The organism is Rhizobium sp. WYCCWR 11128 (assembly GCF_013416305.1).
GTDB lineage: Bacteria > Pseudomonadota > Alphaproteobacteria > Rhizobiales > Rhizobiaceae > Rhizobium > Rhizobium indicum.
On sequence record NZ_JACCEZ010000010.1, the window covers coordinates 57,672 to 113,106 of the forward strand.

Sequence of the window (55,435 nt, forward strand, 5' to 3'; positions counted from 1 at the left end):
ATAACAGGTCTGCCGTAACAGGTCAGCTTGTCTACCGCATCGGCCCGAAAATCGGAATCGATTTTCGGAAAGCACGATGCGTCGATTGAAAGTGTTACAGCGTCCTTTGCGCGTCTGAGAAGACGCGCAGCGCTGTAAGCGTGCTAAGGCCCGGCATCAAGGGGCTTTCGGCGCATGAAAGGCCTCGCTTCGGCACGAAAACGACCCGTTGCAATCGTTAAAATGCAATTGTTTCTCAAAACTGGATGTTCAAGCCTTGCTGTCAGAGTGCGCTTCATGGTTTCGCATGAAGTGAGGCGACAATGACCGGTTACAATGAGCTCAAGGGAGCAGGGCAAATCCTCGTGGTCGAGGACGACCCCGTGCAGCGCCGCCTGCTCAAGAACGCAATCGAGCGTCACGGCCATGTCGTGCACCAGGCGGAAAATGGCCGCATCGGCCTGGAAATGGTCAAACGCGACAGCGGCCTTTTCAACGTCATCGTACTCGACTTGATGATGCCGGAGATGACAGGCCTCGAATTCCTCGATGCGCTTCATGAATTCGGCACGCAGATCCCCGTCATCGTGCAGACGGGGCAGGGCGGCATCGAGACGGTGGTGCAGGCGATGCGCGCCGGCGCCTTCGATTTCGTCGTCAAGCCGGTCTCGCCTGAACGCATCGCCACTTCGATCTCGAATGCAATGAAGCTCGACCAGCGCGAGGTGAAGGCACGGGCCGGACGCCGGTCGCGCTCAGGCTCGGTTGGCTTCGACGATATCGTCTCGGCAAGCCCGGCGATGCTCCGTGTCATCGATCTCGCCCAGCGGGCGGCTCAGTCCAACATTCCCGTTGTGCTCGAAGGCGAATCCGGCGTCGGCAAGGAACTGGTGGCGCGCGCCATCCAGTCCGGCGGCGACCGCTCGAACAAGCCCTTCGTCACGGTCAATTGCGGGGCGATCCCGCATAATCTGGTCGAAAGCATTCTCTTCGGTCACGAGAAGGGCGCGTTTACCGGCGCGACCGAGCGTCATATCGGCAAATTCATGGAAGCCGATGGCGGCACCATCTTCCTCGACGAGATCGGCGATCTGCCGCTCGAGGTGCAGGTGAAGCTTCTGCGTGCCGTGCAGCAGGGCGAGATCGAGACCGTCGGTGCCCGCACCGCGCACAAGGTCAATGTCCGGCTGATCTCGGCGACCAACAAGGATCTGATCGAGGAGGTCAAGAACGGCCATTTCCGCGAGGATCTCTACTATCGCCTCAACGTCTTCCCGATCACCATTCCGGCGCTGCGCAAACGCAAGGAAGACATTCCGCATCTGGTGCGCGTCTTTGCCGACCGCTTCTCCAGCGAGCAGAAGAACGGCCGCCGCATGACGGTGAATGCCGGCACGCTGGCTTTGCTGACCGCCTATGACTGGCCGGGCAATATCCGCCAGCTCGAAAACGCGATCTTCCGCGCGGTCGTTCTGGCCGAAGGGCCTGAGTTGACCGAGGCTGATTTCCCGCAGATCGCCGCCCAGCTTCCGGAATATGACGTGGTGGATCACCTGGCACTAGTTGCCGACAATACCGGCCTCGATCCTGACAATGGCTATGGCGAGGACTTCAGGGCGTCGATGTCGGGAGAGGTGCACCACCGCCTGTCCGAGGCCTCGGAAAACGCGATCGCCAGCGTCAATCCTGCCGGAGACGTGCGCAAGCTTGCCGATGTCGAGGAGGAACTCATCCGATTCGCGCTCAAATTCTATCGCGGGCAGATGAGTCAAGTAGCGCGCAAACTTGGCATCGGCCGATCCACACTTTATCGCAAGCTCAAGGACTACGGCATAGACCCTGACAATCCCCAGAAAGATGCGGCTTAAGCGCTTTTCCTTAAGATTAAGGCAACCACGTTTTGTTACTAGTCATAAACCACTTGTTAGTGGCGCGTTCACTATGTAAAGAAAAGGTTGATCATGTGTGGCATTTTTGCCATCGTGTGACCGCATTTGACAGTCATCTGAGACAGTACGGGACATTGTCTGTCTGACGGGGATCGAGTTGCCGAATCTGAATGGGAATTCCAAGCCTTCGCGCTTGAGCTGGCGTTTGTTGTGCGCCGACATTTGCGGAAAGGCAATAAGGACGGTAGCGGCCGCCCTTCTTGCGCTCGCGGTTTCCTCACCGGTATTCGTTAGTACGCCTTCGCAGGCAGCGGGCGACACCCGCAGCCTCAAGCTCTATTTCATTCATACCGGCGAAAAAGCCGTCATCACCTACAAGCGTAACGGCAAGTTCGACCCCAAGGGTCTGGAGCAGCTGAACCGCTTCCTGCGCGATTGGCGCAAGAACCAGCCGACGAAGATGGACCCGCGCCTGTTCGACCTGATCTGGGAAGTCTATCGCCAGAGCGGTTCGAGGGATTACATCAACGTCGTCTGCGGCTTCCGCTCGCCGGGGACCAACGAGATGCTGCGCGGCCGCTCGCGCAAATCCGGCGTCGCCGAAAAGAGCCAGCATATGCTCGGCAAGGCGATGGACTTCTTCATTCCCGACGTCAAACTCGCGACGTTGCGCGGCATCGGCATGAAGATGCAGGTCGGCGGCGTCGGCTTCTATCCGAAATCGGGCTCGCCCTTCGTGCATATGGATGTCGGCGGCGTTCGCGCCTGGCCGCGCATGAGCCGCGACGAGCTTGTCCGGCTTTTCCCGAACGGCAATACCATCCATATTCCGGCCGACGGTAAGCCGCTGCCGGGCTACCAACAGGCGATGGCCGACTATAAGCGCCGCGCCAGCGGCCCGCAGATCCAGATCGCCAGCGCTTCCGAATCGGCGGCGCCGAAGCACAAGACGCTGTTTGCCGCGCTCTTTGGCGGCGGAGCGGACGAGCAGGAAGACGAGTCGGATGATTCCACGCCTGTCGCCGTCGCCAAGGCGACGCCGCCTAAGGCCGAGCCTGCTCCTGCCGAGCCGCAGCAGACCGAAGTCGCCGATCTGAACGCGCCGGTGCCGCAGGTTCGCCCGGCATTCAGCAACCAGCCGGCGGCCAGCGAAGTGGCGAATGCACTCGTCGCGCCGCCTTCGGGTAATGCCGCACAGCAGGCTCTTGCGGCGGCCCTTCCGGCCGATCAGGCCCAGCCGCAGCAGTTCGCCGATCTCAGCGCCTACAGCATTCCGGTTCCCTCGCTTCTCGGTCAGCGCCGCGCGCCTGGCGACGCCGAGGTTGCGTCGACCGACCCCGTGCTGACGGGCGCGAATGCGCTGCCGGTTCCGACGCCGATCGAACGCCCTTCCGTTGCCGAGAACCTTCTTGCCGCGGCCGATGCCGATCCGGAGGCAGACGCCGACGAAGCCGATCAGGACGCACTGTCTCCTGCGGTCGCCGATGCGCTCGACCAGCAGCGGAACGAGGATGCGGAAAGGCAGATCGCGTCCAGGGCGGCGCCGCAGACGGTCGAGCAGGCCATCAACGCCGCGATGACGCAAAAGGCGCCTGCCGCAAAGCCACCGCTCGAACTCGCGGCGTTGGCGCCGATGACCAAATCGGCAAGCTTTGGCGACGGCTTCGACGAACCGGCTGTCGAAAGCGCCGTGGCGCAGGGGCTTCCCGCCAAGGGTGGTCGCCCGACACATAAGGAAGCCGCTGCAGCGGATGCCAGCCGCACGACGGTGCGCACCGAGCCGAAGCTGACGGAAAAGATGATCTCGCAGTGGGCGCTGACCAATGCCCGCCTGGAAATGGCCTCCAAGCAGGTCAAGGCGCCGCGGTTCGTCAGCCAGACGATGCGCGCCCAGCCGACCGCCGTCTATGCCGAGGGCTTCAACGTCAAGACCGCTTCGGTCGACCCGGCCCGCTTCAGCGGCACGGCTGTGAACTTCATGGAAGTGCGCAAGTTCAACACGAACTGAGCCTGCCAATCGAGGAAATGTCGAAAACCGCCGGAGCGATCCGGCGGTTTTTCTTTTCTATTTCGATCCAGCAAGCTGGCTGTTTAGGCAGTTGTTTCCACCGCAAAAGAAAAGCCGCCGGGAGGCCGGCGGCTTGTCGACATCGGTAATGCCGGAAGGATCAGCCTTCCGGCGGCGACTCGATCATGCCGAGCGCGAGCAGGTAGGTGTCGAGGATTGCTTCCTCTTCCATGCGTTCCTGCTCGTCCTTCTTGCGCAGCGCCACGACCTTCTTCAGGATCTTGGTATCGAAGCCCATTCCCTTGGCCTCGCCATAGACGTCCTTGATGTCGTCGGCGATGGTCTTCTTTTCTTCTTCCAGCCGTTCAATGCGCTCGATGAAAGCGCGAAGCTGATCGCGGGCGACGCCATGAGCATCAGACATCGTGTTCTCCTGGTTTTTCGGTGATCAATTTTGGATGCCAGTGACTGCCGCGAAGCGGCGTCACGGTCAAGCCTGTTCGCGGCCAGCCACGCTATTTGTGTGGATTGTTCAGTTCAAAAGCAGCCTTTTGCACAGGCGACGCCTCGTTCTGGTGAAGATTCTTCCAGTCCTCATAGGACATGCCATAGACCATTTCGCGCGATTCGTCCCTGGTAACCGGGACACCTTCGGCCTCGGCGGCTTCGCGATACCAGTTCGACAGGCAGTTGCGGCAGAAGCCGGCCAGATTCATCAGATCGATGTTCAGAACGTCGCTGCGCTCACGAAGATGTGCGACGAGGCGGCGGAAGGCGGCAGCTTCGAATTCGGTCTGTTGTTCCTTGCTGAGCGCGGTCATCTTGCTTCCTTTCTTTCAATAGGGGCCGGTGCGTGACAGGTGGACGTCGTATCCGTGCAAGGCGGGATCGGCATTCATCGCCGCAAAGATCGGCGCCAGGCGTTCGGCCCATGCTGATATGCCGGTCTCGTCTCCGATCAGGTCCTGCCGCACCTCGAGCAGCGCATGCGGAATGCCTGTGATCATGCAATGGCGGTACATGGTATCGCCCTTCAGTGCGCCGTCATAGGGTTCGTTGTCGCCGACGGCGAGATCGGGGTCGGCGCGCAGCATGTCGAGCAGCGGGCCGACGGCGCGATGGTCGCTATCCCAGAGTACGGCGGCGTGCCAGGGACGGGGAATGCCTTTCCAGGCCGGCGTGAAGGAGTGCAGCGACAGCACCAGCGGTGCCCTGCCGGTGGCATTCGCCACGCTGTCGATCGTTGCGGCGACAGCGTCGTGATAGGGGCGATGGAAGGTTTCGATGCGGTAGTCCCATTCCTGCGGCGTGATCGGATGATTGCCTGATACGACGGCGCCGTCGGAGATCTTCATGATCAGCGTCGGATCGTCTTCGCCGCGATTCGGATCGATCAGCAGACGCGAAAAGCCGCCGAGCACGGCAGGAACGCCGAGTTTCGCCGAAAGCTGCCGCGTCAGGCCCTCGATGCCGATGTCATAGGCGATGTGGCGGGCGAAGGCCGCCTCGGGCAGTCCGAGCCGGCCATATCGCGCGGGAAGGCGGTTCATCGCGTGATCTGCGAGGATCACCATGCCTTTGTCATGTTTGCCGGATAGGATTTCGAAGGATTGGAAGTCGTCCATCAGGGAATTGCCGTTCGTCATTGCGCCGTCGGGCGCAGTGATCGCATGCACCTGCGGCAGGTTCAAGCGCGGCAGGGTGGGGAGAGGTTGAGTCGGACCCTCGACGGTGGTTATGAAAGGAAATATAATCGATTAGCATTGCGTTGACTTTCGCTTGACGGCGGCGCAAGAAGACACGGATACGAATAACCGTGGAGCTATTTGGGAGCCGTGTTGATCCAAGCCGCGCCAAGTTTCCTCACGCGGTCCGGACCGCTGGTCCGTCTCGCTCTGTTCGCTCTTGCAGCCGCCATGCCGTTTTTCATCGCAGATGCCGCACGCGCCGATTTTCGCGTCTGCAACGGAACACAGAATCTCGTCGGCGTTGCGATCGGATACCGGGCCAAGGATGGCTGGGTGACGGAGGGCTGGTGGCAGGTGCCGGCAACGACCTGCGCCACGCTGATCGAGGGAGAATTGCAGTCGCGTTATTATTACCTCTACGCAGAGGACGCCGCCCGGGGAGGACGATGGACGGGTGACGTGCAGATGTGCGTGGCGGAAAATGAATTCAAGATCTCGGGTGTGCAGGATTGTTATGCCCGCGGTTACCAGAAGATGGGATTCAAGGAATATGATACGGGCCGCCAGGGTAGCTGGATGGTTCAACTCTCCGACACCCCAGGGACGCAAGAAAGCCAGAATTGATGAAGCGTAATCGCAAAGTTAAAATCCTCGCCACCCTCGGGCCAGCCTCCTCCGAGGAATCGATGATCGAGAAGCTGCACCAGGCTGGTGCCGATGTCTTCCGCATCAATATGAGCCATGCGAGCCACGACATGATGCGTATGCTCATCCAGCGCATCCGCTCGGTCGAGGCGCGCTCCGGCCGGCCGATCGGCATTCTCGCCGACCTGCAGGGACCGAAACTGCGTGTCGGCAAGTTCGTCGACGGCAAGGTGGATCTGAAGCCCGGCCAGACCTTCACGCTCGACAACAACGAAGCCCTCGGCGACCAGAACCGCGTCTATCTGCCGCACCCCGAGATCCTGGAGTCGGTACAGCCCGGCCACCGTCTGCTGATCGATGACGGCAAGCTCGCCCTGCGCGCAGAAAAATGCGACGGCAAGAGCATCGTCACGACTGTTATTTCGGGCACGCGCATCTCCGACCGCAAGGGCGTCAGCCTTCCCGACACGCTGCTCGGCGTCGGCGCGCTGACGGACAAGGATCGCGCCGATCTCGACGCAGTGCTTGCCACCGACGATGTCGACTGGGTGGCGCTTTCCTTCGTCCAGCGTCCCGACGACCTTGCCGAAGTGCGCAAGATCGCCCGTGGCCGCGTCGGCCTGATGTCGAAGATCGAAAAGCCGCAGGCTCTCGAGCGCATCGAGGAAATTATCGAACTTTCCGATGCATTGATGGTCGCGCGCGGCGATCTCGGCGTCGAAATGCCGCTCGAATCGGTTCCCGGTATCCAGAAGCAGCTGATCCGCGCCTGCCGTCGTTCGGGCAAGCCGGTGGTCGTTGCCACGCAGATGTTGGAATCGATGATCTCCGCGCCGGTGCCGACACGCGCCGAAGTTTCCGACGTCGCGACCGCCGTCTTCGAAGGTGCGGATGCCGTCATGCTCTCGGCCGAATCGGCCTCGGGCGACTATCCCGTCGAAGCTGTCACGACGATGGCGTCGATTGCCACCGCCATCGAGCGCGAGCCGCATTATCCCGGCATCATCTATGCCCAGCGTGCCCAGCCGGAAGCGACCGGTGCCGATGCGATCTCGCTGGCCGCCCGTCAGATCGCCGAAACGCTGAAGCTGTCGGCGATCGTCTGTTACACCTCGTCGGGCACCACAGGCCTTCGTGCCTCGCGCGAGCGTCCGCAGGTGCCGATCCTGGCGCTGTCGCCGATCATCAAGACGGCGCGCCGTCTTGCCGTCGTCTGGGGCCTGCATTGCGTCGTCACCCATGACGCGACCGATCTCGACGACATGGTCAACCGCGCCTGCCGGATCGTCGCCGACGAAGGCTTCGGCAAGCCGGGCGACCGCATCATCATCTCGGCCGGTGTGCCGCTCGGCACGCCCGGCGCCACCAACATGATCCGCATCGCCTATATCGGCTCCGACGGCCAGAGCGGCGTCTGATCCGATCGCATCTCTTCGAACGCCCGCTGCCTGAAGAGGCGGCGGGCTTGTTCGTTGATGGGGCGGTATTGCCAAGGGCTGCGGTGCGTGCAAGTTTCGCTTCCCTGGGTTCGGAGGAGCATCATGGATATCGTCACGCTTCTGGCTTTTGCGGCCGTTTCCTTCGTTGGTATCGCGACTCCGGGGCCGACAGTGCTGTTGGCGCTGACCAACGGCTCTCGGCACGGTCTGCGCCGCGCAGTTGCCGGCATGATCGGCGCGGTGCTGTCCGATTTCGTGCTGATCGGCGCCGTCGCGATCGGGCTCGGTGCGCTGCTCGCTGCATCGGAATTCTGGTTCTCGATGCTGAAATGGGCGGGTGCCGCCTATCTCGCTTTTCTCGGCATCATGCTGCTGCGTTCGAAGGGCACGATCGATGCGGCGTTGAAGTCCGGAGCGCCTGCGAGTGCGACATCGCCCTTCTCGATCGGACTGAAGAGTTTCATGGTCGCGGCGACCAATCCGAAGGGCTACCTGTTCTTCTCGGCCTTCCTGCCCCAATTCATCGATCCGACCATGCCGCAGGCGACGCAATATATGCTGCTCGCCCTTGTCTTTGCCGCGCTCGATTTCCTCATCATGTTCGGCTACGCCTTCTTCGGTTCGCAGGCGGTGCGTTTCCTGAAAACCTCAGGCGCCATGTGGTTAGAGCGGGCCTGCGGTGGCGCGCTGCTGGCGCTCGCCGGCTCGCTGGCCTTCTATCGCCGGGCAACCGTTTGAGTTCAGGGTCGAGCCAGGGATAGATGGCCGACGCGATAGGCCTGCGTCTGCTCGCCGATCTCGGGAATTTCTCGCCACAGTCTGAAGCGTACCCGCGTCCAGGTCGTCGGTTCGAAGCCGGAGACGGAGGCGAGTGCGCCGCCTGTCGCCAGGTCGGCTTCGGCCGCCACGCTTTCGACGCGGCGAATGTCGGCGAGCGGTGCGTAGGGCTCGGTTTGCAGGATATCGCGTGTGGCGAACCTGGCTGCGGCGATGTCGGATGAGACTTCCGACCGCCAGACGATCCAAGTCCTCACCCGCGGCCAGCCGAAGGCACCGGTCAGTGTCTCGAAGCCCGGACCACAAAGGAAGTCGCTCGCTCCTTCCGGCTGCTGCCAGAGATAGAAGGGCGCATAGAGATTGTCGCGACTGCCGAACTCGCCCTTGCGGGCGCTGAGATAGGCTTTGAAGCCGAGATTGGGAAAGCCGTCGAGCATCGGCCCCTTGTCGCGGATGCGGCGGTCGATGATCGACATGTCGTAATCGGTGGGCAGGGTGAAGCTGTACTGCATGGCGATCATGACCGTCTCTCCACCGGCTGCAGCCATTCGACGACGCTGCCGTTTTCCGTCGGCTGGACGCTGATATAGCTGAAGGGGCTGTCATCGGCCGCGCCATGCCAGTGGCGCTCCCCGGGCGCAAACCAGACGGCATCGCCGGTACGCAATGTTTCGATCGGGCCGCCATCGTTCTGCGCCAACCCAAGCCCCGAAAGCACATAGAGCAACTGACCCCTGGGATGCGTGTGCCAACGGGTGATGGTGCCGGGATCGAGCGTCGCCCGCATCGCGGTGTTCTCGCCATCGGCGCTGCCTTCGAGCAGCATCTCGACCCAGAAGGGCGCAGTCACGACGCCCTCCGGCGAGCGGATTGCCTTGCCGGGGCGTTTAACAGTCATGGTCTTCGGGTTCGACGCGCTCATTGCCGGCCTCCAGCCACACGAAGCCGCCAGTCTGGGTCGGTCATCTGGGCAATGCCATTGCCGAAGGACCAGTCTTCCGGTGCGCTGGTGCTGATGACGATCATCACATCCTCAGGCCGGAGGCCCGGCGATTGCGCCAGGAGATCGGCGAGCCGCCGATAGAGCGCCGCCTTCATCTCGCCGGTGCGAGGCCTGCCGATCGTGATCGAGATATAGACGAAGTCGTCCGAGCGCAGGCCGGCGAGATAGCTGCGGTCGAAGATCAATTCGTTCCCGTCATGCTGATGGATGGCCTGGAAACGATCGTTTTCGGGCACGTCGAAAGTCTCGACCAGGGCGCGCTGGATGTTGTCGGCCAGTGCCATGAGGTAGTCCGGCGACTTGCCTTTGCGAAGGGAAATGCGAACGAAGGGCATCGGAATCTTTATGGTTCAGGCCGTCGATCGGCCTTGACAGCAGAACCATCGCACGGCACGATGATGCTGAAAATCAGAATTTTATGGATCAATGATCCTGAAAATTGGGACTATATTATGCGACGGACGATCTTCGATCTCGATGTGCTTCGAACCTTTTCGACCGGCATGGAACTCGGCAACTTCGCCAAGGCGGCCGAGCGGCTCGGGCGTTCGACCTCGGCAGTGAGTGCACAGCTGAAGAAGTTGGAGGAGCAGGCGGGCACGCCGATCTTCCGCAAGGCGGGGCGCGGACTGGCGCTGACCGATGCCGGCGAGACGATGCTTGGTTATGCCAGGCGGCTGCTGGAACTCAACGACGAGGCGGCTGCCGCCGTCAACAGCGTCGAGCTGGAAGGCTGGGTGCGGCTCGGCCTGCAGGAGGATTTCGGCGAGAGCCTGCTGCCGGATGTGCTCGGTCGCTTTGCGCGCGCTCATCCGAAGGTCCGGATCGAAGCGCGGGTGGTGCGCAATGCCGAACTGCTCGAGCGCGTCACATCGGGCAAGCTCGATCTGGCGCTTGCCTGGAGTGACGGCACGCTGACGGCGCATTGCGAGCGGATCGGCGAAGTGCCGATGCGCTGGATCGGACCTTCCGAGGGGCCGCCGGCCTGGCAAGCCGCAAGCGGTGAGCCGATGCCGCTCGCTTCGCTGGAGGCGCCGTGTCTGTTACGCAGCGCCGCGACCAAGGCGCTGGATGAGGCGGGCATCTCCTGGCGGCTCGCCTTCGTCAGTCCCAGTCTCGGCGGTCTCTGGGCCGCGACGGCGGCAGGCCTCGGTCTCACCATCCGCACGCCGATCGGCCTGCCGGCGAAGGTCCGGCCGCTCGCGCCGGAGACCATCGGCTTACCGGATTTGCCCAAGCTCGGTCTGGTCCTGCATCGGGCGGAAGCCGAACCGCAACCGGCTGCGGCCCGGCTTGCCGAGCTCGTGCTTCAGTCCGTGCAGGGTGCGCTGCGCGAGGTGTTGGCTTGACATCTCCGCATTGACCCTTCGGGCGCAAGCCTGTAGCCTCGAACCGCTATGAAGACGTTCACCCTCAATATCGCTTCGGTCTTCTTCTTGAGCCTCTAAGGCTCTGCCTTCGGGCATCAGAAGATGCGGCCGCTGACCAGCCTTTGCGGCTGGCGCGTCGCCGTGGACTGTAACCACCCTGCGTCTGGCCAAGGAAAGAGCCGGCAGGATTGGCGATAGAGAGATATGTCATGACATCAGATGTTTATCCGGCGGCACTGAGTGCTGCGCAGATCGAGCAATTCATCGAGGACGGTTTCGTCAGGATCGACGACGCTTTTCCCCGCGCATTGGCCAAGGAAGCTCGTGCCATCATGTGGCGCGACATTCCCTTCGATGCGGATGATCCAAGGACGTGGACGCAGCCTGTCGTGCGGCTTGCCGGCTATGGCGGCGGACCATTCGAGAAAGCCGTCAATACGCCGGTGTTGCATTCGGCCTTCGACCAGCTCGTCGGCAAGGGTCGCTGGGAGCCACGCAGTGGGCTTGGCAGCTTCCCGGTCCGCTTTCCCCATCCCGATGATCCCGGCGATGCCGGTTGGCATGTCGATCTGAGCTTTCCCGGCGAGGATTCCAATCCGGCTGAGCAGCGGGACTTTTCCGCCTGGCGGGTGAACATCACCTCGCACGGGCGGGCGCTGCTGATGCTCTTCCTGTTTTCGGATGTGGGGCAAGAGGATGCGCCGACCCGTATCCGCGTCGGTTCGCACAAGGATATCGCACGCCTTCTCGAGCCGGCCGGCGAGAGAGGAATGGCCCATCTCTGGCTGGAGCATGTCGGGGAAGAGCGGCCGCTGGCGTGGGCGACGGGACGGGCGGGCACGGTCTATCTGTGCCATCCGTTCCTCATCCATGCGGCGCAGATGCATCACGGCAAGCAGCCGCGCTTCATGGCGCAGCCCGGCCTTGCACCTTTCGAACCTCTTCGGCTCGAACGGGAGGACGGTGCCTATTCACCGGTCGAAATCGCAATCCGCCGGGCGCTTCAAGAGCGGTAACGAGGACAGAATGCATCCGGTTCAAAAGGCCGGGTGCATCACATCTGCAGTTCCTGCAGGGCGGCGCGTCGAATTGCCTGCGGCGGCTGACCGAAAGCGCGAAGGAAGGCGCGGCGCATGCGCTCGCGATCGGCAAAGCCGGTTTCGCGAGCAACGACATCGATCGGGTGGCGGCCCTGCTCCATCATCAGCCGGGCCGCTTCCAGCCTCAGGTTCTCGACGGCCTTCGCCGGCGATTGTCCGGTTTCCGCGCGGAAGGCGCGGCTGAACTGGCGGGGGCTGAGATGGGCGGCTTCCGCCAGCTCCTCGACCGAAAGCGTCGATTTCAGATTGCTGCGGGCGTGGGCGAGCGCCTTCTGAATCCGGTCCGATTTGGGCTCCAACTCCAGCAGGGCGGAAAACTGCGACTGGCCGCCGGAGCGGCGATGATAGACGACGAGCATGCGGGAAACGGCGCGCGCTACCTCGAAGCCGTGATCCTTCTCGACCATCGCCAAAGCCAGGTCGAGACCGGCCGTCATGCCTGCCGAGGTCCAGATGGAACCGTCGATGATGAATATCCGGTCCTCTTCCATCTTTATCTTGGGATAGCGGCTTTGCAGCTCGCGAGAGACATACCAGTGCGTCGTCGCGCGGCGGCCGTCGAGGATGCCGGCTTCGGCAAGAAAGAAGGCGCCGGTGCAGATCGACGCCAGGCGACGTGTGGCGGGCAGGGCGGTGCGGATGAAGTCGGTTTCCGCCGCATTCGGCAGCCTGATACCGGGCGCTCCCGCCACGATCAGCGTGTCGAGGGCCGGGTCCCCAAAGGCCTCCGTCTCCATCACCATGCCAAGCGAATTGGTAATCGGCCCGCCGTGTTCGGAGAGATAGCGGACCTCGTAAACCTTTTCCTCGAGTTCGATATTGGCGAACTCGAAGGCCGAGACGGCCGCCAGGCTCATGATTTGGAAGCCGGGATAAACAAGAAAGCCGATTTGCTGCATGACCATCACGTTCTGGCAAGAGGATGTCCTGAAAGGTGGTATATATGACATTCAGGACATTCGCAATTGGGGGTAAGACTTTCCTCAAGCGCAAGGCATCGGGCTGGCGCGCATGCAAGGAGACGGATCATGACACAGGACCATAAGGGTACGGCGCTGGTGACCGGCGCATCGTCGGGTATCGGCGCAATTTATGCCCACAGGCTGGCAAAGCAGGGTTACGATCTCATCCTCGTTGCCCGCAACGGCGAGCGGCTGAAGGCGCTGGCAAGCCGGCTGACCGATGAGACCGGCCGGACGGTCGAGACTGTCGTTGCCGATCTCGGCAACCGGGCCGATCTCGGCCGCATCGAAGGGGTGTTGAAGGATGACCGGAGCATCACGCTTCTGGTCAACAATGCCGGTGTCGGTGGAACGGCGCCGCTGCTTTCCGCCGATGTCGAAAAGATGCAGGAGATGATCGAGCTCAACGTCACGGCGCTGACGCGGCTGACCTATGCCGCCGTGCCGGGGTTCGTCGCACGCGGCGGCGGCACGATCATCAATATTGCGTCCATCGTCGCGATCGCGCCGGAGCTGCTGAACGGCGTTTACGGCGGTACGAAAGCCTTCGTGCTCGCCTTCAGCCAGTCGCTGAAGCACGAACTGGCGGAGAAGAACATCCGCGTGCAGGCGGTGCTGCCCGGCGCCACCGCTACGGAATTCTGGGACATCGCCGGCACGCCGGTCGAACATTTGCCGAATGAGATCGTGATGTCGGCAGAAAATATGGTCGATGCATCGCTCGCAGGTCTTGAGCAGGGCGAATTTGCAACGATCCCCTCGCTTGAGGATGCAGGCCTGCTTGCCGCCTACGAGCAGGCGCGTCAGGCATTGATGCCGAACCTCTCACGCACCGCGCCGGCGAAACGCTACAAGGTCGCGTAATTATAAAAGATAGAAACCATCCGCGGCGGCTGCTGCGGATGGTCGACCGCGTTCAGTTGCACGATGTTCAGCCGAAACGTTCCAGAGCCATGGCGAAAATATCGGAATCGACATTGCCGCCGGAGGTGACCACGACGACCGTGTCGCTTTCCAGGGCATCGCCATGGAAGAGGGCGGCGGCAAGCGCCACGGCGCCGCCGGGCTCGACGACGATCTTTAGCCGTGTGAAGGCGAGCGCCATGGCGCGCAGCGCCTCCTCGTCGGTGACGACGATGCCGGCGCCGGCGAGGCGCTTGAGGATCGGGAAGGTGATGTTGCCGGGCTGCGGCGTGACGATCGCATCGCAGATCGAGCCTGATACCGCCGCGTTGCGTTCGATCTTGCCGGAGGCGAGCGAACGGGTGGTGTCGTCGAAATCCTTGGGCTCGCAAGGGCGGACGCGAAAGCCGGGGGAACTGGCTTCAAGGGCGAGCGCAATGCCGGAGGTCAATCCGCCGCCGCCGCAGGGAACGAGGACTTCGGCTGATGTCACGCCCTCCTCCCCAGCCTGCTCGGAGATTTCGAGACCGGTCGTGCCCTGACCAGCGATGACAAGCGGTTCGTCGAAGGGCTTGATCAGTGTCAGGCCGCGCTCGGCCGAAAGCCTTGCGCCGATCTCGTCGCGATCCTCGTTGACGCGGTCGTAGAGCACCACCTCGGCACCGAAGGCGCGGGTGTTGGCAATCTTCAGCTTCGGCGCATCGCTCGGCATGATGATGACGGAGGGGATATTGTGCAGCTTGGCCGCAAGCGCAACGCCCTGGGCGTGGTTGCCGGAGGAGAAGGCGATGACGCCTTTCGAGCGTACCACAGCATCGAGGCCGGAGACTGCCGACCAGCCGCCGCGAAACTTGAACGAGCCGGAATGCTGCAGACATTCCGCTTTCACGAACAGACGCCGGCCGGCGATCTCATCGAGGAAAGGGGAGGAGAGAAGCGGCGTGCGCCTTGCATGACCGCGCAGACGGGCGCGAGCTGCGACAATCATTTCAATGCTGGCCATTCGGGAATCTTTCTGCTTGCGGGTTCGCCCATGCATAGGGCGCGGCAAGCCAATTGTGAACGGCGACTTTGTCACGGTGACATGAATGGTGCCACCGCTGCTTCTCGAGCCGCGTTGCGCTTCCGCCGACTGTTTGATCAGGCGATCGCGAAGCGTCAGTAGCCGCTTGCCGACCCTTCTGCCGCGCGGCTGTCCATGGCGCCATTGTAGCGGGCACCGCCACCCTTTTCGATGGCCGCAAGGCTTTTGCCGCCGACGAGGATGCCGGCGGCCTGACCCCATTGCGGCGCGTCGTTGCCACCATCGAAGCTGTAGCCCATGGCGGCGAGCGTCTTTTCCGTATCCGGCGAAAGCGCATAGGGTTCGAGAAAGACCTTGTCGGGCTGCCATTGGTGGTGGACACGCGGGGCGTTGACAGCCTGGCTGATATCCATGCCGAAATCGACGACATTGAGGATCGCTTCCAGCGTGATGGTAATGATGCGCGAGCCGCCGGGGCTGCCGATCACCATAAAGGGTTTGCCGTCCCGGGTGACGATCGTCGGGCTCATCGAGGAGAGCGGCGTCTTCTTCGGGGCGATGGCATTGGCCTCGCCCTGCACCAGTCCGTAGAGGTTCGGCACGCCGGGCTTGGAAGTGAAATCGTCCATTTCGTTGTTCAGCAGCACACCGGTGCCGGGCGCTACAACGGCGGCACCGAAGGAGCCATTCAGCGTATAGGTGACGGCGACCGCATTGCCCTCGTCGTCGATGATCGAATAATGCGTGGTCTCGGTGCTTTCCTTGCCGCCGAGCGGTTTCAGGTTCGCCGAGGTGCCGGCCTTGTAAGGGTCGATCTTGGCGGCGATCTCCAAAGCATACTTCTTGTCGAGAAGCGTTGTGACCGGGTTCTCGACGAAATCGGGATCGCCGAGCGCAGCATTGCGGTCGACATAGGCATAGCGCATCGCCTCGACCATGATGTGCACGGTTTCGGCCGAGTTATAGCCCAGATAGGAGAGCGGGTAGCCTTCCAGAACGTTGAGGATCTCGCAGATGATGACGCCGCCGGAAGACGGCGGCGGCGAGGAGATGATGTCGTAGCCGCGGTAATTGCACTCGATCGGCTTCAACTCGCGCACGGCATATTGTTCGAAATCCTCCTTGGCGAGGATACCGCCCTTGGCCTGGCTCGCCTTGACGATCGCCTCGGCGGGCGCGGCCTTGTAGAAGGCGTCCGGGCCTTTTTCGGAGATGCCTGCCAGGACTGCGGCAAGGTCCGGTTGCTGGAGTTTTTCGCCTGATGCATAGGGTTTACCATCAAGTTTCAGGAAGATCTTTGCCGTGGCTTCATCCTTGGCGAGGCGCTTGGCGTTGCCGGCGAAACTTGCGGCGTCGCCCTGTTCCAGCGTGAAACCTTCCTTGGCGAAGCGGAGCGCCGGTGCGATCAGTTCTTCGCGCGGTTTGGTGCCGTATTTCTCGCGCGCGGTCTCGAAGCCCATGACGGAGCCCGGCACGCCGACGGCAAGATAACCGTCGAGGCTGGCGCGCGGCACGATATCGCCCTTGGCATCGAGATACATGGTCTTGGTGGCGGCAAGCGGCGCGCGTTCACGAAAATCGAGGAAGGTCTTCGTGCCGTCCTTCAGGCGGATGGTCATGAAGCCGCCACCGCCGAGATTGCCGGCCGAGGGATAGACCACCGCCAGCGCATAACCGACCGCGACCGCCGCATCGACGGCGTTGCCACCGCTTTTCAGCACCTCGACGCCGACATCGGTCGCCAGATGCTGGGCGGTGACCACCATGCCGTGCTCGGCTTCGACGGGCGCAGGCGAGGCGGCGAAAGCCGAGGTCAGGCTCAGCGACAATGCTGATATGACGGAGATCGTCCCGATATGCAGGCGGCCCATGATTTCCCCTCCTATGGACAATGATGGAAAAACATATGGGGCTGCGACAGCCCGAGGCAATGCAAGGGATTGGCTTTAAAACATGTCGCGCAAGGTATGTCGCGAGTTTGCGGCGACGACTTACGTAAAAACAAAATCTAGAGCGTCAGCAGTTCGGCGAGTTTCCGGTTGGTGTCGTCGTCATCGAGGGGCGTATAGACGATGAGCTTCATCTCCGGCCGACTGGTCAGTGTCAGGCCGGTATGTTCGAAGGACATGCGGCCCTTGACGGGATGGTTGATGCGCTTGATGCCGGATAGCGGGTTGACGACCTCATGGCGCTGCCACCAATCACGAAATTCAGGGCTTGCTTGTTTCAGCAGCGCGATCAGCCGATCGAAATCCGGATCGCCGGCATAACGCGCACTGTCGGCGCGAAACATCGCCAGCGATACGCGGGCAACGGCTTCCCAGTCGACGAGCAGCTTGCGATGCGCGGGGTCGGCAAAGAGGCGATGCATGGTATTGCGCTCGTCACGTTCGAGCGTGTCGTAACCGCCGAACAGCACGTCGGCGGCGCGGTTCCAGGCGAGCACGTCCCACCGGCGGCCGAGCACATAGGCCGGCTGGTGTGTCAGGTTGGCGAGCATGCGCTGCAGCGGCTCGTCGACGCATTCGGGTGCGGACGAGACTACCTGCGGGGCATGGCGATTGTTGAGGGTGAAGAGATGCCGGCGCTCGGCCTCGTCGAGGCGCAGCGCATCGGCAAGGGCGTTGAGCACCTGCATGGAGGGCCTGACATCACGGCCCTGTTCCAGCCAGGTGTACCAGGTGGTGCCGACGCCGGCGAGCATGGCGAGCTCCTCGCGGCGGAGACCCGGCGTGCGCCGGCGAAACCCCTCCGGCAGGCCAACCTCGGAGGGCGCCAGCCGCTCGCGACGGGAGCGCAGGAAGGCTGCGAATTCACGGCGGCGGGCTTCGAATGTGTCGGATCTCTGGTCCATGGCGGGAATCATATCAGTATTGATACCAGGATAAAATCGGAACTGTTTGCCGTTTCCGGGCCGCGCATGATGCCGGTGTCGCAGGTGGTTGAAGCGTCTGCGGCTCGATCAATTCAAGGAGCAGCATCATGTCTTTGCAGCATGTGGTCGTCATCGGCGGTTCTTCCGGCATCGGCCTTGCCACGGCGAAATTACTTTTGAAACAGGGATATACGGTCACCATTGCAGGCCGTGACGGCGAAAAACTTGCGGCGGCGAAGGCATCGCTCGATGGCGATCTGCGCAGCCTCGTCCTCGATGCGGCTGAGCTTTCCGACCTTGGGGAGGCTTTTGCTGGGGTTGGCGCATTCGGTCATCTCGTGTTGGCGATGGGCAGCGGTCACGGCGCCGGAGCTTTTGCGACGCTCGACATGGCGGATCTGCTTGCCGGGTTCCAGACCAAGCTCATTCCGCATGCTGCGGCTGCTCAGGCGGCGCTGCCGTTGCTGCAGCCGGGCGGCAGCATCACCTTCGTTTCGGCGGTCAGCGCGCAAGCTGCGATGCCCGGCACGGCTGGGCTTGCGGCCGTCAATGCCGGCATCGAGGCGATGGTGCCGGTGCTTGCCGCCGAACTGAAGCCGCTGCGCGTCAACGGCGTTTCGCCTGGGGTCGTCGATACGCCGTGGTGGAGTTTCCTGCCGCCCGAGCAGCGCAGGAGCGTTTTTGCGGATTTCGCCGGCCGCACGCCGGTCGGCCGTGTCGGCAAGCCGGAGGATATTGCAGAGGCGATTGCCTTCCTGATTGGAAACGGCTTCATGAGCGGCCACGTCATCACCTGTGACGGGGGTGTGCGTCTCAGCGCGTGAGGTAGGCTTCAGGCTGTCGCCGACCGGAAATCCAAGCCGGAGAGGTCATACGCCGTGCAGGGCGCCTGGCCTCAACGACGGCGCGGTTGCGGCCGTCCGATCGCGTGAGGTGGCGGCAAGCCTCGCTTCGGCCTTGCGGGCGATTGCCTGCAGGTCGCGCGGCTTGCCTGATATCTTCTCCATGGCGGCGATGGCGACATCGGTTGCGAGGTAATCCGGCTTGTGGCCGACGCCGCTGACGGTAATGAGCTCCGAGCCTGATATATCGCGGGCAAGGCCGCGCGAGTGCAGGTGTTCCCAGACGATCTCGTCGCGGTCGCCCGTTATGATGACAGTCGGCGCGGTGATCTGCGAATAGAGCAGCGACTGCTCCTTCACATAGGCAAGCAGTCGTTTGAAATCGTTGGCGTTGTTGTGGAAGGCGCTGGGGCGCAGCGCCAGCGACGGACCGGTTTTTTCGATGTAATCGGCCGGGCGAGGATTGGGGCGGAAGACATTCAGCGTGCCTCGCTCCAGCCGGCTGAGCCCGAGCGGCACGACGATCGCGTGGTTGAAGAGCCAGCCGACGATCGGTACGGTTGCCACATGATAGTACCAGTCGATGCCGCCCGGCCATGGATGGGTGGCGGGCGCGAGGAAGAGCAGGCCGGCGGTCTTGTCAGGATGGCGCAGGCCGAAGGCGGCGGTGATCGCGCCGCCGAAGGAATGGCCGACGATGATCGCTTTCCCGATGCCACGCTTCTCCATCAGCCTGGCGATTGCATCTGCCTGGCCGGAGGGGACGGCGTTCTCAGGGCCGCCGCGTTCGGAATAGCCATGACCGGGACGATCGACGAACAGCATTTCCGCCCGGCCTTCGAGTGCGGCGCGGAAGGCAACGACCTGGTCGAGCAGATTGCCGCTGGCGCCGTGAATGAAGACCAGCGCCGGCAGATCCGCATTTTCGGGACGCTCGACGTGGACGGCATTCATGCGGTAGCCGCCGACATCCGTCAGTTCGCCGATATTCGGATAGGCGTGTTCGAATTGCCGCGCCTTATAAGTGGAGTAACCGATGGCGGCGGCAAGCGGGGCGAGAAGAGCGGAAACTTCTGCAAGCATGATCTCAACGAGCGATAATTGCGGGACGTCCTGCGGCTGACAACCGCCACATCGTTCCCTCTCTATTCTAAAATTGTGCAGCGTGATCCGACGTCAAGATCGCTGACCGGGAATCAGGTGCGGTTGCCGGCAAGTTTTTCCGCAAGCGTGTTGGCCTGTTCCTGTGCGGTGCGTTCGGCGGGATAGATATCGAGAAAACGCTCCCACGCCTTCAAGGTCAGCTGGTCGTTACCGGAATTGCTGAGGATCGCCGCCATGCCGGAGAGCGCGCCGAAATGGCGCGGCTCGAGATCGAGCACACGTTCGATGTCGGACATCGACTTGCGATAGTTTCCCATGACGAAATTCAGCGTGGCGCGGCGGTTCCAGCTTTCGGCATAATCGGGCTTCAGCGCGATCGCCTCGTCGAGGAAATCGAGGGCCGCGGGGTTGCGCTTTTCCTCGATCGCCTTGTCGGCCCACTGCATCAGCAGATTGACGGTGGCACTGCCGGAATCGTTCCATTCCATGCGGATTTCATTGGCGATGCCGCTGGCCTTTTCGGGATCGCGTTCACGCTTCAGCTGGCTGAAGAGTTGGTCGAGGTGCTGCTTCGGCGCATTGTGGGCATCCGCCTGCTCGACGATGACGTCCTTTTTCGCGGCGGCGGCCGGAAAGGAGGAGGTGAGGAAAATGAGGGCGAGCGGCAGCGCCGCTGATGTCAAAGCAAAAAAGCGCATGGCGGGCATATTAGCCCGCCAGCGCCGAAGATCAAACAAATTTGACGTGATCACCGCAGCGACCCACCGGATATATCTGCCGGCGCAAGCTCACGCGGCAGGGCGATCCGGACGCGCGAAATCAGCCCTGACGAGCCTTGAAGCGCGGGTTCAGCTTGTTGATGATGTACATGCGGCCCTTGCGGCGAACCAGACGGTTGTCACGGTGACGAGCCTTGAGCGACTTGAGCGAATTCTTGATCTTCATTTTTCTGATCCGCGATCTCTATGGGGGAATTCACATTCGCCCGTATCTTTAACAATCAAAAGCGCGCCATCGGGCGCGCTGTTTAGGTGGGGGAGCAGATACCCCGTCACCTTTTCCGTGTCAACCACATGAAGGTGTTTTTCCCAAGGCACAGGGGTGTTTTCTCAGGCCAAAACCGGCGATTTCGGCGTCAAGGTGGTGACATGGCCCATCTTGCGGCCGGGGCGCCACTCGGTCTTGCCATAGAGATGAACCAGCGTATCGGGGCGCCGCAGCCAGTCGGGAACGGCAAGGATATCGTCGCCGATCAGGTTCTGCATGACGCAGTCGGAATGGCGCTCGGCATTGCCGAGCGGCAGGCCGGCAACGGCGCGGATATGCTGCTCGAACTGGCTGACGACGCAGGCGGCTTCCGTCCAGTGGCCGGAGTTGTGGACACGTGGCGCCATCTCATTGGCGACCAGGCCGCCATCGGCAAGCACGAAGAATTCGATGCCGATGACGCCGACATAGTTCAACGCGGCAAGGATTTTCTCGGCCGATTGGCGCGCGGCGTCCGCCGCCGGCGCAGCGATCGCAGCGGGAACCGTCGAGGTGTGGAGGATGCCGTTGCGGTGGACATTCTCGGCGGGATCGAAGCAGACGACCGTACCGTCGGTGGCGCGGGCGGCGATGATCGAGACTTCGCGCTCGAAGGCAACGAAGCTTTCGAGGATGAGCGGCACGCCGCCAAGTGCTGCATAGGCGCCATCCGGGCTGTCTGCGGCCGAGCGGAAAACCTTCTGGCCCTTGCCGTCATAACCGAGACGGCGGGTCTTCAGCACGCCCTGGCCGCCGAAATCCTTCAGTGCCGCCTCGAGATCGGCCTGGCTGTCGATCGCATGGAAGCGGGCAGTTGATATGCCGCAGCCATTGAGAAAGCGTTTCTCGACGAGGCGGTCCTGGGCGGCTTCCAGCGCCTTCGGCGGCGGATAGACAGACACGCTCGCCGACAGCGTTTCGGCGGCTGCGACGGGCACGTTCTCGAATTCGTAGGTGACGACGTCGCAGATATCGGCGAGTTCGGCCAGTGCCGAGGGATCGTCATAGGCGGCGGTAATCTGCCGGTTGGTGAGCTGGGCGGCCGGGCAGTCTGCCTGCGGCTCGAGGATGACCGTGCGAAAATTCAACCTGGCGGCGGCAATGGCCAGCATGCGGCCGAGCTGGCCGCCGCCGATAATGCCGATCGTTCGTGCCGTCATAGATCGTCCATCGGGTATTCGGCGACGGCAGCACTCTGGCGCTCGCGCCATTCGTCGAGCCGGTCGGCGATTTCTTCGTCGGAAAGGGCAAGCACGGCGGCGGCGAGAAGGGCGGCGTTGACTGCGCCGGCCTTGCCGATGGCGAGCGTACCGACAGGAATACCGGCCGGCATCTGCACGATGGAAAGGAGGCTGTCCTGGCCGGACAGGGCTTTCGATTGGACCGGCACGCCGAAGACCGGCAGCGGCGTCATCGCGGCGGTCATACCCGGCAGGTGGGCGGCGCCGCCGGCGCCGGCGATGATGACCTTGAAGCCCTCCGCGCGTGCGCCCTTGGCGAAATTGACTAGCCGGTCGACTGTGCGGTGGGCCGAAATGATGCGCGCGTCATAGGGAATTTCCAGCGCCTCCAGCGTGTCGGCGGCGTTTTTCATGGTCTCCCAGTCGGACTGGCTGCCCATGATGATGGCGACGGGTGGTCTGTCTGTCATCGTTGCTGTTATTCCCTCTCAGGCGATGATGTCAGGGATGATCTGATCTTCCAGCTTGGAGAGCCTGTCCTTGATAACGAGCTTCTTCTTTTTCATGCGCTGGATCCGCAGAGCGTCGCATCCGGTCTGGATCATGGCGTTGATCGCGGCGTCGAAATCTTCGTGCTCCTGGCGCAGGCGCGCCACTATGAGCCTGATTTCCGCCTGTTCCTGATCGGCCATATGCATTCCCCGTTATCGTCCTTGGACCTTGTCCGATCTGGCGATGATTTCCGCAAGCTCCTATCATCAAATACAGGTAACGGCTAGTTAGTCTTGATCATGAAATTGCCATCCAGTCTTCATCTTTTGGCCTTCGACAAGCCTTCAAAAATATGTCACAGTCCCGCCCGTTGACACCTTGATCCCCGACGATGTTGGCCGGGGAGGGTAAGAGGAAGGAAGGGTCATATGACTGTTCAAGCTCATCTTGAGTCACTCCAGAAAAAGCATGTCGCTCTCGAGGAGGAGTTGCACGCGCTCAGAACATCTCCCTCTATTTCGGATACGGAGCTTGCCGAATGCAAGCGCCGCAAGTTGCGCATCAAGGACGAGATTCAGCGTCTTAAGTCATCCGTCCACTAATCTTCCCAAGGGTCGCCGGGCGATCATCTTGCGCAACAAGGTAAATCCATCCATTCCGCCAAAAATTTGCAAGAACCGGTGATTTGACACCATATTTGCGCCAGTCCGATGCATCCGGCATCGTGGCTGGCGCTTTTGGGTCTGTCACGTCCCACATCGCGTTCTTATGATTCGCATCGTATCCCCAGATCTTATGGGAACCTGCATCAGGCCCAGAACTGATCCAGCCACAAATTGAGCTTGTCGAAGCCGCGGTTATTGACCGTGTAGATGCGTTTGGTGCCTTCCGAGGTCACGGAAACGAGATTGCTGTCGAGAAGCGCCTTCAGGTGCTGTGAAACAGCTGGACGGCTGATCGGCAGGCCTTCGGCGAGCTCATTGACCGTCCGTGGCGCGCGACGCAATTCCTCCAGCAGAAACCGCCGGTTCGGATCGGCAATCGCAGAGAAAGGGTCGGTGTTCGACATGGCGGCAACGCTACGTCAAACCGGCCGCGCCAGCAAGGAAATTGTGCATTGCAGCGAATTGCAGCAATGCGAAGTGCAGCGGCGCTGTAGGGCCTCTTACCAGCCAAGGCCCTCGCGCACGATCAGGAAGGCGGCGATCAGCGCCATTGTATAGATGAAGGGATAGAAGATCTGTGGCCTCATGCGGCGCACGCACCAGGCGCCGGCAATGGTGGCGAGCGGAGCAAAGGGCAGAAGCGTTGCGGAGGTCGCAAGGTTCTGGGTGCCGAGCTGGCCGAGCGCGAAATAGGGGATCAGCTTGACAGCGTTGAGGATCGCGAAGAAGCGCACGCTGGTGCCGGTATATTCGCGTGGCTGCAATTTGAGCGGCAGGGCATAGATCTGGAAGGGCGCACCGCCGGCATGGGCGACGAAGCTGCCATAACCGGAAAATGTTCCCCAGAGGTTGGCGGCTACCGGCCGCTGGCTGCGCGGCGGGATCACCTTGCCGGCGCCCGGGCCGAAAGTGCTCCAGAAATAGCGCAGGCAGAAGAGGACGGTCACCGCGCCGATGACGATGCGCAGCAAGTTGCCCGGAACCAGAGCCGAGGTCGCCCAGCCCAGCGCAATGCCGGTGAAGGCGCCGGGCAGCATGATCTTCAGCGTCGTCCAGTCGCCATGCTTGCGCCAGATGACGAGCGAGATCATGTCCATGAAAACCAGGATCGGTAGCAGGATGGCCGCCGCCTCGACCGGCGAGACGACAAGGGCGAGGAAGGGCAAGCCGATCAGCGACAAAGCGTCGCCCATGCCGCCCTTTGCGAGGCCCACCAGCAGAACGGCGGGCACGGCGGCGTAGTAGAATAACAAATCCTGCGGCATGCTTTCGACGTCCTCCTCTTGCAAGCCTCGTCTAACGGAACTACTCACACAAAACGAGTGCGGATCCCTCATTTCGAAGGGGAATTCGCAGGAAACGGAAAGACCCCATGACCGAACCGGAAAACCGCTGCCGCCTTGTGCTCATCGTAGCCGATATCGCCGATGCCGATGAACAGGCAAAGATCGTCGCCGACGCGCTCAAGGGCGGCGATGTCGCTTCGGTGATCGTGCCGCAATACGGGCTCGACGACGGCACCTTCCAGAAACATGCCGAAAAGCTGGTGCCGTTGATCCAGGGCGCTGGCGCCGCCGCGCTGATTGCAGGCGACAGCCGTGTCGCAGGCCGGGCGAAGGCCGACGGCCTGCACCTTTCCGGCAATGCGGAGGCCCTTTCGGAGGCGATCGACAAACATGCGCCGAAGCTGATCGTCGGCGGCGGCAACGCGGCCGACCGGCACCATGCGCTGGAGATCGGCGAAGTCAGGCCGGACTATATCTTCTTCGGCAAGCTCGACGGCGACATCAAGCCGGAGGCGCATCCGAAGAACCTGGCGCTCGGCGAATGGTGGGCCTCGATGATCGAGATCCCCTGCATCGTCATGGGCGGCACCGATCCGGCCTCGGCGCTCGCCGTCGCCGAGACCGGAGCGGAGTTCGTGGCGATGCGGCTGGCGGTTTTCGGCGAGCCCGCCCGGGCGCCGTCCGTCGTTGCCGAGATCAATGCGTTGCTTGACGAAAAAGCGCCACGGTTTGAGGATTGAAATCGCGCTCATGCCGATCCCGCCCGCCCGTCATTTGAAATATCTCCTCGCCGGCATGGCCGCCTTCCTTGCGGCCGGGCCGAATATTGCCTTGGCGCAGGCGCCTGACAGCGTCATCAGTCAGCCGGGCACGGGGCCGGCTTCGACCTTTCGCACCGATCGGCCTTCCAGCCCGGGCGTGCAACCCTCCGACGGCGTCGGCGTATTCGACCGCATGGGCGCGAAGCTGCCGGACCTGCCGCCGGAGAAGGATTACAAGGGGCCGATCGACGAGGCTTACGGCGCCTTCCAGCGCGGTTATTACCTGACGGCAATGGACAAGGCGCTGCCGCGCGCCCAGCTCGGCGATCCGGCGGCGCAGACGCTGATCGGCGAAATCCTCTCGCAGGGCCTCGGCGTCAAGAAGGACGTGAAGAACGCTGCCTTCTGGTACGGCAAGGCGGCCGAAGGCGGCGATGCGGCGGCAATGTTCAAATATGCGCTGATCCTGATGGAAGGCGAGGGCGTGCCTCGTGACAAGGTCAAGGCCGACGACTACATGCACAAGGCGGCCGAGGCCGGCAATCCTTCGGCGGAATTCAACTGGGCACAGCTTCTCATCGCCGACAATCCCGGCGAGAAGGGACTGAGGCTGGCGCTGCCATTCTACGAGAAATCGGCCGAGCAGGGCATTGCCGATTCGCAATATGCCGTGGCGCAGATCTATGCGACGCTGAAGGACCTGCCGGAAGAAAAGAAGAAGCTTGCCCGCGAATGGATGGTGCGCGCGGCGCGCGCCGGCTTCGATACGGCCCAGCTCGATCTCGGTATCTGGCTCGTCAACGGCGTCGGCGGGCCGAAGGATTACGTCAAGGGCTTCGAATGGCTGAAACTTGCCGCCAATGGCGGCAATGTCGCCGCGCAGAACAAGCTCGCCCATCTCTATATCAACGCGATCGGCACGGCGCCCAATCCGATCGAGGCGGCGAAGTGGTACGTGCTGTCGCGCCGGGCCGGGCTCGCCGATCCGGCGCTCGAGGATTTCTATCTCGGCATCGAGGACGCCCAGCAGAAGGCGGCGATCGACGCCGCCAACAAGTTCCGGCGGCGATAGCGGCCGTTTGTCGACCCGGCCGACGACAGGCGTTTCAACCTAAAAAAGCGCATCGGCGAAGAGGTCTTCATCGTTTTCGGCTTTGGCGGTTTCGGCGGGAGCGGAGGTGCCGTCCTCGCTCGCCGGAATGATGCCGCGATGAATGCTGCGCTCCTGGACCATCGTATAGTGCTTGAAGATCTTGCGGTCGAGCGGCGCGATCGTCTCAGCGAGATCGGAGATATCGGCGACATCGGTGCCGGCGACGCCTTCGAGCATATCGGCGCAGCCGGCAAGGACTTCGCCCAGATTATGTTGGAAATCGAGCTTGCCGATCAGCAGGCTGATCTTGGTGGCGACCTCGCGACCGTTCTCGGCGAGCACCTTCAGCTCGTTTTCCATCACGTTGGCTGCAGAGCGGATGTTGCCGACGGCCGAGGTCAGGCTTTCTCCGAGATTGCCGGCTCCGGCATCGGTGGCGGGGGCGACGCGCCCGGCCGCAGCTTCGAGCGCCGGCAGGCCGTTGACGATGGCGTCGGCGGAATCGTCGAGCTTGCCGGCGAAGATGCGCAGTTCGGCGGTGACGACGTTGATCGACCTGCCTTCCTCGCCGAGCCGGCTACAGCGCAAGTTGGTATTCAACGCCATATAGTGAATGTCGGTCTTGACGGCGCGGATGTTGCCGATCGCTTCGGAGAGCTTGGCCGCCGTACCGATCGTCGACTGGCTCACCTGGTCGGCCTGGCGGCTTGCCGTATCGACCTGCTTGACGATTTCATGGGCGGCCGAAACGCTGGATTCCAGCGCGCGCATGAAGTTGCCGCCGGCCTCGCCACTCTGACCACTCATCTGATCGCGCAGCTTGAGGATCTCCCGCATGTCGTGGTCGAAACTCGCGATCGTCTTGACGACGTTTTCGGAATCCCGCTGGAAATTTACGCACATGTCGCTCATCTGCGCCGCTGTCAGATGGTGAATGACGTTCTGGAGGCGCTGGCGCGCGCCGGCGTCGAGTCTGGCGCCATCCTCGCCGGCAAAGAAATCTTCAAGCAGCGAAAAGGTGGCCTGCACATGCTCGATGCGCTGGCGGGTGATATCGCCGATCTGCAGGGCGGACAGCGTCGAGGCGACCTTGCCCTGGACGGCGCGGGCAATTGCGCCGACCTCGCGGGCGATGACGCCGAGATCCTTGCGATGTCCGGCGATCTTGGCGGCATCATCGCGCAGGGCTCCGGCGACGGCCGGAACAGTATCGGCATAGCCCTTGGAAACACCGGCGCCAAAGGAGGCGGCGAGCTTGACCTCCTTGTCGAGACTGTCGAGGTGCGTGGCGAAACGGTTGACCTCATCGGTGCCGGAATAGATGCGCTCCAGGATCTCTTGGGCGAAGCCGGCGAATTCGGCAAGGCCGGCACCGGTAATCTTCACGGTCACCGCGAAGGTTCTGAGATAACGCATCGTCTCCTGCATGTCAGCGACGTGCTTGCGCAGCTCTTTGCCGGTATGCGCCAGCGAGACGAGCGCCTGCTGCCGGTTTTCCTCGGTGACGGGCAGCGCCATCAGGCTCTCCACCGTGGCGCGGAGATCGGCACTGGTGTCGCTCGCCTCCTTGTTGTCGAGCGTCGTGGTGACACTCTCGAGCGAGTTCAACAGACGGTTGAGTACATCCATCACCGACAGCAGCACGGTGCCGCCTTCGAGGAAACGTTCCTCGACCTGGCTACGAGCAGATTCCAGGGTCTGGCTGATGTCCCGCCCAGATGTGTAGGCTACAGCGTTCGATGATACCAGAGCGTGTGCCACTTTTATACCTTTTCTTAAAATACAGGCAATTCGACTCTATTTTTACGGGCAGGATGGAAACGTCCGGTAAACGCGCCGGGACTCGCCAGCGTTGTGATTAACGAAAGATGTTGTTGAGGTTCCGATGAAAGAGTCACGGTGGTGAGGTGTGATTCAACATACTGTTTTTACTTTATTTATTTCTAAATTTTGAGGAAAAAATACAACTTATCCCGGATGAGAATTGGGAGTCGCGGAACGCGCTATACGGCAGTTTCCTACAACCGCTGTTTACTCTGCATTAACGCTGCCGTGAGAGTCCTTTTAGGGTCATCAAGTATTTTTCTGGCCCAGGAGGCTGCATTGGATACTCAGAAACAATATTACGAATCTATAAATTTACCGGACGTGCTCAGCATTCGTAACATGTCTGAACTATATTCAAAGTTTGCTGATGAATTTCATAGTAATGATACAATCATCATCAGCATTCCCGAAGGCGCGGAAGCGGATCTGAGTTTCGTTCAACTTATCGAATCCTCGCGCCGCCAAGCAAAAACCAAGGGAAAGACATTCAAGCTTTCTTCGCCGGCCAGCGGCTCGGTCCTCAAGGTACTTGAGCGCGCAGGTTTCATCGAATCCTTCGATCATGAAGACGCAAAGTTCTGGTTGCATAAAGAGGTGACATTATGACTGCAAATATCCTGACTGTCGACGATTCCGCCAGCATTCGTCTGACCACCAAGGTCACGCTGACCAATGCCGGTTATAGTGTCACCGAGGCGGTCAATGGGGCAGAGGGCCTCGCGACGGCCAAGGGCAGCAGCTTCGATCTGATCGTGACCGATCTCAACATGCCTGTCATGGACGGGCTGACGATGATCGAGGAACTGCGCAAGCTGCCGGCGCAGGCCGGCGTCCCGATCATCTTCCTGACGACGGAATCGGACGCCGATCTCAAGGCGCGCGCCAAGGCCGCCGGCGCAACGGGCTGGCTGACCAAGCCGTTCGACCCGGAAAGCCTGGTGAAGATCGTGAAGAAGGTTCTCGGACGATGAGTACGCTCGATCCCGTCGCCGTATTCCGCACCGAAGCCGCCGAATGCCTCGAAGCGATCGAGGCCGGTCTTCTCGACCTGACCCACCAGCTCGACAATAAGGATCTCGTCGACGCGGTGTTCCGCGGCCTCCACACACTCAAGGGCTCCGGCGCGATGTTCGGTTTCGAGGCGCTCGCCGCCTTCACCCATCATTGCGAAACAGCCTTCGACCGCGTCCGCAAGGGCGAGGTCGCGGCGACCAGCGAACTCGTCGCCGCCGTTCTCGCCGCCCAGGACCATATGCGGGCGCTGGTCGACCAGCCGGACGCCGATCATGGCGATACCGGGCATAAGCTTCTGGCGCAGTTGCAGGCTGCCGTCGGCGGCAAGGAAGCGGCGCCTGCAGCAGCGCCAGCCGCTGTTTCCGCAGCGGTGCGCGACGCGGCGGCGAAGAAGAACTGCTGGCGCATCCGCTTCAGCCTGCCCGCCAATTCGATGGCCAACGGCACCAACCCGCTCGGCCTGCTGGACGAGCTGCGCGATCTCGGCGAATGCACCGTGCGCGCCAACACCTCGGCCATTCCGCCCCTCGACGCGCTGGCTCCGACGGAACTCCACATTTCCTGGGACGTGACGCTGACCAGCGACCAGGACCGCTCGGCGATCGACGACGTCTTCATCTTCGTGCTCGATGATATGGAACTCAGCGTCGAGGAGATCGACACGTCGGCAGCGGCAACCGCCGCTCCGGTCGAGAAAAAGGTTGCACCTGCCCCTGTCGTCGCGGCATCGGCGGCCGCCGTTTCACCAACCACCGTCCCGGAGTTCCGTCCTGTCGAGGCGGTTCCGGCCAAGCGCGAGGCGCCTGCCGCCGTCAGCCAGGCGAAGGCGGCCGAGAATGTCCGCGTTCCGGCCGAACGTCTCGACGAACTGATGGACCGCGTCGGAGAGCTCGTCATCGCGCAATCGCGCCTCAGCCAGCTCGCCAGCGCCAGCACCGATATTGCACTGCGCTCCGTCTCGGAAGAAATCGAACGTCTCTCCGGCGAATTGCGCGACACGATGATGGTGCTGCGCATGGTGCCGGTCGCCACCCTCTTCTCCCGCTTCCGCCGCCTCGTTCACGATCTCGCCCGCGAGACCGGCAAGGTGATCGAGCTGGTGACGGAGGGCGAGAGCACCGAAGTCGACAAAACGGTCATCGAGCGTCTGGCCGATCCGCTTGTGCATCTGGTGCGCAATTCGATCGATCACGGCCTCGAAACGCCCGCCGACCGCCTTGCCTCCGGCAAGACGGAAGCCGGCACGGTGACGCTTTCGGCCCGCCAGGCCGGCGGCGAGGTGATCATCTCGATCAGGGACGACGGCCGCGGCATCAATCGTGAACGGGTGCGCGCCAAGGCGGAGTCCTCCGGCCTTATCCAGCCCGGCCAGCCGCTTTCCGACTCCGAGCTGCTGCAGCTGATCTTCGCCCCCGGCTTCTCGACGGCAGCCGCGATCACCAATCTGTCCGGCCGCGGGGTCGGCATGGACGTGGTGAAGAAGACGGTCGAGGCGCTCCGCGGCGCGATCGACATCGTCAGCGTGCCGGGACAGAGTTCGGAAGTGTCGCTGCGCATCCCGCTGACGCTCGCCATCATCGACGGCCTGCTGGTGCGCGTCGGTTCCGGCCGCTACGTCATCCCGCTCTCGGCGGTCGAGGAATGCCTCGAACTGTCGCTCGAGGAAGATCTTCGTTCGCGCGGCCGCAGCTTCATCTCGCTGCGCGACAGCCTGGTGCCGTTCCTGCGCCTGCGCGACCTCTTCCGCACCGGCACAAAACCCGATGTGCATCAGAAGGTCGTCGTTATCTCCACAGGCACGGAGCGCGTCGGCCTCGTCGTCGACCAGATCATCGGCGACCACCAGACGGTCATCAAGTCGATGTCGAAACTGCACAATAACGTCGCGACCTTCTCGGGCGCCACCATTCTCGGCGACGGCAGCGTCGCTCTCATTCTCGACGTCGGGCACCTGGTTGCCGCGGGTCAGCAACAGGAGGCGCAATTGCGTGTAGCAGGATGAGTGCAACAGCAGCAGCCGAACGATTTGACAATCACTGGAACTATGCCGAGGAAGTCGAAGTCCTGACCTTCGATCTCAACGGCGAAACCTTCGCGCTGGAAGCGGTCATCGTCCAGGAAATCCTGGACCTGCTTCCCGAGACCGCGGTGCCGGGCAGCCAGCCCTTCGTCGCCAGCGTCATCAACTTTCGTGGCAAGGTCATTCCGCTCGCCGATCTGCGTCTCGCCTTCGGGATGGAAGCGGCGGAGGCGACAATCGACAGCCGCATCATCGTCATCGAGATCGATCTGCAGGGCGAGCAGACGCTCGTCGGCCTCAGGACCGACAAGGTGAACGAGGTGACGACGCTTGCAAAGTCCGCGAGCGAGGCCCCGCCGAGTGTCGGCATGCGCTGGCGCGCCGATTACATCAACTGCCTGGTGAAAAGGGGCGGAGAGTTCATCATTCTCCCCAATCTGCAGGCGATTTTTTCATCGAGGCGAGATGCGGCGGGAGCCGCTAATTGACGCTGAATGAATTCAACGAGGGGTTTGGGGACTATGCGACTGACAATCAAGACGAAACTGGTGACCGCGTTCACCTTCATCATTCTGATGCTCGTAGGCACCGCCGCTTACGGTATCTTCAGCCTTGGATCGCTGAATGACACGATCGATAAGCTTCTCGCCGGCCCGGCAGCCCGGCTCGATCTGGCGCAGCAGATCAACATTGCCCAGCTCGAGGAGATCCGCCAGCAGAAGAACCTGCTCACTGCCCGCAGCGCAGACGAGACGGCTGGCGCAATCGCGAAGGGCAATCAGGCCCGCAAGGACTTCACCGACGCCTTCAACCAGGTGTTGGAGCTGGCCACGGAAGAAGGCAAGGCGCGCTGGGCGCGCATCGCCGAACTTTCCAAGAGCTTCACGGCAGCCGACGATCAGATCCGGGAATATATGAAGGCCGGCAATGCCGAAGGCGCAAATGCCGTTTCCGTCACGACGGCGCGGGTCGCTGCCAACGACATCGACTCGACGCTCAGCGAAATCCTGGCACTTGAAAAGCAGCGTATGAAGGCTGCCGACGACGGCGCCGAAGCGCAGTACACGACGACGCGCACAATGATGGTTGCGGTCGCCGCCGTTGCCCTGCTGATTGCTGCCTTTACCGCGTTCTGGATCGCCAGCACGATCAGCAAGGGCCTCGGCCGTGCCAACAGCGTGGTGCGCGAAGTGTCGGAAGGCGATCTGACCAAGATGGCCGATATCACCAGCCATGACGAAATCGGCGAACTTCTGGGCAACGTCAATACGATGATCGAACGCCTGCGCGGCGTCGTCGCCGACGCACTGTCGGCCGCCGACAACGTCTCTTCCGGCAGCCAGCAGCTTTCGGCAAGCTCGGAACAGGTATCGCAGGGCGCTACCGAACAGGCGGCTTCCGCCGAAGAGGCTTCTGCCTCGATGGAGCAGATGGCCGCCAACATCAAGCAGAACGCCGATAACGCCGCCCAGACCGAAAAGATCGCCCGCCAGTCGGCCAAGGACGCGGAGATGAGCGGTGAAGCGGTGACGCGTGCTGTCGACGCCATGCGGACGATTGCCCAGAAGATCGGCATCGTCCAGGAGATCGCCCGCCAGACCGATCTGCTGGCTCTGAACGCTGCCGTCGAAGCCGCTCGTGCGGGGGAACACGGCAAGGGTTTTGCGGTCGTCGCCTCGGAGGTGCGCAAGCTTGCCGAACGCAGCCAGTCGGCCGCTGCCGAAATCAGCTCGATGTCGAGCGACACAGTCAAGGCTGCCGCCGATGCCGGCGACATGCTTGGCCGGCTGGTGCCCGACATCCGCAAGACGGCGGAACTTGTCTCCGAGATCAGTGCGGCCTGCCGCGAACAGGATATCGGCGCCTCGCAGATCAACGAAGCGATCCAGCAACTCGACAAGGTGACGCAGCAGAATGCCGGCGCTTCCGAGCAGATGTCGGCAACCTCCGAGGAGCTCGCCTCCCAGGCCGAAGAGCTGCAGACCTCGATCGCCTTCTTCAAGGTCGATACGGCAGGCGCACGGACCGGCGCCTACAAGGCCCAGCCAAAAGCTTCGACCAAGGTGATCAAGACCCCGGCTGCTGTCCGCAAACCCGCCCCGCAGGCCAACGGCCAGGGCCGTGGCCAGACGGTTTCGGCGCAGCAGCAGCGTCTCAAGGGCTTTGCTCTCGATATGTCGATGGGCGGTCCAGACGCCGGCGACGACGACTTTAGGGAGAGCGCATAGGCGCTCCCCTGGCAAAAGCGCCTGAACGCTTTCGCCATGTGATCCCTCGGGCTGCTCCGGTGGCCCGAGGCGGGATATCCCCCAACGCATGTAGGCGTTGGCGCTGCGATCGATAGATGTCCGGCTGCCGGGAAGTGAATGTAGTCGCTTTCCCCCTTTTCAGACACATCACTTTCACGCTCGACGCCCCACCGATGGGACGTGTCTCTATCCATTCGTTTTGACCGCAAACAGGGGGTCTCACATGCGTTTCACCATCAAGCTCAAATTGGGTCTTGCCTTCGGCATCATGACGCTGCTGCTGATCGGCATCGCGGTTTATGGAAGCCTGAGCCTCGGCACCTTGAACGATGCAAGCGGCAATATGATCGACGGCCCGATGCGCCGCCTGGAACTGGCGCTGAACGCCAATGTTGCCGAAGTCAACGCCATCCGCGCTCAGAAGAACGCGCTGCTTTCCACCGAACCCGACGCCGCTGCCGGTTTCTACAAGGAGGCCGACCAGAACTTGCAGGCGATGTTCGATGCCGTCGATGCCGGCCACGCCATCGCTTCGCCCGAAGGCAAGCCCTATTGGGAAAAGCTGCAGACGATCGGTGCGAAATTCCGCGACAGATCCGCCGAACTGCAGCAGCTTGACGCCAGGGGCGATCAAGCCGGTGCACTGGCGCTGTCGCTCGGCGACCTGCGCACGATGACCAACGACATGGGTGACGCGATTGCCGCACTCATCGAGATCCAGCGCAAGGGCATGAAGGCGACCGATCAGTCGAACACCGATCTTTACAATTCGACCAAGCTGATCCTCGGCACCGCTTCCGGTATCGCCGTGCTCATCGCTCTCGGCGCTGCACTGTGGATCACGCTCGGCATCAACAACGGTCTGCGGAAGATTACGACCGTCGTAAACGCCGTCGCAATCGGCGACCTCAACCAGAAGGTCGACGTCAAGACCAATGACGAGATCAAGGATCTCATCAACACGGTCAACACCATGACTGCCAACCTGCGCGCCACGGCAGCACTCGCCGATCAGATCGCGATGGGCGACCTCAGTACCGATGCCAAGCCGCTTTCGGACAAGGATACGCTCGGCATCGCGATGCAGAGCATGATCTCCAACCTGCGGACCACCGCCGGCATCGCCGATCAGATCGCAAACGGCGACCTGACGGTGTCTCCGAAGCCGCTCTCCGACAAGGATGCGCTGGGCCTCGCCCTGGAGCAGATGGTCGAACGTCTGCGCGGCGTCGTCGCCGACGCGATCTCCGCCGCCGAGAACGTCTCTTCCGGCAGCCAGGAACTCTCGGCAAGCTCCGAGCAGGTCTCGCAGGGCGCCACCGAACAGGCGGCTTCGGCCGAAGAGGCTTCCGCCTCGATGGAAGAGATGGCTTCCAATATCAAGCAGAACGCTGACAACGCGGCGCAAACGGAAAAGATCGCCCGTCAGTCGGCCAAGGATGCTGAAGCCAGCGGCGAGGCCGTCTCCCGGGCCGTCGATGCCATGCGCACGATCGCCCAGAAGATCGGCATTGTCCAGGAGATCGCCCGCCAGACCGATCTGCTGGCTCTGAATGCCGCTGTGGAAGCAGCACGCGCCGGCGAACACGGCAAAGGTTTTGCGGTCGTCGCCTCGGAGGTGCGCAAGCTTGCCGAACGCAGCCAGTCGGCTGCCGCCGAAATCAGCGCCATGTCGAGCGATACCGTGACGGCCGCCCAGGAAGCCGGCGATATGCTCGGCCGTCTGGTGCCCGACATCCGCAAGACGGCGGAACTGGTCTCCGAGATCAGTGCTGCCTGCCGCGAACAGGATATCGGGGCTGCCCAGATCAACGAGGCAATCCAGCAGCTCGACAAGGTGACGCAGCAGAATGCCGGTGCCTCCGAGCAGATGTCGGCGACCTCCGAGGAGCTCGCTTCCCAGGCCGAGGAACTGCAGACCTCGATCGCCTTCTTCAGGGTTGACATGGCGGGCGGGCGCCGCGATCGCACGCCGGCTGCAAAACTCACCGTCCGCAGCCGGGCTCCGGCCACACCGCGCAAGCCGGCCAGCAAGGCGCCGGCCAATACGGTCGCCGGCCAGCAGGCCCGCGCCAAGGGGTTTGCCCTCGATATGTCGATGGGCGGTCCCGACACGGCCGATGACGAGTTTAGGGAGAGCGCATAGCGCTCCCCTGGGGAAAGCGCATAGCGCTCCCCTGGGGAAAGCGCATAGCGCTCCCCCGTTCGCAACTGTCGTGGGCCAGCCAGCCTGGCCCACGACGCACACTCCGGCGCTCGCGTGCCGGCACGGAAGTCCGCCAATTTCCTTCCGTGGCATGTCTTTGCCTACTCGAATTTCTTTGCTGCATGATGCCGCGCGCCCCTGGACCCCATTTTATTGCTTCGCTCTCGGAGAGGTATATTGAGATGCGTATTACGATCAAACTTAAGCTCGCAGCCGCATTCGGCTTTGTCATACTGCTGCTGGTAGGCAGCGCGGTCTATGGAATCATCAGCCTCAGTTCCCTGAACAATGCTGTCGGCAACCTTGTTTCAGGTCCTGCAAAAAGGCTGGAACTGGCTCTGGAGGCAAAGACTGCCGAGCTTAATGCCGTTCGCTGGCAGAAGAATGCCCTTCTGGAAATGGATCCCGAAGTGGCCAGGAAGGACTACCAGAACTCGGCGAAGAGCCTGGATGAAATGGTGGCCTTCGCCACGGGCGGCCAACAGCTCGCAACCACCGAGGGCAAACCCACTTGGGACAGGCTGGTTGAGCTTGCCAAACGCTTCAATGAGAGCTCCAACAAGGTCGCCTCCATCCAGGAAAGCGGCGACAGGGCAGGGGCGGCGGCGCTTTCGTCGGGAGAGGTCCGCGTCCTCGTCGTGGAACTGGAAGAGGTTTTCGAGACGCTCGTCGCGCTTCAGCAGAAGTCGATGACGCAAGCCGATGACGACACCGACATTCTTTATAGTTCGACAAAGAACATGCTGATCGGTATCGCTGTCGGCGCTTCCGTCATCGCGTTCGCTGCTGCGCTATGGATCGCGCTCGGCGTCAACAGCGGCCTGCGCAAGATCATGAACGTTGCCAGCGCCGTCGCCATCGGTGACCTGAACCAGAAGGTCGAGATCAAGAGCAACGACGAGATCAAGGATCTCGTGAACACGATCAACGTCATGACGGAAAATCTTCGCAACACCGCGGAGATCGCCAATCAGATCGCAAACGGCGACCTGACGGTGTCTCCGAAGCCGCTCTCCGACAAGGATGCGTTGGGCATTGCGCTCGAGCAGATGGTCGAGCGCCTGCGCGGGGTTGTCTCCGACGCGGCCGCTGCCGCAGAAAATGTCTCGGCCGGCAGCCAGGAACTCTCCTCGAGCTCCGAGCAGGTGTCGCAGGGCGCTACCGAACAAGCGGCTTCCGCCGAAGAGGCTTCTGCCTCGATGGAAGAGATGGCCGCCAACATCAAGCAGAACGCCGATAACGCCGCCCAGACCGAAAAGATCGCCCGCCAGTCGGCCAAGGACGCGGAGATGAGCGGTGAAGCGGTGACGCGTGCTGTCGACGCCATGCGCACGATTGCCCAGAAGATCGGCATCGTCCAGGAAATCGCCCGCCAGACCGATCTGCTGGCTTTGAACGCTGCCGTCGAAGCCGCGCGTGCGGGGGAACACGGCAAGGGTTTTGCGGTCGTCGCCTCGGAGGTGCGCAAGCTTGCCGAACGCAGCCAGTCGGCGGCCGCCGAAATCAGCTCTATGTCGGGCGATACGGTCAAGGCCGCGCAGGAAGCCGGCGACATGCTCGGCCGGCTGGTGCCCGATATCCGCAAGACGGCGGAACTGGTTTCCGAGATCAGTGCCGCCTGCCGCGAGCAGGATATCGGCGCCTCGCAGATCAATGAAGCGATCCAGCAGCTCGACAAGGTGACGCAGCAGAATGCCGGTGCTTCCGAGCAGATGTCTGCGACATCGGAAGAGCTTGCGACCCAAGCGGAAGAACTGCAGACGTCGATCGCCTTCTTTAAAGTCGATACGGCAAGCAATCGCCTGCATCGCGTGCCGGCCGCCAAGGTCACGGTCCGCAGCCCGGCTTCCGCCGCCGGCCGCAAGCCTATGCCCAAGAAGCCGGCTGCCAACAGCGTTGCCGGCCAGCAGGCTCGGGCGAAAGGCTTCGCTCTCGATCTCTCGATGGGTGGTCCCGATGATGGGGACGCCGAATTCAAGGAAAGCGCATGATCATGGCCACGACATCTCTGGAAGCGCAATTCGTGACCTTCAGCCTCGGCGACGAGATTTTCGCCGTGCCGGTTGAGGTCGTACGGGAAATCCTCGACTATGCGGAAGCTTTCAAGATTCCGAATGGTCCTGACTATCTGCTCGGCCTGCGCGATGTGCGCGGGCAGGGTGTGCCGACGATCGATCTTCGTTTGAAGCTCGGCATGACGAAAACCGTGCCGACGCCGCACACGCGGGTGCTCGTGCTCGACGTGCCGATGGAAAGCCGGCTTCTGACCCTCGGCCTCGTCGCCGACCGCGTCTTCGAGGTCACACCGTTCCGTCGCGAGCAGATCGAGGCGGCGCCCGATATCGGCGTGCGCTGGCGCTCGGACTATATCGCCGGCGTCGTTCGCCGTGAAAACGGCTTCGTCGTCATCATCGATCTTGCACGGTTGCTGTCGCGCGAGGACGCCTCGGCACTGCAATCAGCGGCCTGACCGCGTATCAACCTGGAGTAGTGCGTTCTATGGGTATGGCAGCAGCGGTGGAAACCCAATTGCCGGGCGACCGGATCAGCAAGCGCAATTTCGACAAGCTTGCCCGGTTCATCTACGATTATAGCGGCATCAAGATGCCGCCGACCAAGCTGACGATGCTCGAAGGGCGGTTGAGGCGCCGCCTTCGCGCAACCAACCATTCGACCTTCGACGATTATTGCGACTTCCTGTTCAATGAGGATGGCCTCGCCCAGGAAACCGTCTACCTGATCGACGTCGTGACGACGAATAAGACCGACTTCTTCCGCGAAGCCAAGCATTTCGACTATCTGCAGAGCGTGGCGTTGCCGGCGATCGCCAACAGCGGCGTGCGGACCATCCGTACCTGGAGTTCGGCCTGCTCGACGGGGGCGGAACCCTACACGATGGCTATGGTGCTGGCAGAATTCGCCGAAGGCCGCAACGACGTTTCCTACAGCGTGCTGGCGACCGACCTTTCCACCGACGTGCTGCAGACGGCGCGCCGTGGCATCTATCCGGAAGATTTGATCGCACCCGTGCCGCGCGACCTGCAGCGCAAATACGTGCTGACGGCCAAGCAGCCGGGTCGGCGGGAGGTGCGCATCACGCCGAGATTGCGTAGCAAGATCGGTTTTGCCCGCATGAACCTGATGGACGAGAAATACGCGATCGGCGAACCGATGCACGTCATCTTCTGCCGCAACGTGCTAATCTACTTCGACAAGCAGACTCAGGCCGGTGTTCTCAACCGCCTCTGTGACTGCCTGGCGAAGGGCGGCTACATGTTTATCGGTCACTCCGAATCGATCACCGGCTTCGATCTGCCGTTGAAGCAGGTCTCGAATACGGTGTTTCAGCGTATCTAAAGCGCATCGCGTCATCCCAAAACCGCTGCGCACTTCTGGACGGCATGCATTAGGGGTATTCATGGCTAAGAAAATCCGCGTTCTCATCATCGACGATTCCGCCAGCATCCGCCAGACGCTGACCCATGTGCTGGAGCAGGATCCCGATATCGAGATCATGGCGGTCGCATCCGACCCGTTCATGGCGGCGCGGAAGCTCCAGGAAGAGATCCCCGATGTCATCACGCTCGACGTGGAGATGCCGCGCATGGATGGCATCACCTTCCTGCGCAAGCTGATGTCGCAGCGGCCGATCCCTGTCGTGATGTGTTCGTCGCTGACGGAAGCGGGTTCGGAAACACTGCTCCAGGCGCTGGAGGCCGGAGCCGTCGACGTCATCCTGAAATCGAAGATCGGCGCCGCCGACAGCCTTTCCGACGACGCGATGCGTATTCGCGAAGTCGTCAAGAGCGCTTCGCATGCACGGCTTTCCAACGTCCGCCGCGCCGCCGGAACGATCCGCTCGGCCTCAGTGGAAGGGCCGGCCAAGAAGCTGACGGCGGATGTGATGCTGCCGCCGCCGACGGGGCGGGCCATGGCGAAGACGACCGAGATGGTCGTCTGCGTCGGCGCCTCCACCGGCGGCACCGAAGCGCTGCGCGAGTTCCTGGAGGAACTGCCGGCCAATGCACCTGGCATGGTGATCGTCCAGCATATGCCGGAGAAATTTACTGCCGCCTTCGCCAAGCGGCTGAACGGGCTCTGCGAGGTCGAGGTCAAGGAAGCCGTCGATGGCGATCCGGTGCTGCGCGGCCATGTGCTGATCGCGCCAGGCGACAAACACATGCTGCTCGAACGCCAGGGTGCGCGCTACTATGTGAGCGTCAAGACCGGGCCGCTGGTGTCGCGACACCGGCCTTCCGTCGACGTGCTCTTCCGCTCGGCGGCGCGCTCGGCCGGCTCGAACGCCATGGGGATCATCATGACCGGCATGGGCGACGACGGCGCGCGCGGCATGCTGGAAATGCATCAGGCCGGCGCCTACACAGTGGCGCAGGACGAGGCGAGTTCCGTTGTTTTCGGCATGCCGAAGGAGGCGATCGCCAAAGGCGGCGTCGACCGTATTCTGCCGCTCGATCAGATCGCTCGCGAAGTGCTGATGACACAACAGAAGTTTTAAGTCGGTTTCAAGGGAACCGGCTGAAGCCGGCGGTATCGCACGATGCCGCCGGCTTTTGATCATAGCCGTCAAGTTCTGTATTCAGGCGAGATAACCGCCGTCGATCGTCAGGCTGGTGCCGGTGACGAAGGCGGCCTCGGCACTGACGAGATAGGCGGCGAGACCGGCGATCTCGCGGTCCTCACCCAGGCGGCCAAGCGCCATCAGCGGCTTGAGGCGCTCATGATCGTCCTCATTGGGGTTCATGTCGGTCGCCGTCGGGCCGGGCTGGATGTTGTTGACGGTGATGCCGCGTGGGCCGAGATCGCGGGCGAGGCCGCGGGTCATCGAGGCGATCGCGCCCTTCGTCATGCTGTAGACTGCGGAGGTCGGAAAGCCGCTGCGATCGGCGGTGACGCTGCCGATGGTGATGATGCGGCCGCCTTCCTTCATATGTCTTGCCGCTGCCTGGATGCCGACGAAGGCAGCGCGGACATTAATGGCGAACATCCGGTCGAAATCTTCGAGCGAATAGTCGTCGAGCGGGTTGAGGATGAGAATCCCGGCATTGCTGACGAGAATGTCGAGACCGCCAAAGGTCTCGGCTGTCAGCGCGACAGCATCCTGCACGGCTTTCGCGTCGGCACTGTCGGCCCGGATCGCTAGCGCCCTGCCGCCGGCAGCCTCCAATTCGGCGACGATCGCCTTCGCCTTGTGCTCCGAGCTGGAATAGGTGAAGGCGACGGCGGCGCCGTCGGCGGCGAGCCTTCGGACGATGGCGGCACCGATGCCGCGTGAGCCGCCGGTAACGAGGGCGATCTTGGTGGAAAGGGGTTGAGACATGCAGGTTTCCTTTGTTTTTGGATAGATCAGTCTAGAATTGTGCATGGAAAGGCCGGTTCGGAGTTGTCCCTTCGTCAGCGGAGGCTTCTGATTGCCATGCGTGCGATACCGCGTAGCGTCGCGGGTGGGGCGCCGTTTCGGGCGCTGACTTTCATGCCCGACAGGGCAGCGCCGAGAAACGGAATGGCGTCGGCGATATCGATATCTGTTGCGAGATCTCCGGTCCTGCGAGCCTCCGCGAGAAGGCTCTCGATCGCCGCGTGAAGCGCGTGGCCGGCGCTGTCGGTAAGAGCTGCGACCTCGGCATCGGTGCGGCCGAATTCACAGATGGCGCTGACACCGAGGCAGCCGCGCCGCGCTTCGGCAGCGGGACGCGAGGCGAAGGCGACAAGAGCGCCTTCCAGCGCCTCGATCGGCCGGCCTTCGCGGCGAAGATCGGCGATGATGTTGTCGATGCTCTCCACATTGTAGCGCTTCAGCGCTTCCAGATAGAGGCCGCGCTTGTCGCCGAAGGTGTCGTACATGCTTTGCCGGCTGATCTTCATCGCCGTCAGCAATTCCTCGGTCGAGGTGCCTTCATAGCCGTGCTCGGAAAATACGCCGATGGCGGCATGAAGGGCGGTGTCGCGATCGAATTCCTTGTGTCGTGCCATGACGAGGCTTCTACTCTTATTGGACTGATCTGTCCAGAATAAAATTAATGGTTTCTGGCACCGCAGGGCAGCCATGCGCGCCTCCCCTTGAAATTTCCCTGATTTTGTGGTCTTGAGGCCGCCAATCTTCGCAGCGCTGCCTGTCATGCATGTTCAGGGACACTTCCCGCCCCTGGCAGCGCGCGCGCCCCGTATCAGTCCCAAGGAAAAATGCGCCGATGGCCCGTTCAGCTCTTCTCAATGTCATGGTTCAGGCTGCCCTCAAGGCAGGAAAGTCGCTGGGACGTGATTTCGGCGAAGTGCAGAACCTGCAGGTTTCCGTGAAGGGACCGGGCGATTTCGTTTCCACCGCCGACCGCAAGGCCGAAAAGATCGTCAGGGAAGAGCTGCTCAAGGCGCGTCCGACCTATGGCTTCCTCGGCGAGGAAAGCGAGGAAATCAGGGGCACCGACGGCGCGCATCGCTGGATCGTCGACCCGCTCGACGGCACGACGAACTTTTTGCACGGCATCCCAGCCTTCGCTGTCTCGATCGCGCTCGAACGCAATGGCGAGATCGTTGCCGCCGTCGTCTTCAATCCGGCGACCGACGAACTCTATACCGCCGAGCGTGGCGGCGGCGCCTTTCTCAACGACCGGCGCCTGCGCGTCGCTGCGCGCCGGGCACTGTCGGATTGCGTCATCGGCTGTGGCGTGCCGGCGCTCGGCAAGCGCAATCACGGCAAGTTCCTGGTCGAGCTTCGCCACGTGATGGGCGAAGTGGCAGGCATCCGGCGCCTGGGCTCGCCGACGCTTGATCTTGCCTATGTCGCGGCCGGGCGTTTCGACGGTTTCTGGGAAGCGGAGCTTGCGCCCTGGGATATGGCGGCTGGCATCCTGCTCATCCGCGAAGCTGGCGGTTTCGCCACCGACTGGGACGGTGGCGCAACGATGCTCGAGAGCGGCACGATCGTCGCCGGCAACGAGATTATCCACAAGGCGCTGATCGAAGTCGTCAAGCGGCCGGTTCCCGCCAAGTGACCGAACGAAAATCTGGCTGTTGTAAAGTCACGGTTTTCTCCCCGGCATACTTCAATTCGGCACAATGTTGTTCTAGTCTCCGCCAGCAGGGAATCCGGAGGCTGCGTAACCTATGGAAAATGTGAATGTGGCGGAGATCGGCTCCACCGAAAAGACGGCGGGCATTTATGCCAACAGGCTTTCGAGCCCCATGCCCTTCCTCTGGACGATGCTGCTTTTCCTCGTCATCGTCGGTTTTATCGCCGCCATCCTCTTCCGCCAGACGCAGACCGCCTTCATGCACAATCCGGGCCTCAACGGCCTGATCGTCGGCGTTCTCGCGGTCGGAATCATCCTTGTTTTCAACCATGTACTGGCGCTTCGCCCCGAGGTGCGCTGGTTCAATTCGTTCCGCGCCGCCGGCAGCGTCGACAAGGTCAACCGCAATCCGCGGCTGCTTGCGCCAATGCGGGCGCTGCTCGGCAGCCGCAAGTCCGCAGTGTCGCTGTCGACGACGGCGCTACGCTCGATCCTCGATTCGATTGCCAGCCGCCTCGACGAATCGCGCGACGTTTCGCGCTACCTGATCGGCCTCTTGGTCTTCCTCGGCCTGCTCGGCACATTCTGGGGCCTCATCGGCACGATCGGTTCGATCAGCATTGTCATCCAGTCGCTCGATGCCGGCTCGAACGGCACCGGGGACGTGCTCTCGGCGCTGAAGGAAGGGCTTTCCACGCCGCTTTCGGGCATGGGCCAGGCCTTCTCCTCCTCGCTGCTCGGCCTTTCCGGTTCGCTCATTCTCGGCTTCCTCGACCTGCAGGCCGGCCGCGCGCAAAACCGCTTCTATATGGAGCTGGAAAACTGGCTCTCCTCGGTCACGGATGTCGGCTCCGATCATCTTGCCCCAGCTCTCGACGCCGTTTCCGGCGCTTCGTCGGACGACATGCGCGCGCTCTCCGATTATCTGCGCAAGGTCTCGGAAGAGGGCGGCGCCGGCAGCCAGCGCTCCGTCGCTGCCATGGCGAGCCTTGCCGAAGGCATTCAGGGTCTCGTCAAGAACATGCGCAACGAGCAGCAGATGCTGCGCGACTGGATCGAGGCACAGCAGGACGAGGCCAAGGCAATGCGACGCACGCTCGACCGGCTTGCCGAACGCATCGGCGTGCAGGAGCGCGCAGGTGAGAGGGGCGAGCGTTTGCGCGACCGTGCCAGCCAGGCAGAAAAGAGCGAGGGCAAGTAAGCCATGGCTCTTGCCCGCAACCGGCGCCGCGAACGCACGGTGGATTACTGGCCGGGTTTCGTCGACGCGCTGTCGACGCTGCTCATTTCCATCATGTTCCTGCTGACGGTCTTCGTCGTCGGGCAGTTCATCCTCAGCCGCGAGATCACTGGACGCGATGAGGTGCTCAATCGCCTCAACAGCCAGATCAACGAATTGACGCAGCTTCTCGCGCTCGAAAAGGGCAGCAACCAGGATCTCCAGGATTCGGTCGCCAATCTGCAGGCCTCGCTTGCCAGCGCCGAAGGTGACCGGTCGCGGCTGCAGGCGCTGCTGAATGCCGGTTCGGGCGGTCAGGATGCGGCACAGAAGCGGATCGGCTCGATGACGCAGGAGCTCGACGAGCAGAAGCAGGTGAGCGAGCGGGCGCTCAGCCAGGTCGAATTGCTGAACCAGCAGATCGCAGCGCTTCGCAGCCAGATTGCCGCCGTCGAAGCAGCCCTTCAGGCGTCGGAGGAGAAAGACCGGGTCTCGCAGACCAAGATCGCCGACCTCGGCAGCCGCCTCAACGTGGCGCTCGCCGCACGCGTCCAGGAGCTGAACCGCTACCGTTCCGACTTCTTCGGCCGTCTGCGCGAGATCCTCTCGGACCGCGAGAATATCCGCATCGTCGGCGACCGGTTCGTCTTCCAATCGGAAGTGCTGTTTCCCTCGGGCGGCGCCGATCTCAACCCGGAGGGGCAGACCGAGATGGCGAAGCTTGCTAGCGCCCTTCTCGATCTCGCCAAAGAAATTCCGCCCGAGATCAACTGGGTGCTGCGCGTCGATGGCCATACCGACAATGTGCCGCTTGGCGGAACTGGCCGCTATCGCGACAATTGGGAACTCTCCTCGGCGCGCGCGATTTCGGTCGTCAAATTCCTGATTGCACAAGGCGTGCCGGCCGACCGGCTGGTTGCCGCCGGCTTCGGCGAGTTCCAGCCGATCGCGCCTGGCGATACACCGGATGCGCGCTCTACCAACCGCCGCATCGAGCTGAAGCTGACCGAGAAGTGATTAACATCATATCGCCTGCCGCGCGTCCTTTAGCCGGCCGGCGAGGAAATCGCGCACGGCGGGGCTGTCGCTGAGGCCGATTGCTGTCATATAGGCATCGGCTGCCGCGGTATGATCGCCGACCTGGGTCAGGAGAAAGGCACGCACCGCCCAGTAGGGCTGGTAGCTTGCGATGTCGCGCGGATCGAGCTTGTCGAGCTGCTCCAGCCCGGCAGCGGCGCTCGAGGCCCTGCCGATCACCGCAGCCTGGCTGACGCGCGCACCCAGCGTCGGCTTCATCATCACCAGCGCTGCGTAGAGTGTCGTCAGCGCCTGCCAGTCGGTCGTTCCCGATAGCCGGCGCGCCGCATGCACGGACTGGATCGCCGCCTGGCACTGGAAGGGGCCGAAACGGTCGAAGCTGCCGGCCTTGCGCAGCAGCGCATCCGCCTCGGCAATCATGATCGCGTTCCACGCAGTCGTATCCTGCTCATCCAACGGCACATATCGGCCATCGCCGCCGCGCCGGGCGCTGCGGCGGGCTTCGCAGTGAAGCATCAGCGAGAGCAGGCCAACAGCTTCCGGTTCGTCCGGCAGCACCGCCAGAAGCGCACGGCCGAGCCAGATCGCTTCGCCGGCGAGCGAATGGCGTTCGTTCTCTCCGTCAAGACCGTCCCAGCCGAGACCGTAAGCCGCGTAGATCGCCGAAAGCACCGCCGCCAACCGCCCCGGCAACGCGGGGCGAGGCGGAACGGCGAAGGGAATGCCGGCATCGCGGATCTTCACCTTGGCCCGCACCAGCCGCTGGCTCATCGCCTCCGGTGAGACGACGAACGATCGGGCGATGATCTTTGCTTCGATGCCAAGAACGGTCTGCAGCATCAGCGCCGTATGCACGGAGCTGTCGATGGCGGGATGGGTGCAGGCAAACAGCAGCTTCAGCCGCTCATCGGGAAAGACGGCGCTGCCGGCCGCGTTCATGCGTTCCTCCGCCTCCTCGAAGGCGACCGATATCGTCGTTTGTGCATTGGCCTCGACGGTGCGATGGCGGGCCGCCTGCATGAGGTTGCGGCGGGCAGCCACCAGCAGCCAGGCTTCCGGATTGCCGGGAACGCCGCGTTCCGGCCAGACGCGAAGGGCCGAAGCCAGCGCTGCCGACAATGCATCCTCTGCCGCCGGCACGTCGCGCGAGCGGGCGGCGAGAAAGGCAATCAGCTTGCCGTAGGACTGACGCGCCACCTTTTCGGCAGCGCGTCCGGCATCGGGTTGCATTGCCGCCTCACATCTGCAGGCGCGGGCGCACCTCGACCGAACCCTTGTCGGAGATCGGAACGCGGGTCGCCCATTCGAGCGCGGTGTCCATGTCGGGAACGTCGATCAGATAGAAGCCGCCGAGCTGTTCCTTGCCTTCCGGATAGGGACCGTCCTGAACATCATGGTCCTCGCCTTTGCGGCGCACGATCGTGCCGGTCTCCGGGCCTGTCAGCCCGGCGCCGCCGGTCATGATCCCGGCCTGGGCGAGCGCCTGGCTGTAGGCGACCCAGCCGTCGCGATAGGCGGGATCGCTACGGCGGGCGAAATCCTCGGCGGCTTCGCGAATGATGAGAGCATATTGCATGGAAAACTCCTGATCTCGTTGCTGACGTTGATCCGGGCATGCCGATATCGGGACCAATATCCCGAAAGCCGTGAAGCCCGGCGGAGCGGTGGGGCCGTTCCGAAACAATGAGGCGCGGCCACCGGTCGTTTCGACATGGTTTTCAAAAAAATATGCGAAAAAGAAAAATGGCGCCGAAAATCGCAAGCGGGCCAGGCTCAAGGGCGCCGGCGCTGCTTACGGGCGCGAAAGGGCAGGGCGGCAATCACGCCGCCGCTGCCGGTCTGCTCAGGACTCGGCCTTCGTCTGGTCGACGACCTCGGCGCTTGGCGTGTTCTTCTTGATGGATTCGATGGCACTCACGGCGGACGCCTTCGCCTTGTAGCCTTCGGACAGGAACATGGTTTCCCCGTTCGATGCCTTGAAGCGGAAGCGGAACTCGCCGGCCTTATCCTTATAGACTTCGAATTTATACATAGATGTCTCCCAAAATCCCAAAACGCTGAATTGCAACCATCAGCTTAGTGGAGGCTAGATCAAAATGGCGAGCTTTTCCACTGCCTTAATCAGGATTGGGTTGCTTAGCGTCCAATTGTCACCGTTTCTATTGGACGCAAGCGAATGAGGGCGGCAGCGCCTATGCCCGAGAACAGGATGATCTCAGGCCGGATCGGCCTAAAATCTGAATCCTGTTCTCATTTAAAGAATAGAGCATGACGTCATCCGAAAACCGCTCACACTTTGCGGATCATGCTCGGCATCACTCCATCTGGATGTTCGCGCCCTTGACGACCGGTCCCCATTTGGCGAGTTCGGCCTTCACATGGGCGGCGAGTTCCTCCGGCGTCGAGCCGACGATGGTGGCGCTGAATTCCTTCATCCGTTCCGCAACGGCAGGGTCGGCGAGCGCCTTTTTAGCCGAGGCGTTGAGGCGCGTCACGACCTCGCTCGGCGTCTTGGCCGGGGCGAAAAGCGCGTTCCAGGTGTAGGTCTCGTAACCTGGAATGCCTGACTCGGCGACGGTCGGTACGTCTGGGAACGAGGGCGCGCGCTCGGCCGTGGTCACCGCCAGCGCCCGCAGAGTGCCGGCCTTGATGTGGCTCGACGAGGAGGGCAGGTTGTCGAACATGATCGGCACCTGGTTGCCGATGACGTCGTTCAATGCCGGACCGGCACCCTTATAGGGGATGTGCTGCATGCTGACGCCGGCCATGGACTTGAAGAGTTCACCGGAAAGATGCAACGGCGTGCCGTTGCCCGATGAGGCGTAGCTGTATTTGTCGGGCTCGGCCTTCAGCAGGGCGACCAGTTCCTGCACGGTCTTTGCCGGCAGTTCCGGGTTGACGACCAGCACATTCGGCACGACGACGAGCAGCGAGATCGGCGCGAAATCCTTTTCGGCGTCATAGGGCGTCGATTTCAGGATCAGCGGATTGAGGGCGTGGGTCGCGACCGTGCCCATCAGGATGGTGTAGCCGTCCGGTTCGGCGCGGGCGACGTTACCGGCGCCGAGATTGCCGCCGGCGCCGGCGACGTTCTGGACGATCACCTGTTGGCCGAGATCCTCCGACATCTTCTGCGCGACGATGCGGGCGACGACATCGGTCGAGCCGCCGGCCGCGAAGGGCACGACCATAGTGATCGCGCGATCGGGAAAATCCGCAGCAGCGGCAGACGCGCCGACGGCCAGGGCCGCAAGCGCACCGAAACCGAGCGCAAGGCCCGTACGTCGCGTCATATCGAAAAGCGCCATTCCTATCTCCTCCCAAGGATTTCAGCAGCAATATCCCCACCCCGGGGAATGAAGAGGTTAGGGCAGGACGCGCGAAAGACAACCGCAGAGAAGCGCGGCGGGTTCAGACTTTAGTCGCTGTTGGCGGGAGAAGTGCGCGCCGGCTATTTCGCGGCGGCGAGCACATCCTCATTGGCGGCGTCGAATTGCAGCCGCGCCAGCCGCGCATAGATGCCGCCGTGACGGATCAGGCTCTGATGCGTGCCCTCTTCGACGACCCGGCCCTGATCCATGACGAGAATGCGGTCGGCCTTCAGCACGGTTGCCAGGCGATGGGCGATGACGAGCGTAGTGCGGCCGTCCACCAGGCCGTCAAGCGCCTTCTGCACCAGCGTTTCGCTTTCGGCGTCAAGTGCGGAGGTTGCCTCGTCGAGCAGCAGCACGGGCGCGTTCTTCAGGATGGCGCGGGCAATGGCGATGCGCTGTCGCTGGCCGCCGGAGAGCGTGATGCCGCGTTCGCCGACCTCGGTCTCATAACCTTGGTCCAGCCGGGCGATGAATTCGTCGGCCTGCGCGGCAAGAGCTGCGGCGCGGACCTCGTCACGCGAGGCGCCGGGACGGCCGAAGGCGATGTTGTCATGGATCGAGGCGGCAAAGATGGTGACATCTTGCGGCACGATGGCGATGCGCTGGCGCAGCTCGTCGGGCGTCGTCAGCTGCGCATCGACACCGTCGATCTTCACGCTGCCCTGCTGCGGATCGTAGAAGCGCAGCAGCAGCGAAAAGACGGTGCTCTTGCCGGCACCGGAAGGGCCGACGATGGCGACGGTCTCACCTGGCGTGATCGCGAAGCTTAAGCCATGCAGCGCCGATTTGCCGGGGCGCGAGGGATAGGCAAAGTGCACGCCTGAGAATTCGACACGGCCGCGGCTGGGCGAAGGAAGCGGCTCGGGGCTGGCGGGAGCGGTGATCGGCGAGACCTCGTCGAGAAGCTCGGTCAGCCGGTCTGCGGCACCGGCTGCCTGCGAGAGCTCACCCCAGACCTCCGACAGCGCGCCCAGCGAACCGGCGGAGATGACGGCATAGAGCAGGAACTGACCGAGCGTGCCGGCCGAAAGCGTACCGGCAAGCACGCTGTGGGCGCCGACCCAAAGAACGGCGACGACGCTGCCGAAGATCAGCGTGATGGCAATCCCCGTCAGCAGCGCGCGCGAGCGGATGGCGGCGCGGGCAGCCTCATAGGCGGATTCGACGGCGCTGCCGTAACGCGTCGCTGCGGCATCCTCGCCGTTGAAGGCCTGGACGGTGCGGGTCGCGGCGATCGTCTCGTTGGCGAAGGCGGAGGCATCGGCGAGCGTATCCTGGGCGGCGCGCGAGCGCTTGCGCACCGAGCGGCCAAAGGCGACGAGCGGGAAGACGATCAGCGGAATCGCTCCGATGACGAGGCTCGAAAGCTTCGGCGAGGTGACGATCATCATGCCCATGGCGCCGATACAGAGGATGAAGTTCCTGAGCGCCACCGAGGCGGTGGCGCCGACAGCGGACTTGATCTGCGTCGTATCGGCGGTCAGCCGCGAGACGATCTCACCCGATTGATTGACGTCGAAGAAGGAGGGCGACAGCCTTGTCACATGGGAAAAGACATCGCGGCGAAGATCGGCGACGATGCGCTCGCCGATGGTGATGACGAAATAATAGCGCAGCGCGCTGGCGACCGCGAGCACGATGGCCATGACCATCAGCATGGCGAAGTAGCTGTTGATGAAGCGGCCGTCGGACTGGGTGAAGCCGTGATCGATCATGCGACGCACGGCGAGCGGCAGCGCCAGCGAGGTGATGGCGGCAAGCGCCAGCGACATCAGCGCACCGGCCACCAGGCCGCGATAGCGCATGACATAGGGCGTCAGCCTGCCGAGCGGTCGCAGCGATCGCTTCTTGTTTTCCTCAGCCCGTGCCTGCTCTGCCAAATCGTCTCCGATCGCCCGCAGGACCCGCGCAATGCGGCCTGTTGGCTCTTGTTATCTAGGCGCCCTTCATGTATAGGCACCGCATCCTAATGGGAAGCCGTAGCCATCCGACTGCGGCTTCATTTATTCAATCGGTTCGTTGGCCGCAACTGCATGCGGCAAATTGAACTCCGGTATCGCAGGAAGATTGTTATGAAGGCAGGCATCCATCCCGAATATCACATGATCAAGGTGGTCATGACCGATGGCACTGAGTACGAAACCCGCTCGACCTGGGGTTCGGAAGGCGCTGTCATGAACCTCGAAATCGATTCCAAGTCGCATCCGGCCTGGACCGGCGGCAACCAGCAGCTCATGGACCGCGGTGGCCGCGTTTCCAAGTTCAACAAGCGCTTCGGCGGCCTCGGCCTCTAATCGCTTTTGCTCGACGGAATTCGAAGAGAGCCCGGTTTCGCCGGGCTTTTTTGCGTTTGCAGCGGCTTACAGTGCCGCGCGTCTTTTCGGACGCGCAAGGGACGCTGTAGGGATGTCGGCGTTCAGCGGCGAACAAAAAACCGGCCGCGTATGACGCAGCCGGTTCGTATTCGAATTCTTGCAGATCTGGTCAGTTGTTGCCGAAGGCTGTCTGCAACAGGGAAAGCTGGGCCTGGACGCTGTTCTGATTATCATGAACGATCACCGCTTCGGACGGGCGGTAGATCTCGCGGTCGAGCAGGGCAATGCGGTTCTGCAAACGCAGCGAGCGTTCGACGAGGTCGCGGAAGGATTCCGGCAGGTCACTCCAGCCGGGTGCGGCGCGGTCGACGTTGAAGCCGTCGAGGCGAACCTTGTTCTTTTCGGCCAGCACCTGGTCACGTGACATTTCGCCATTGTTGACGGCGCGCTGCAACAGCAGCCAGGAGGCCATCTGCATCAGGCGGGTGGTAAGGCGCATTGATTCCGCAGCGTAGAGAACCGAGGCCATCCTCGGCAGAACCTTGGAAGCGGCGCGGCCCTGACCGTCGAGATAGGCGGCAGTCTCTTCGACCAGCGACATGCCTTCCGCATAAAGTGCCTTGAACTGCGAGGATGCAGCGGCGCGGCCTGCAAAACTGATCGTGTTCAATCCAACTTCCGACATCGCAATAGTCCCTGTTCGCACGCAGCTACATATATTCAGGTAACGCCGGCACCGACGGAAAAGTTTCCAGGCCCGGTCTTTATGACTTTAAGATGGTATCATTAGCCCAAATGCGCAAGCCGTTTCTTAAGAAAGGGTTAATCTCCACAGTTTCGTGGAAGTGCGCCGGCCATAGGAAAAAGAAGAGCCGCAATCGCGGCTCTCAAGGTAAAACAGGGAGAAAAATCAGACCAATTCACCGCTTGGAAAACTGTCTGAGATCCAGAGGAAATCCGGATGAATACAGTAATACCTTATAAAGCTTAATATTTTATTAACATTGTGCCGGATTAAGACTTGAGGCGGGCTATTTTATCCGCCTATAGCCTTGTTTTTCGGGGCTTTTATCGGATCACGAGCGGAAGAAGCTTTCCGCCGCCTGCCGCCCGGAGGCTTTGCGGGCGGCCTCGGCCTCAAGACGGGCGATCTCCGTCTTCAGCAATTCCACCCGCGCCTTCAATTCATCGACCGAAAGCATGGAGAGATCGGCGCCGATCTCATGGGCGACTTTCTTCTGCGGCCGGTCATCATCGATGAAGCTCATGGTTCGTCCTCCGTTCGCTGCCTAACCAAACTTTACAGCAGGATCGTCGCTTTCGGGAGACTTTCCGGTTTCGGGAGGTTTGCCGGCGCCGCGATCGGCAAGCGACATGCTTTGCGGCGTCAGGATCGCCGAGGTGCCGGTCGGGATCGTCGTGTAGGCGTCGCGGTCGCTGGCGGGGACCGCGGCGCGGATGCGGCTCCTGATGATGGCATAAACGGTGATCAGCACATGGGCGATGGCGGTGACCAAGAAAAGCGCATGTGGACTGATCGCCGACATCACGGGACCGCTGAGCGTCGGGCCGATCACCGTGCCGATGCCGTAGAGCAGCAGCAAGCCGCCGGAGACCTTGACGAAATCCTCCGACGCCGCGAAGTCGTTCGCGTGGGCGACGGCGATCGGATAGAGCGTATTCGCCACAGCGCCGTAAAGGACGACGAGCCCGATCAGCAAGGCGGGGGACGTTGGGTGGAGCACAAAGATCAGCAGGCCGGCAAGGGCGGCGATCCCCGACATGGCAGCGAGCACGTAACGCCGGTCGATGCGATCGGAAAGCCTACCGGCCGGCAGCTGCATCACCGCCCCGGCGAAGATGGTGGCGCTCATCATGACGGCGATGCTGGTGTCGGAGAGGCCGGCGCCGGCGCCGAAGACGGCGCCGAGCGTGCCGTAGGCACCGTTGGCGATGCCGACGAGCAGGATGCCGAGGCAGGAAACCGGCGAGTTGCGATAGAGCGCCGGCAGATCAAGGCGCACCGCCTTCAGCGGCTGTGGCGAAGCGGCGGTTGAAAGCGTCGTCGGCAGCATGGCGATGCAATAGAAGATGCCGCAGATCATGAAGAGAACCGGCGTGCGCACATCCTCGAGCGGGATCATCATCTGGCCGCCGACGACGCCGATGAGTGTGATGCCGATATAAAGCGAGAAGATCATGCCGCGGCTCTCGTTGCTGGCACGCTCGTTCAGCCAGCTTTCAATGATCATCGACGTGCCGGCGGTGGAGAAGCCGGTGACGGCGCGCAGGACCACCCACCAGACCGGATCGATGATGATACCGCTGACCAGCGCAATGATGGCGATGATCGAGATGAACCCCGAAAAGGCACGCACATGGCCGACGCGGCGCACAATCTTCGGCGCAATCAAGCAGCCGATGACGAAGCCCCCCGCCCACGAAGTGCCGAGCAGGCCGAGCGTCGTCGTTGCGTAGCCTTCGAGATTGCCGCGCACGGGAAGCAGGATCCCCTGCAGGCCGTTGCCCATGAAAAGGAAGAGCGTGCCAAAGAGCAGCGCGGCGACGGACAGCAGATTTCTCTTCATTTCCCCAGACTCGGTCTTAGCGATTTGCAATGGACATAAGGCAGGACCTGCCTCAGCCCAGCCTTAAGATGATTGATTGTGCCCCGGAATATCTTTACGGCGTGTCGAGATCCTCTTGTTCGCGCGGAAAAATGTCCGTCCTGTGACATTCCGAAAAACGGAAAAAATAAAGCATGACAAAGCTGATAGCCTTGCTGCTCATCCTTGCCATGGCGATACAGGTGATCAAACCGCTCGGGCTTCCCGGCCTCAGGCGGCGGATGGATTTCTGGAAGCTCGCGCTGATCGCTTTCGCCGTCTGGGCAGTGGCTCTGCTTTCGCGCGATTTCCTGATGTAGCCCCGGATTGCGTGTAAAGCAGGGTACGGTCCGGGCTGCAACCGTCAGTCTTGCAAGCTAATTTCTCCGCGCATGACGGAAACGCAGCCTCCCGAGATGACGACATCGGTGACGATGCCGTTGGATTTCAGCACATCAAGGGTGATAACGCTGCGGCGGCCCATTTCGACGCCCTGTTCAATGGTGATGCGGACGTTCATATCGGCCTCCGGCGCAAGCGAGACGAGATAGGCGCCAAGCGCGGCTGAAGCGCTGCCGGTTGCCGGATCTTCGGGCACGTTATCGAGGGGCGCGAACATACGGGCGCGAATATTCCATGGATTTTCGGCTGTCCTCACATAGAGGAAGAGCGAGAAGTCGTGGCCGCTCGTCGTCTGGCGGCCGGCAGCTGCCTGGAACCCGGCAAGGTTCGGACGGGCGGCGGCCAGCGCTTCGAGCCCGTTCACTTCTGCGATGGCGAAGTTCAGCCCGACGGATGCAAAGACCGGGGCATGGGTGGTGTCGACGATGACGCCCGGGTCGAGCGAGACGCAGCCGGCGATGGTTTGCGCGGCGATGGTGTCGCCGATCGTCAGCGGCTGCGGCGCGCGGATGGCGGCAGCAGCAACCTTTCCGCCGCTGCGTTTCAGGCTGACTTCGACGATGCCGGCCTTTTCCTCAAAACGCAGCGTATCGCCGACCGGCTTGCCGAAAATCTCCGCCTGCTGGCCGAGCACATAGGCGGTGCCGACGTTCGGATGGCCAGCAAAGGGTACTTCCATCGTCGGGGTGAAGATGCGCACGCAGGCGGAATTTTGCGGGTCTTCCGGCGGCAGGACGAAGGTGACTTCGGAATAGTTGAACTCGGTGGCGATCTTTTGCATCGCCACATCGCTCAGACCGCGCGCATCGGAAATGACGGCAAGCGGATTGCCCTCGAAGCGGGTGGAGGTGAAGACATCGACGGTGACGTAGGAGAGGGTGTTCATGGCGGCTCCTGTTGTGACAGGGCGCTATGAGTAATCACGGTTTTTCGCGGAACGAAGCGGTTTCTTGTCGCCGTGACAATGAGAGGGAAGGAAACGGCGGAGAGGGCAGGAAGCTGCGTTCGCCGCTCCCTGCCCATTAGTTCAAAGCTCCAAAACTCAGGCTGCCTTTTCCAGGTCTTTCTTCCAGTTGCCCTTGGCGGCAAGGCTGTTCATCTCGGCGCGGTGGGTGAATTCGCGCTGGCCGGCAGCGACGTTTTCCTGCTTGCCGTTCCAGGCCCTGAGCGCGCTGTCCTGCAGGGCGCGGCCGTAGGAGAAGGTGACGAACCAGGGCAGGTCGCCGCTGGCATTGATCGCCGAAAGATGGGCTGTCGCCTCTTCGGTCGTTTGGCCGCCGGAAAGGAAGGCGATGCCGGGAACGGCGGGAGGAACGGTCGCCTTCAGCACCTTGACGGTGCGCTCAGCAACTTCCGCGACCGAGGCCTTGCGGGCGTTCTTGCCGTCGATCACCATGTTCGGCTTGAGGATCATGCCTTCGAGGTTGACGCGGGCATCGGCCAGTTCCTCGAAAACGATGCGCAGCGTGGATTCGGTCACTTCGGCGCAGCGGTCGATATTGTGATCGCCCGGTTTGCCGTCCATCAGGCATTCCGGCTCGACGATCGGAACGATCCCGGCCTCCTGGCAAAGTGCGGCATAACGAGCAAGCGCCTGAGCGTTGGCGCGGACGGAACCGCGGGTCGGCAAGGTCGACGAGATGGCGATGACGCCGCGCCACTTGGCGAAGCGGGCGCCGGCTTCATAATATCTGGCAAGGCGCTCGCCGAGACCGTCGAGGCCCTCAGTGATGGTTTCAGCGGGATATTTGGCCATCGGCTTGGCGCCGGTGTCGACCTTGATGCCGGGGATGGCGCCGGCTGCGCGGATGATATCGACGAAGGGCGTGCCGTCCGCGGCTTTCTGGAACAACGTCTCTTCGAAGAGGATGACGCCGGAGATATATTTCTTCATCGCCTCGTCTGAGCGGAAGAGCATCTCCCGGTAGTCTCGCCGGCTCGTTTCGGTCGATTCGAGGTTGATCGTGTCGAAACGTTTCTTGATGGTGGAGGTCGATTCATCGGCGGCGAGCAGCCCCCGGCCGC

At 62.2% G+C, this 55,435-nt stretch carries 58 protein-coding genes (1 of these 58 running past the window's edge); 27 read left to right on the forward strand and 31 right to left on the reverse strand.

From position 1 onward, the window contains the following. The first annotated feature begins 302 nt into the window (after positions 1-302). Together HX898_RS25570 and HX898_RS25575 are read left to right on the forward strand one after the other, a co-directional pair. Complete coding sequence (locus HX898_RS25570) at positions 303-1,847, forward strand: sigma-54 dependent transcriptional regulator (protein ID WP_041936462.1); 1,545 nt, start codon at positions 303-305, stop codon at positions 1,845-1,847. 178 nt (positions 1,848-2,025) lie between these two features. Next, positions 2,026-3,876, forward strand: coding sequence for a DUF882 domain-containing protein (locus HX898_RS25575; protein WP_180196155.1), 1,851 nt, complete (start codon positions 2,026-2,028; stop codon positions 3,874-3,876). A 160-nt stretch (positions 3,877-4,036) separates the two neighbouring features. Here HX898_RS25575 and HX898_RS25580 read toward each other — a convergent pair whose 3' ends face one another. The 3 genes from HX898_RS25580 to HX898_RS25590 all read right to left on the reverse strand — a co-directional run bounded on the left by HX898_RS25580 (position 4,037) and on the right by HX898_RS25590 (position 5,501). Continuing rightward, positions 4,037-4,300, reverse strand: coding sequence for a DUF2312 domain-containing protein (locus HX898_RS25580; RefSeq protein WP_003542853.1), 264 nt, complete (start codon positions 4,298-4,300; stop codon positions 4,037-4,039). 91 nt (positions 4,301-4,391) lie between these two features. Further along, a complete protein-coding gene (locus HX898_RS25585; protein WP_180196156.1) occupies positions 4,392-4,697 on the reverse strand; it encodes a DUF1244 domain-containing protein in 306 nt (101 codons plus the stop codon). A gap of 15 nt (positions 4,698-4,712) precedes the next feature. Beyond that, positions 4,713-5,501 carry an N-formylglutamate amidohydrolase gene (locus HX898_RS25590; RefSeq protein WP_138333546.1) on the reverse strand — a complete coding sequence of 263 codons (789 nt, stop codon included), beginning with the start codon at positions 5,499-5,501 and terminating at the stop codon, positions 4,713-4,715. A gap of 201 nt (positions 5,502-5,702) precedes the next feature. On the opposite strand from HX898_RS25590, the gene HX898_RS25595 reads away from it, so the two are divergent. From HX898_RS25595 to HX898_RS25605, 3 genes are all read left to right on the forward strand, one after another. Next, positions 5,703-6,188, forward strand: coding sequence for a DUF1036 domain-containing protein (locus HX898_RS25595; RefSeq protein WP_011653476.1), 486 nt, complete (start codon positions 5,703-5,705; stop codon positions 6,186-6,188). Then, positions 6,188-7,627 (forward strand): pyruvate kinase, encoded by a 1,440-nt coding sequence (gene pyk, locus HX898_RS25600; protein ID WP_003542849.1) that lies wholly within the window; start codon positions 6,188-6,190, stop codon positions 7,625-7,627. Before HX898_RS25595 ends, pyk begins: the two co-directional genes overlap by 1 nt. 123 nt (positions 7,628-7,750) lie before the next feature. Further along, on the forward strand, positions 7,751-8,386 hold the full coding sequence (locus HX898_RS25605) for a LysE family translocator (RefSeq protein ID WP_138333377.1): 636 nt from the start codon (positions 7,751-7,753) through the stop codon (positions 8,384-8,386). Positions 8,387-8,388: 2 nt separating this feature from the next. Here HX898_RS25605 and HX898_RS25610 read toward each other — a convergent pair whose 3' ends face one another. From HX898_RS25610 to HX898_RS25620, 3 genes are read right to left on the reverse strand one after another with little or no spacing between them, the layout of a single operon-like run. Beyond that, on the reverse strand, positions 8,389-8,946 hold the full coding sequence (locus HX898_RS25610) for a DUF4865 family protein (RefSeq protein ID WP_138390542.1): 558 nt from the start codon (positions 8,944-8,946) through the stop codon (positions 8,389-8,391). Continuing rightward, on the reverse strand, positions 8,943-9,347 hold the full coding sequence (locus HX898_RS25615; RefSeq protein ID WP_180196157.1) for a cupin domain-containing protein: 405 nt from the start codon (positions 9,345-9,347) through the stop codon (positions 8,943-8,945). Before HX898_RS25615 ends, HX898_RS25610 begins: the two co-directional genes overlap by 4 nt. Beyond that, positions 9,344-9,763: a tautomerase family protein gene (locus HX898_RS25620; protein WP_138333380.1), complete on the reverse strand. Its 420-nt coding sequence runs from the start codon at positions 9,761-9,763 to the stop codon at positions 9,344-9,346. The genes HX898_RS25615 and HX898_RS25620 overlap by 4 nt, the downstream gene beginning before the upstream one ends. Before the next feature lie 117 nt (positions 9,764-9,880). Here HX898_RS25620 and HX898_RS25625 point away from each other — a divergent pair, with 117 nt between their 5' ends. Both HX898_RS25625 and HX898_RS25630 read left to right on the forward strand, forming a co-directional pair. After that, positions 9,881-10,777, forward strand: coding sequence for a LysR substrate-binding domain-containing protein (locus HX898_RS25625; protein ID WP_180196158.1), 897 nt, complete (start codon positions 9,881-9,883; stop codon positions 10,775-10,777). Positions 10,778-11,007: 230 nt separating this feature from the next. Further along, positions 11,008-11,814 (forward strand): phytanoyl-CoA dioxygenase family protein, encoded by an 807-nt coding sequence (locus tag HX898_RS25630; RefSeq protein ID WP_180196159.1) that lies wholly within the window; start codon positions 11,008-11,010, stop codon positions 11,812-11,814. A 38-nt stretch (positions 11,815-11,852) separates the two neighbouring features. On the opposite strand, the gene HX898_RS25635 is transcribed toward HX898_RS25630, so the two are convergent. Further along, positions 11,853-12,797: a GlxA family transcriptional regulator gene (locus HX898_RS25635; RefSeq protein ID WP_180196160.1), complete on the reverse strand. Its 945-nt coding sequence runs from the start codon at positions 12,795-12,797 to the stop codon at positions 11,853-11,855. A 129-nt stretch (positions 12,798-12,926) separates the two neighbouring features. Here HX898_RS25635 and HX898_RS25640 point away from each other — a divergent pair, with 129 nt between their 5' ends. After that, positions 12,927-13,724 (forward strand): SDR family oxidoreductase, encoded by a 798-nt coding sequence (locus HX898_RS25640; protein ID WP_138333383.1) that lies wholly within the window; start codon positions 12,927-12,929, stop codon positions 13,722-13,724. Positions 13,725-13,791: 67 nt separating this feature from the next. On the opposite strand, the gene HX898_RS25645 is transcribed toward HX898_RS25640, so the two are convergent. From HX898_RS25645 to HX898_RS25655, 3 genes are all read right to left on the reverse strand, one after another. After that, complete coding sequence (locus HX898_RS25645) at positions 13,792-14,766, reverse strand: threonine/serine dehydratase (protein WP_180196161.1); 975 nt, start codon at positions 14,764-14,766, stop codon at positions 13,792-13,794. A gap of 155 nt (positions 14,767-14,921) precedes the next feature. After that, positions 14,922-16,658 carry a gamma-glutamyltransferase gene (gene ggt / locus HX898_RS25650; protein ID WP_180196162.1) on the reverse strand — a complete coding sequence of 579 codons (1,737 nt, stop codon included), beginning with the start codon at positions 16,656-16,658 and terminating at the stop codon, positions 14,922-14,924. Between the two features lie 137 nt (positions 16,659-16,795). Continuing rightward, on the reverse strand, positions 16,796-17,653 hold the full coding sequence (locus HX898_RS25655) for a helix-turn-helix transcriptional regulator (RefSeq protein WP_138333386.1): 858 nt from the start codon (positions 17,651-17,653) through the stop codon (positions 16,796-16,798). Positions 17,654-17,769: 116 nt separating this feature from the next. Here HX898_RS25655 and HX898_RS25660 point away from each other — a divergent pair, with 116 nt between their 5' ends. Continuing rightward, on the forward strand, positions 17,770-18,486 hold the full coding sequence (locus tag HX898_RS25660; protein WP_180196163.1) for an SDR family oxidoreductase: 717 nt from the start codon (positions 17,770-17,772) through the stop codon (positions 18,484-18,486). 45 nt (positions 18,487-18,531) lie between these two features. On the opposite strand, the gene HX898_RS25665 is transcribed toward HX898_RS25660, so the two are convergent. The 6 genes from HX898_RS25665 to HX898_RS25690 form a co-directional block, all read right to left on the reverse strand. Then, on the reverse strand, positions 18,532-19,587 hold the full coding sequence (locus HX898_RS25665) for an alpha/beta hydrolase (RefSeq protein ID WP_138333390.1): 1,056 nt from the start codon (positions 19,585-19,587) through the stop codon (positions 18,532-18,534). Between the two features lie 113 nt (positions 19,588-19,700). Then, complete coding sequence (locus HX898_RS25670; protein ID WP_180196164.1) at positions 19,701-20,315, reverse strand: hypothetical protein; 615 nt, start codon at positions 20,313-20,315, stop codon at positions 19,701-19,703. A 112-nt stretch (positions 20,316-20,427) separates the two neighbouring features. Continuing rightward, positions 20,428-20,553 carry a type B 50S ribosomal protein L36 gene (gene ykgO / locus HX898_RS25675; protein ID WP_003542835.1) on the reverse strand — a complete coding sequence of 42 codons (126 nt, stop codon included), beginning with the start codon at positions 20,551-20,553 and terminating at the stop codon, positions 20,428-20,430. 164 nt (positions 20,554-20,717) lie between these two features. After that, the gene (locus HX898_RS25680; RefSeq protein ID WP_138333392.1) at positions 20,718-21,794 is read right to left on the reverse strand and encodes a 5-(carboxyamino)imidazole ribonucleotide synthase; all 1,077 of its coding nucleotides are present in this window, start codon (positions 21,792-21,794) and stop codon (positions 20,718-20,720) included. Beyond that, positions 21,791-22,285, reverse strand: coding sequence for a 5-(carboxyamino)imidazole ribonucleotide mutase (gene purE, locus HX898_RS25685; protein WP_011653459.1), 495 nt, complete (start codon positions 22,283-22,285; stop codon positions 21,791-21,793). The genes HX898_RS25680 and purE overlap by 4 nt, the downstream gene beginning before the upstream one ends. Before the next feature lie 18 nt (positions 22,286-22,303). Continuing rightward, positions 22,304-22,507, reverse strand: coding sequence for a YdcH family protein (locus HX898_RS25690; protein WP_003542832.1), 204 nt, complete (start codon positions 22,505-22,507; stop codon positions 22,304-22,306). A gap of 228 nt (positions 22,508-22,735) precedes the next feature. Here HX898_RS25690 and HX898_RS25695 point away from each other — a divergent pair, with 228 nt between their 5' ends. Next, positions 22,736-22,909: a DUF465 domain-containing protein gene (locus HX898_RS25695; RefSeq protein WP_003542831.1), complete on the forward strand. Its 174-nt coding sequence runs from the start codon at positions 22,736-22,738 to the stop codon at positions 22,907-22,909. Positions 22,910-23,115: 206 nt separating this feature from the next. Here the strand turns inward: HX898_RS25695 and HX898_RS25700 are convergent, their stop codons facing one another. Together HX898_RS25700 and HX898_RS25705 are read right to left on the reverse strand one after the other, a co-directional pair. After that, positions 23,116-23,376: a metalloregulator ArsR/SmtB family transcription factor gene (locus HX898_RS25700; protein ID WP_003542830.1), complete on the reverse strand. Its 261-nt coding sequence runs from the start codon at positions 23,374-23,376 to the stop codon at positions 23,116-23,118. A gap of 96 nt (positions 23,377-23,472) precedes the next feature. Beyond that, complete coding sequence (locus HX898_RS25705) at positions 23,473-24,237, reverse strand: sulfite exporter TauE/SafE family protein (protein ID WP_180196165.1); 765 nt, start codon at positions 24,235-24,237, stop codon at positions 23,473-23,475. A 107-nt stretch (positions 24,238-24,344) separates the two neighbouring features. Here HX898_RS25705 and HX898_RS25710 point away from each other — a divergent pair, with 107 nt between their 5' ends. Together HX898_RS25710 and HX898_RS25715 are read left to right on the forward strand one after the other, a co-directional pair. After that, positions 24,345-24,998, forward strand: coding sequence for a thiamine phosphate synthase (locus tag HX898_RS25710; protein ID WP_017989377.1), 654 nt, complete (start codon positions 24,345-24,347; stop codon positions 24,996-24,998). 10 nt (positions 24,999-25,008) lie between these two features. Next, entirely contained in the window at positions 25,009-26,091 is a 1,083-nt protein-coding gene (locus tag HX898_RS25715; RefSeq protein WP_180196166.1) for a tetratricopeptide repeat protein, read from the forward strand. 39 nt (positions 26,092-26,130) lie between these two features. Here HX898_RS25715 and HX898_RS25720 read toward each other — a convergent pair whose 3' ends face one another. Then, entirely contained in the window at positions 26,131-27,873 is a 1,743-nt protein-coding gene (locus HX898_RS25720; protein WP_180196167.1) for a chemotaxis protein, read from the reverse strand. Between the two features lie 342 nt (positions 27,874-28,215). Here HX898_RS25720 and HX898_RS25725 point away from each other — a divergent pair, with 342 nt between their 5' ends. From HX898_RS25725 to HX898_RS25770, 10 genes are all read left to right on the forward strand, one after another. Further along, positions 28,216-28,545, forward strand: coding sequence for an STAS domain-containing protein (locus HX898_RS25725; RefSeq protein WP_180196168.1), 330 nt, complete (start codon positions 28,216-28,218; stop codon positions 28,543-28,545). Next, complete coding sequence (locus HX898_RS25730) at positions 28,542-28,910, forward strand: response regulator (protein ID WP_003542824.1); 369 nt, start codon at positions 28,542-28,544, stop codon at positions 28,908-28,910. Before HX898_RS25725 ends, HX898_RS25730 begins: the two co-directional genes overlap by 4 nt. Further along, a complete protein-coding gene (locus tag HX898_RS25735; protein WP_180196169.1) occupies positions 28,907-30,955 on the forward strand; it encodes a chemotaxis protein CheA in 2,049 nt (682 codons plus the stop codon). The genes HX898_RS25730 and HX898_RS25735 overlap by 4 nt, the downstream gene beginning before the upstream one ends. Beyond that, positions 30,952-31,461 (forward strand): chemotaxis protein CheW, encoded by a 510-nt coding sequence (locus HX898_RS25740; RefSeq protein WP_003542822.1) that lies wholly within the window; start codon positions 30,952-30,954, stop codon positions 31,459-31,461. Before HX898_RS25735 ends, HX898_RS25740 begins: the two co-directional genes overlap by 4 nt. A 33-nt stretch (positions 31,462-31,494) precedes the next feature. Beyond that, positions 31,495-33,201, forward strand: a complete 1,707-nt coding sequence (locus HX898_RS25745) for a methyl-accepting chemotaxis protein (RefSeq protein WP_180196170.1) — start codon at positions 31,495-31,497, stop codon at positions 33,199-33,201. A gap of 244 nt (positions 33,202-33,445) precedes the next feature. Beyond that, positions 33,446-35,368, forward strand: coding sequence for a methyl-accepting chemotaxis protein (locus tag HX898_RS25750; protein WP_138390528.1), 1,923 nt, complete (start codon positions 33,446-33,448; stop codon positions 35,366-35,368). Positions 35,369-35,610: 242 nt separating this feature from the next. Then, complete coding sequence (locus tag HX898_RS25755) at positions 35,611-37,419, forward strand: methyl-accepting chemotaxis protein (RefSeq protein ID WP_180196171.1); 1,809 nt, start codon at positions 35,611-35,613, stop codon at positions 37,417-37,419. Then, a complete protein-coding gene (locus HX898_RS25760; RefSeq protein WP_003542818.1) occupies positions 37,416-37,898 on the forward strand; it encodes a chemotaxis protein CheW in 483 nt (160 codons plus the stop codon). The genes HX898_RS25755 and HX898_RS25760 overlap by 4 nt, the downstream gene beginning before the upstream one ends. A gap of 29 nt (positions 37,899-37,927) precedes the next feature. Further along, positions 37,928-38,785, forward strand: a complete 858-nt coding sequence (locus HX898_RS25765) for a CheR family methyltransferase (protein WP_180196172.1) — start codon at positions 37,928-37,930, stop codon at positions 38,783-38,785. Between the two features lie 61 nt (positions 38,786-38,846). Next, positions 38,847-39,944, forward strand: coding sequence for a chemotaxis response regulator protein-glutamate methylesterase (locus HX898_RS25770; RefSeq protein ID WP_003542816.1), 1,098 nt, complete (start codon positions 38,847-38,849; stop codon positions 39,942-39,944). Positions 39,945-40,025: 81 nt separating this feature from the next. Here HX898_RS25770 and HX898_RS25775 read toward each other — a convergent pair whose 3' ends face one another. Continuing rightward, entirely contained in the window at positions 40,026-40,766 is a 741-nt protein-coding gene (locus tag HX898_RS25775) for a 3-oxoacyl-ACP reductase family protein (protein ID WP_138390945.1), read from the reverse strand. Positions 40,767-40,840: 74 nt separating this feature from the next. Further along, positions 40,841-41,419 (reverse strand): TetR/AcrR family transcriptional regulator, encoded by a 579-nt coding sequence (locus HX898_RS25780; RefSeq protein WP_138333403.1) that lies wholly within the window; start codon positions 41,417-41,419, stop codon positions 40,841-40,843. 218 nt (positions 41,420-41,637) lie between these two features. On the opposite strand from HX898_RS25780, the gene HX898_RS25785 reads away from it, so the two are divergent. The 3 genes from HX898_RS25785 (at position 41,638) to HX898_RS25795 (ending at position 44,692) form a co-directional block, all read left to right on the forward strand. After that, on the forward strand, positions 41,638-42,438 hold the full coding sequence (locus HX898_RS25785; protein ID WP_138333404.1) for an inositol monophosphatase family protein: 801 nt from the start codon (positions 41,638-41,640) through the stop codon (positions 42,436-42,438). A gap of 112 nt (positions 42,439-42,550) precedes the next feature. Continuing rightward, complete coding sequence (locus HX898_RS25790) at positions 42,551-43,657, forward strand: flagellar motor protein MotA (protein ID WP_138333405.1); 1,107 nt, start codon at positions 42,551-42,553, stop codon at positions 43,655-43,657. 3 nt (positions 43,658-43,660) lie between these two features. Beyond that, positions 43,661-44,692, forward strand: a complete 1,032-nt coding sequence (locus HX898_RS25795) for a peptidoglycan -binding protein (protein WP_138333406.1) — start codon at positions 43,661-43,663, stop codon at positions 44,690-44,692. 6 nt (positions 44,693-44,698) lie between these two features. On the opposite strand, the gene HX898_RS25800 is transcribed toward HX898_RS25795, so the two are convergent. The 5 genes from HX898_RS25800 to HX898_RS25820 all read right to left on the reverse strand — a co-directional run bounded on the left by HX898_RS25800 (position 44,699) and on the right by HX898_RS25820 (position 49,967). Next, positions 44,699-45,943, reverse strand: coding sequence for a DUF6596 domain-containing protein (locus tag HX898_RS25800; RefSeq protein ID WP_138333408.1), 1,245 nt, complete (start codon positions 45,941-45,943; stop codon positions 44,699-44,701). Positions 45,944-45,950: 7 nt separating this feature from the next. Beyond that, entirely contained in the window at positions 45,951-46,289 is a 339-nt protein-coding gene (locus HX898_RS25805; protein WP_138333410.1) for a YciI family protein, read from the reverse strand. A 267-nt stretch (positions 46,290-46,556) separates the two neighbouring features. Next, positions 46,557-46,745, reverse strand: a complete 189-nt coding sequence (locus HX898_RS25810; RefSeq protein ID WP_064651210.1) for a YegP family protein — start codon at positions 46,743-46,745, stop codon at positions 46,557-46,559. Positions 46,746-47,028: 283 nt separating this feature from the next. Then, positions 47,029-48,021, reverse strand: a complete 993-nt coding sequence (locus HX898_RS25815) for a tripartite tricarboxylate transporter substrate binding protein (RefSeq protein ID WP_017989364.1) — start codon at positions 48,019-48,021, stop codon at positions 47,029-47,031. Between the two features lie 143 nt (positions 48,022-48,164). Then, positions 48,165-49,967, reverse strand: coding sequence for an ABC transporter transmembrane domain-containing protein (locus HX898_RS25820; RefSeq protein ID WP_180196173.1), 1,803 nt, complete (start codon positions 49,965-49,967; stop codon positions 48,165-48,167). Between the two features lie 192 nt (positions 49,968-50,159). Here HX898_RS25820 and rpmE point away from each other — a divergent pair, with 192 nt between their 5' ends. Beyond that, positions 50,160-50,381 carry a 50S ribosomal protein L31 gene (gene rpmE / locus HX898_RS25825; protein WP_003542805.1) on the forward strand — a complete coding sequence of 74 codons (222 nt, stop codon included), beginning with the start codon at positions 50,160-50,162 and terminating at the stop codon, positions 50,379-50,381. Between the two features lie 190 nt (positions 50,382-50,571). On the opposite strand, the gene HX898_RS25830 is transcribed toward rpmE, so the two are convergent. The 3 genes from HX898_RS25830 to HX898_RS25840 all read right to left on the reverse strand — a co-directional run bounded on the left by HX898_RS25830 (position 50,572) and on the right by HX898_RS25840 (position 52,990). Beyond that, positions 50,572-51,087 carry a DUF1465 family protein gene (locus HX898_RS25830; protein ID WP_003566411.1) on the reverse strand — a complete coding sequence of 172 codons (516 nt, stop codon included), beginning with the start codon at positions 51,085-51,087 and terminating at the stop codon, positions 50,572-50,574. A 391-nt stretch (positions 51,088-51,478) separates the two neighbouring features. Next, positions 51,479-51,670: a DUF1192 domain-containing protein gene (locus HX898_RS25835; protein ID WP_003542803.1), complete on the reverse strand. Its 192-nt coding sequence runs from the start codon at positions 51,668-51,670 to the stop codon at positions 51,479-51,481. A 21-nt stretch (positions 51,671-51,691) separates the two neighbouring features. Beyond that, complete coding sequence (locus HX898_RS25840; RefSeq protein WP_180196174.1) at positions 51,692-52,990, reverse strand: MFS transporter; 1,299 nt, start codon at positions 52,988-52,990, stop codon at positions 51,692-51,694. A 173-nt stretch (positions 52,991-53,163) separates the two neighbouring features. Here HX898_RS25840 and HX898_RS25845 point away from each other — a divergent pair, with 173 nt between their 5' ends. Then, positions 53,164-53,328 carry a hypothetical protein gene (locus tag HX898_RS25845; RefSeq protein WP_003542801.1) on the forward strand — a complete coding sequence of 55 codons (165 nt, stop codon included), beginning with the start codon at positions 53,164-53,166 and terminating at the stop codon, positions 53,326-53,328. A gap of 44 nt (positions 53,329-53,372) precedes the next feature. On the opposite strand, the gene HX898_RS25850 is transcribed toward HX898_RS25845, so the two are convergent. Together HX898_RS25850 and HX898_RS25855 are read right to left on the reverse strand one after the other, a co-directional pair. After that, positions 53,373-54,296: a PhzF family phenazine biosynthesis protein gene (locus HX898_RS25850; protein WP_180196175.1), complete on the reverse strand. Its 924-nt coding sequence runs from the start codon at positions 54,294-54,296 to the stop codon at positions 53,373-53,375. 156 nt (positions 54,297-54,452) lie between these two features. Next, positions 54,453-55,435: the 3' portion of a class I fructose-bisphosphate aldolase gene (locus HX898_RS25855; RefSeq protein ID WP_072640618.1), read on the reverse strand. 43 nt of this gene lie beyond the right edge of the window; 983 of the gene's 1,026 nt are visible here — the last part of the coding sequence; its start codon lies beyond the right edge, outside the window; its stop codon occupies positions 54,453-54,455.

Coding starts and splice junctions, on each gene's coding strand:
- HX898_RS25570 (WP_041936462.1), top strand. CDS start 303: ATGACCGGTTACAATGAGCTCAAGGGAGCAGGGCAAATCCTCGTGGTC.
- HX898_RS25580 (WP_003542853.1), bottom strand. CDS start 4,300: ATGTCTGATGCTCATGGCGTCGCCCGCGATCAGCTTCGCGCTTTCATC.
- HX898_RS25585 (WP_180196156.1), bottom strand. CDS start 4,697: ATGACCGCGCTCAGCAAGGAACAACAGACCGAATTCGAAGCTGCCGCC.
- HX898_RS25590 (WP_138333546.1), bottom strand. CDS start 5,501: ATGGACGACTTCCAATCCTTCGAAATCCTATCCGGCAAACATGACAAA.
- pyk (WP_003542849.1), top strand. CDS start 6,188: ATGAAGCGTAATCGCAAAGTTAAAATCCTCGCCACCCTCGGGCCAGCC.
- HX898_RS25605 (WP_138333377.1), top strand. CDS start 7,751: ATGGATATCGTCACGCTTCTGGCTTTTGCGGCCGTTTCCTTCGTTGGT.
- HX898_RS25610 (WP_138390542.1), bottom strand. CDS start 8,946: ATGATCGCCATGCAGTACAGCTTCACCCTGCCCACCGATTACGACATG.
- HX898_RS25615 (WP_180196157.1), bottom strand. CDS start 9,347: ATGAGCGCGTCGAACCCGAAGACCATGACTGTTAAACGCCCCGGCAAG.
- HX898_RS25620 (WP_138333380.1), bottom strand. CDS start 9,763: ATGCCCTTCGTTCGCATTTCCCTTCGCAAAGGCAAGTCGCCGGACTAC.
- HX898_RS25625 (WP_180196158.1), top strand. CDS start 9,881: ATGCGACGGACGATCTTCGATCTCGATGTGCTTCGAACCTTTTCGACC.
- HX898_RS25630 (WP_180196159.1), top strand. CDS start 11,008: ATGACATCAGATGTTTATCCGGCGGCACTGAGTGCTGCGCAGATCGAG.
- HX898_RS25635 (WP_180196160.1), bottom strand. CDS start 12,797: ATGCAGCAAATCGGCTTTCTTGTTTATCCCGGCTTCCAAATCATGAGC.
- HX898_RS25640 (WP_138333383.1), top strand. CDS start 12,927: ATGACACAGGACCATAAGGGTACGGCGCTGGTGACCGGCGCATCGTCG.
- HX898_RS25645 (WP_180196161.1), bottom strand. CDS start 14,766: ATGGCCAGCATTGAAATGATTGTCGCAGCTCGCGCCCGTCTGCGCGGT.
- ggt (WP_180196162.1), bottom strand. CDS start 16,658: ATGGGCCGCCTGCATATCGGGACGATCTCCGTCATATCAGCATTGTCG.
- HX898_RS25655 (WP_138333386.1), bottom strand. CDS start 17,653: ATGATTCCCGCCATGGACCAGAGATCCGACACATTCGAAGCCCGCCGC.
- HX898_RS25660 (WP_180196163.1), top strand. CDS start 17,770: ATGTCTTTGCAGCATGTGGTCGTCATCGGCGGTTCTTCCGGCATCGGC.
- HX898_RS25665 (WP_138333390.1), bottom strand. CDS start 19,587: ATGCTTGCAGAAGTTTCCGCTCTTCTCGCCCCGCTTGCCGCCGCCATC.
- HX898_RS25670 (WP_180196164.1), bottom strand. CDS start 20,315: ATGCCCGCCATGCGCTTTTTTGCTTTGACATCAGCGGCGCTGCCGCTC.
- ykgO (WP_003542835.1), bottom strand. CDS start 20,553: ATGAAGATCAAGAATTCGCTCAAGTCGCTCAAGGCTCGTCACCGTGAC.
- HX898_RS25680 (WP_138333392.1), bottom strand. CDS start 21,794: ATGACGGCACGAACGATCGGCATTATCGGCGGCGGCCAGCTCGGCCGC.
- purE (WP_011653459.1), bottom strand. CDS start 22,285: ATGACAGACAGACCACCCGTCGCCATCATCATGGGCAGCCAGTCCGAC.
- HX898_RS25690 (WP_003542832.1), bottom strand. CDS start 22,507: ATGGCCGATCAGGAACAGGCGGAAATCAGGCTCATAGTGGCGCGCCTG.
- HX898_RS25695 (WP_003542831.1), top strand. CDS start 22,736: ATGACTGTTCAAGCTCATCTTGAGTCACTCCAGAAAAAGCATGTCGCT.
- HX898_RS25700 (WP_003542830.1), bottom strand. CDS start 23,376: ATGTCGAACACCGACCCTTTCTCTGCGATTGCCGATCCGAACCGGCGG.
- HX898_RS25705 (WP_180196165.1), bottom strand. CDS start 24,237: ATGCCGCAGGATTTGTTATTCTACTACGCCGCCGTGCCCGCCGTTCTG.
- HX898_RS25710 (WP_017989377.1), top strand. CDS start 24,345: ATGACCGAACCGGAAAACCGCTGCCGCCTTGTGCTCATCGTAGCCGAT.
- HX898_RS25715 (WP_180196166.1), top strand. CDS start 25,009: ATGCCGATCCCGCCCGCCCGTCATTTGAAATATCTCCTCGCCGGCATG.
- HX898_RS25730 (WP_003542824.1), top strand. CDS start 28,542: ATGACTGCAAATATCCTGACTGTCGACGATTCCGCCAGCATTCGTCTG.
- HX898_RS25735 (WP_180196169.1), top strand. CDS start 28,907: ATGAGTACGCTCGATCCCGTCGCCGTATTCCGCACCGAAGCCGCCGAA.
- HX898_RS25740 (WP_003542822.1), top strand. CDS start 30,952: ATGAGTGCAACAGCAGCAGCCGAACGATTTGACAATCACTGGAACTAT.
- HX898_RS25745 (WP_180196170.1), top strand. CDS start 31,495: ATGCGACTGACAATCAAGACGAAACTGGTGACCGCGTTCACCTTCATC.
- HX898_RS25750 (WP_138390528.1), top strand. CDS start 33,446: ATGCGTTTCACCATCAAGCTCAAATTGGGTCTTGCCTTCGGCATCATG.
- HX898_RS25755 (WP_180196171.1), top strand. CDS start 35,611: ATGCGTATTACGATCAAACTTAAGCTCGCAGCCGCATTCGGCTTTGTC.
- HX898_RS25760 (WP_003542818.1), top strand. CDS start 37,416: ATGATCATGGCCACGACATCTCTGGAAGCGCAATTCGTGACCTTCAGC.
- HX898_RS25765 (WP_180196172.1), top strand. CDS start 37,928: ATGGGTATGGCAGCAGCGGTGGAAACCCAATTGCCGGGCGACCGGATC.
- HX898_RS25770 (WP_003542816.1), top strand. CDS start 38,847: ATGGCTAAGAAAATCCGCGTTCTCATCATCGACGATTCCGCCAGCATC.
- HX898_RS25775 (WP_138390945.1), bottom strand. CDS start 40,766: ATGTCTCAACCCCTTTCCACCAAGATCGCCCTCGTTACCGGCGGCTCA.
- HX898_RS25780 (WP_138333403.1), bottom strand. CDS start 41,419: ATGGCACGACACAAGGAATTCGATCGCGACACCGCCCTTCATGCCGCC.
- HX898_RS25785 (WP_138333404.1), top strand. CDS start 41,638: ATGGCCCGTTCAGCTCTTCTCAATGTCATGGTTCAGGCTGCCCTCAAG.
- HX898_RS25790 (WP_138333405.1), top strand. CDS start 42,551: ATGGAAAATGTGAATGTGGCGGAGATCGGCTCCACCGAAAAGACGGCG.
- HX898_RS25795 (WP_138333406.1), top strand. CDS start 43,661: ATGGCTCTTGCCCGCAACCGGCGCCGCGAACGCACGGTGGATTACTGG.
- HX898_RS25800 (WP_138333408.1), bottom strand. CDS start 45,943: ATGCAACCCGATGCCGGACGCGCTGCCGAAAAGGTGGCGCGTCAGTCC.
- HX898_RS25805 (WP_138333410.1), bottom strand. CDS start 46,289: ATGCAATATGCTCTCATCATTCGCGAAGCCGCCGAGGATTTCGCCCGC.
- HX898_RS25810 (WP_064651210.1), bottom strand. CDS start 46,745: ATGTATAAATTCGAAGTCTATAAGGATAAGGCCGGCGAGTTCCGCTTC.
- HX898_RS25815 (WP_017989364.1), bottom strand. CDS start 48,021: ATGGCGCTTTTCGATATGACGCGACGTACGGGCCTTGCGCTCGGTTTC.
- rpmE (WP_003542805.1), top strand. CDS start 50,160: ATGAAGGCAGGCATCCATCCCGAATATCACATGATCAAGGTGGTCATG.
- HX898_RS25830 (WP_003566411.1), bottom strand. CDS start 51,087: ATGTCGGAAGTTGGATTGAACACGATCAGTTTTGCAGGCCGCGCCGCT.
- HX898_RS25835 (WP_003542803.1), bottom strand. CDS start 51,670: ATGAGCTTCATCGATGATGACCGGCCGCAGAAGAAAGTCGCCCATGAG.
- HX898_RS25840 (WP_180196174.1), bottom strand. CDS start 52,990: ATGAAGAGAAATCTGCTGTCCGTCGCCGCGCTGCTCTTTGGCACGCTC.
- HX898_RS25845 (WP_003542801.1), top strand. CDS start 53,164: ATGACAAAGCTGATAGCCTTGCTGCTCATCCTTGCCATGGCGATACAG.
- HX898_RS25850 (WP_180196175.1), bottom strand. CDS start 54,296: ATGAACACCCTCTCCTACGTCACCGTCGATGTCTTCACCTCCACCCGC.